The following is a 57178-nucleotide window of genomic DNA, read 5'->3' as shown; positions in this document are numbered from 1 at the left end:
GGGGCAAAGCGCCTCATGCGTTTTTGGCTAACACAATCAAAAGAAGACCTTCAAAAGGTATTCGGATAATAAAAAGACCTCAGCCACTATGGCTGAGGTTTTATAGTTTTGGTGGAATCCGATGTTTGGTTTCTTGTTCGTATGCATATGCCAATTTTATCAGTGTTGCTTCCGAAAAGGCAGTTCCTGTGAAGGTGATTCCAACTGGTTCTCCTTCGGGTGTATATCCCGCAGGTACTGTTATTGATGGATAACCAGCTTTAGCAGGTATACTTGCTCCAATATTATTAGGGAATACAATTGCATCTAATTGATGCTCATTTAAAACAAAATCAATTCCATTTTCCGTTGAATGATAATGATCATTTTCAAGTGCATCAAGGTATTCTTTTTCTGTTAACGTGCCACTCGTTTTTTCTGCCTCTTCCAAAATAATCTGACCGTACTTTAACATTTTATCTTCATTATCCTTGTTGAATGCAATCAAGTCAGATAAATTTCGAACTTTTACGGAAGGCTCTAAGTTTCGTAAATAAGCATTTAGGTCAACCTTAAATTCATAGGTTAATACATCATAGCTCCACTTGTTTTTGGAAGAAGGAATTTTTACATCTTCAATAACAGTTGCCCCAAGTTCCTCGAGTACCTTTACGGCATTATCCAATACTGCTCGTTTTTCCACGCTAAGGTAGTCAAAATAAACCTCCCTAGCAATTCCAATTCGTGCACCTTTTAGCCCATCCACATCTAAAAATTGGGTAAAATCGGTAGAGGTTAATGTTTTGCCTGTGTAAGTGATTGGGTCACGCTCATCTACTCCTACCATTGCGGTTAATAGGTAAGCAGCATCCTTTACTGTACGTGCCATTGGTCCTGCAGTATCTTGTGTATGAGCAATTGGAATAATTCCAGCGCGGCTTATTAATCCTAAGGTTGGCTTTATGCCGACAAGTGAGTTTTGACTTGAAGGACTTAAAATGGAGCCTGATGTTTCAGTACCAACTGCAACAACTGCAAAATTTGCGGCAATGGCTGAGCCAGAACCAGCGCTTGAGCCTCCAACATCAAATTTACCAGGTCCATATGGATTTAATGTTTGCCCACCTCGGGAGCTATATCCACTAGGCATCCCTTCTGTCATGAAATTCGCCCATTCAGTCATATTAGTTTTGCCTAAAATAATGGCGCCGGCTTCTCTTAAGAGATACGCAACATATGAATCTTCTGAGGCACATGAGTCAGCTAAAGCGAGTGAGCCAGCAGATGTGTGCATCTTATCGTTCGTATCTAGATTATCTTTTAGTAATACTGGTATTCCGTGAAGCGATCCGCGTGGTCCAATTTCTTTACGCTCCGTATCCAGAGCCATTGCGATTTGCATAGCATCTGGATTTAATTCTATGATGGAACGCAGTGATGAGTCATAGTTTGCAATTCTATGTAAATACATAAGTACCAATTGTTTGGCTGTTAATTCTTCTTTTTCAAACTTTTCTTGGATAGAATCAATTGTTGCCTCAATTAACCAATTATTTGAAAGTTCTTGAAGAAGCTTATTTTCCATCAGAATTCTCCTTATTTTCAGGTTGGTTTAAATATGGATTATCCTCTAAATCATCTACTGTATGTTTGTACTTATATGCTTTGGATGTCGTACTAACTGCTAAAAACAAGACAACAAAAACAATAATGATTGAAATAATTAATACTGTAAACATAGCAACCTCCTCTTATTCTCCTTTATTTTAACACGAAAAATGATAGAAGATATTGATATTCCAATTAAATTGAAAAAGTATGAAATTTGTCAAGAAACAAAACCAAAATTTATGTTTCACAGTGTTATAAAGGGGGTATGTTAACAATAAGGAGGAGATATAAATGTCAACACAATTAGTGGAAATGGTAAATAAGCAAGTTGCAAACTGGAGTGTGCTTTACATTAAGCTACATAATTATCATTGGTATGTGAAAGGTTCTAATTTCTTCACCCTTCATGAAAAATTTGAGGAATTGTACAATGAGTCCGCAGTTCATATTGATGAGTTAGCTGAGAGATTATTGGCAATTGGTGGACAACCTGTTGCTACAATGAAAGAGATTCTAGAATTGTCTTCCATTCAGGAAGCAAATGGTAATGAAAATGCCGATGAAATGGTTTCTACTATCTCAAATGATTTTTCTATATTAACGGGAGAATTAAAGGAAGGTATGAAAGTAGCTGGTGATGTGGATGATGAAACTACAGGGGATATGCTCCTTGCAATTCACCAATCACTTGAAAAGCATATTTGGATGCTACAATCCTTTTTAGGAAAATAAAAAATAGTTTGCCCTTCTTTCTTGTAGAAAGAAGGGTTTTGTTATACTTTTTTAGTAGGGGAGGAGAGAAATATGATCGATTTACGAAGTGATACAGTCACAAAGCCAACAGCCGAAATGAGAAAAGCAACTTATGAAGCTGAGGTTGGAGATGATGTCTATCAAGAAGATCCAACAGTAAGAGAGTTAGAACAAACAGCAGCTGATATGCTTGGGAAGGAAGCGGCATTATTTGTGACGAGTGGAACTCAAGGCAATCAAATTGCTGTGCTAACTCATACACGAAAAGGGAATGAAATCATCGTTGAACAAGATTCTCATATTTTTAATTACGAAGGTGCTGCGATATCTGCGTTTGCTGGAGTACAGCCCCGCACAATTAAAGGGGATAGAGGCGCAATGGACCCTAGAGAAGTAGAGTCTGCTATTCAAGAGGATGATGTCCATAACCCTGAAACCGGCTTGATTTGTATTGAAAATACACATAATCGAGCGGGTGGTGCAGTCATCCCACTTGATAATATGGCAGCGATTCATCATGTTGCATCTGCAAATCATATACCTGTTCATTTGGATGGTGCCCGTCTATTCAATGCAGCGGTAGCATTGGGACGACCTGTAAAGGACATTGCGCAATATACGGATACTGTTCAATTTTGTTTATCAAAAGGATTAGGTGCTCCGGTAGGTTCTATCATCGCTGGAAGCGAGGAGTTTATTAAGCAAGCAAGGAAGTGGAGAAAGCGTCTTGGTGGAGGTTTAAGACAGGTTGGGATTATTGCGGCCCCAGGACTTGTTGCACTACGTACGATGGTTGACCGTCTTGCAATCGATCATGAACATGCAAAATTTCTTGCAGAAGGACTAGGGAATACAAAGGGGATCGAAGTCGTAAATCAGATTGACACCAATATCATTTTAGTGGATGTGAGTGAAAGAGGCTTAACCTCTAGTCAATTTGTCGCTTTATTAAAAGAACATGGTGTATTGGTTTCAACATTTGGACCTAAACTTGTCCGATTCGTCACTCATTATGATGTTAATAAAGAGTCTATCGGGGACGCATTAAGGATCGTAAGTAAATTATAATACTGATTTAGGAAGGATTGTCAGAGCGACAATCCTTTTAATGTATATCTCTCAACTCATTAACCGTCATCATTTTTGATTGACCAATTCCATCACGTGCCATTTTTGCTTTAAGGTTTTCTATCATGTAGAAACCAACTAAGTTTCGCAATTCTTGATCAGTTAAATCTCTTAAAAGATCTATCAGATCTTCACGTTCAAATTGTTCAAGCACGGAAAAAGCAATGATGTCCGCATCTTCTTCATCACCTGTTAATTTATCTCTATATAGTTCATAAATTTCGTCAATTATTTTCATAAGTGTTTTCCCCTTTGCATGCTTATTTCACATGTTTTCTTGGAAATTAGTATATGGGGGAATGTCTTAAAAGATACTAATTTTAATGAAATTTAGGCAAAGGCCATAATGAATGTTGAATATTTTTTACACGAGAGGAAAAAGCTAAAATAACGTAAATCACTGTTAGGAGTGACCATAGTGGAACAACAGTCAAAGAAAACCTATTATATTGCTGTAGGGAGTGGGGAAATATCTCAAGTAAAGTCTGGGTCTTCTTGGGAGTATAAAATTGAAGCAACGGACGAGGAAATTCATCAACTGCGAAAGCTTTTTGATTCGAATTATGCAAACGAAGTAGAAGGATTTTTACGTGCACATGTTCCTTTTGTGGAATATCATAATGATTCATCGAATGATAAGTACGACTCAAATATGCTTCAGGTTTTTCAGATGATTTATCGACTTGGAGACCAGGAAGCAAAAGATTTCATACAATCACAAGGCATACTTGATGTTTTAGGTAATATTGATTAAGCCACTTCTACATGAAGCGGCTTGTTTTTATGTTATCATAATAATAAAAACAACGATATTGGAGAATAAAAAAATGATTGTTTTTCAAGACATGTATCATAATGAAGTGAATTTATCGTTTACACCGGATCCTTTTTCAGACCAACCGAAGCATGTGTGGGTTATCTGTCGATATCAGAATCAATGGCTTTTAACAAACCATTCTGAACGAGGACTCGAATTTCCAGGGGGAAAGGTTGAGGAGGGAGAGAATCCTGAAGCTGCAGCGATTCGTGAGGTAATGGAAGAAACGGGTGCTGAGGTTAAGGAAATCGAATATATTGGTCAATATAAGGTCATAGGAAAAGGGAAAACGATTATTAAAAATATATATTTTGCTGAGATAGATCGCCTTCTTGAGAAAAAGACTTATTTTGAAACAAAAGGGCCTGTCTTGCTGAAAGAAATTCCACTAGGAAATGTAAAAACAGACCGAAGATTTAGCTTCATCATGAAGGATGATGTCTTAACCCATAGCATTGACTATGTAGAAAAATACTTAAAAATGAAGAAAGCTCACTAGTTGATACTAGATGAGCATTTTATTTAGAATCCTTTATTAGTTTTCTCTCTAGGAGTTCAACTCCTTGGTACATGAGTGTTGCACAAATGGCAATCAATAATAAGCTTAGGAAAATGAGTGTGAAATTAAATACCTGGAATCCATAAATGATAAGGTAGCCTAAGCCTTGCTTTGAAACCAGGAATTCTCCGACAATGACTCCGACCCAAGACAATCCAACGTTAACCTTTAATGTGGAGATAATAGCTGGAAAAGATGAGGGGAGAATGACATCGCGGAAGATTTGTTTCCGATTTGCTCCAAAAGTCTGAAGTACTTTGATGTAGTTATAATCGACTTCCTTAAACGAAGTGTAGATGACAATGGTCGTGATAATAACTGAAATTATTGCGCCCATTGCAATAATTGACACATAACCGGTACCTAAGGCAACGATTAAGATTGGTCCTAATGCTACTTTTGGCATCGCATTTAAAATGACTAAATACGGATCAAGAATGTTTGAAAGACGTTCTGACCACCACAATAGCGCGGCAATTATAACCCCTAAGGCCGTTCCAATAATAAATCCTAACACTGTTTCAAACAATGTTACAGCGAGATTGTTAAACAAACTTCCATCATTTATTTTATCTAAGAATAGATTCCAAACTTTTGAAGGAGCGCTGAAGATTAAAGGATCTATCCAATGGCTTCGACTCGCAATTTCCCAGAACCCGAAAAAGACAATAAAAATTAGGATTTGATAAAATCGGACTAGTCTTTTCTCTTTTTTTATTGATTGGAGATAAAGATGGTGTAGGTTATTAATGTTCAGGTTTTGTTTCAAGTTTATCTAACTCCTCCCATATTTGCTGAAAAATATTCGAATACTCTGGGTGTTGTCTTGCATCAAATGGAGTCTCATTGCGTAAGTTCTCTGGGATATCAAATACTTTTGCAATTTTACCCGGTCTTTTTGAAAGCAGGAAAATCCGGTCGCTCATGGCAATGGCTTCACCAATATCATGTGTCACAAGAATGGCTGTTTTTTGGTATTCCTTTAAGGTCTCCGATACAAGGTCCTCCAATTTCAGCTTCGTTTGAAAGTCTAGTGCAGAGAATGGTTCGTCAAGTAGAAGAATTTTTGGGTTTGTTGCGAGCGTGCGAACCAATGCGGCTCTTTGTCTCATCCCTCCTGAGAGCTGTTTCGGATAAGCTTTTTCGACCCCTTTCAAGCCAATTTCTTCAAGTAGATCTAAGGTTTTTTTTCTTGTTTGCTCTGTTTCTTGGTTCATGATTTGCAAGCCAACAAGGATATTCTCTTCAATTGTCTTCCATGGAAATAAGTAGTCCTGCTGCAGCATATAGCCGATATCTGATTTCGCTTTTTCAATCTTTTTACCTTCGATCAAAACCTCTCCGTATGTCGGTTTTAATAATCCAGCAATAATAGAGAGTAATGTGGTCTTACCACACCCACTAGGGCCGAGAAGAGAGATAAATTCTCCCTCCTCGATTGTGAGTGAAATATCCTCGAGTGCGGTCGTTGTAGAATCCTTTGTAAAATAAACATGGTATATATCTTTTATTGACAAAAAACTCATAGTAACACTCCTATTAACATGTGTTCAAAAAGGAGGATGAAAAGGACCGCGCCGGTCTCATATCCTATCCTGCTGGCACTTGCACATCCTGTGCGTCGAAAGTTCAAGGCAGCGCGAGCTCCCGAGTACCGGAGCGACGCAACTGTTTGAGTTAATTCCACAGCAGCCTTTCGCTGAGGAATTGACCTCGTGGAACGAGTGGACGCAAGCAGCGCATTACCTAGTTATTCATCGTGTTCTCTGAGCAATGTACGAAGAAATTCGATGTGTCATTTTCACCGGACTTTTTGAACATCTTTATTTAGAAATTACTTTTTCAGCAATACTTGTATTCACAAGTGTGTTGTAGTCAATTCTCTTTGGTAATTCTCCTGCTTCGTCCATAATATCTTGGAGGTTATTCCAAGCTTCCTCTGATAAAACAGGGTTAGTTGCGTAAGAACCTTGATTTTTGTAACGTTCAATAGAAGAAGTGATTAGATCAATTGGAGTATCTGGGAAGAACTCTTGAACCGAATTTGCGATTTCCTCTGGGCTATGGGAATCGACCCATTGTTGTGCTTTATAAATAGCTCTTGTGAATTTTTCAACAGCTTCCCCATTTTCATCAATAAAGCTTTGTTTTGTCATAAAAGAAGTATAGGGGACCTTTCCGGATTCTTCACCGAATGATGCAACAATATAGCCACGGCCTTCTTTTTCAAAAAGGCTAGCAGTTGGTTCAAATAACTGGACGAACTCTCCTGTGCCAGAGGCATAAGCACTAGAAATATTCGCAAAGTCGATATTCTGTATAAGATTCAAATCACCATGTGGGTCAATTCCATGCTTTTTTAATACAAACTCCCCAACCATTTGTGGCATACCGCCTTTACGTTGGCCAAGGAATGTACTATCTTTGAGTTGCTCCCAGCTAAAGTTTTCGATGTTTTCTCTTGCGACTAAGAATGTACCATCGGTTTGTGTAAGAGCTGCAAAATTAATAACAGGGTCGGTTGAGCCTTGTGCCTCAACATATATGGATGTTTCAGAACCTACTAAGGCTACCTCAGCACCACCAGAAATTAACGCAGTCATGGTCTTATCTCCACCTGGTACTGTTGTTAATTCAATTTCTAAGCCTTCTTCTTCAAAAAATCCTTCGGTAATCGCTACATACTGCGGTGCATAAAACACTGAACGAGTAACCTCTGCTATACGGATTTTTTGAACCTGGTCATTATTACAAGCGGCTAACGGAATAATAAGCAGTAAAGCAAAAAGGCTTGCAAGAATACGACGCATGTATTCATTCCTCCTTGACAGTTCATCTGTCGACTATAGTAATTTCTTAAGATAGAATATGAAACGTGACAAAAATGTGTGAATGCCTATTTTTGCGTTTTTTTAGAACATTTAAAGTAAAGGTTGTACAATCATGTTGTAGAGAGGATGGATAATATGGTGGAAGGCACTATTATTGAAAAACAGAGATACCCGTCTCCCAATCCGGCAATCAATCTTTATTTAATTACATATTGGAGTAAAGGACTAAAAGTGAAAGGTTATCTGGCTGAACCAAAGGAAGAAGGTGTATATGACGGTTTTTTATATCTACGTGGTGGAATAAAAAATGTAGGGATGGTCAGAATCGGTCGCATCATCCAATTTGCTTCAGAAGGTTTTGTAGTGATGGCACCTTTTTATCGTGGAAATCAGGGTGGTGATGGTAATGAAGATTTCGCCGGTCATGATAGATATGATGCATTTTCTGCTTTTAAAGTGCTTGAGGAACATGAAAAAGTGAACCCGACCCGGATTCATGTCTTTGGATTTTCACGCGGAGGAGTAATGGCCCTTCTTACGGCCATTCAGCATCCCGGGATCTGTTCACTCGTTACATGGGGTGGTGTGAGTGATTTAAGTCTAACGTATGTGGAACGAAACGATTTACGGCGAATGCTAAAGCGGGTAATTGGAGGAACACCTACAAAATATCCAGAGCGTTATAAATGGAGAACACCATTATACGAACTTGAAATGCTGGAGGCTCCAGTTCTTATTATTCATGGTGAAAAAGATAAAAATGTTTCTATTAACCATGCATATCGACTAGAAAAAAGAATAAAGGAACTCGGAAAAGAGGTAGAAAGTTGGTATTTTCCACTATACACTCATTATTTTCCGCCACATGTAAATCGAGAAACAGTAAGACGATTGACGGAGTGGATGAAAACGAGGGAGCCCCATACAAAAAAGCTCGAGGACTAATTTCCTCGAGCTTCCTTTATTTCCAGCTCCAACGCTATTACGTTCGAGGTCACAAGCCAATCCGTCAAAAGGGTAAGGAAGCACCTTCTAGCAAGATCGTCTTTTACTTGAAAGGGCTGATCAAGACGATAACGTATTTGATATTAAATGCGTGGTCCGCCCAATAATTCGATTTCTTTAGCAACATTAGAGAACTTCTTGAAGTTTTCTTTGAATTTCACAGCTAATTCTTTTGCTTTTACATAGTATTGACTTTGGTCCGCCCATGTTTTTGATGGTTGAAGTACATCATCAGGAACCCCAGGAATATGAATTGGAATTTCCAGACCAAAAATATCATTCTTCACAGTTTCAGCATTATTTAATTCGCCTTCTAAAGCAGCTTGAACCATTGCGCGAGTATATGATAGTTTCATTCTGCTTCCAACGCCATATTCTCCTCCAGTCCAACCTGTATTCACTAGGAATACTTGAACATTGTGTTCATCGATCTTTCTACCTAACATTTCTGCATATTCTGTTGCAGGAAGTGGTAGGAATGGTGATCCAAAGCAAGTTGAGAATGTTGCTTGTGGAGCAGTAACACCACGTTCTGTTCCTGCTAGTTTACTTGTATATCCACTTAAGAAATGGTACATGGCTTGTTCCTTAGTTAGTTTACTGATAGGAGGTAAAACACCAAAAGCATCCGCAGTTAAAAATACGATTGTATTCGGATGACCTGCAATACTAGGAACAATAATATTATCTATATTATCGATTTGGTATGCAGCTCTTGTATTTTCAGTTAATGAATTATCATCATAATCAGCTATTCTGGATTCTTCATTTACAACCACATTTTCTAACACAGAGCCAAAGCGAATCGCATCGAAAATTTGTGGTTCCTTCTCGCGAGAAAGGTTGATGCATTTAGCATAGCAACCGCCTTCAATATTAAACACGCCAGAGCTAGACCAACCGTGTTCATCATCGCCAATAAGACGACGTTTTGGATCTGCTGAAAGAGTAGTTTTTCCTGTTCCAGATAGACCAAAGAATAGTGCAACGTCACCTTCAGGGCCTACGTTTGAAGAACAATGCATGGAAAGAATATTTTTTTCAGGCAATACATAGTTCATCACAGAGAAGATTGATTTTTTAATTTCTCCAGCATATTCAGTTCCTCCGATTAACACTGTTCGTTTTTCAAAGGAAATAATAATGAATGTTTCAGAGCGAGTACCATCTACCTCAGGATCAGCTTTAAAATTTGGTGCACAAATAACTGTGAATTCAGGTTGATGTGTATTTAGATCCTCTTCTGTTGGTCGAACAAACATTTGTTGAGAGAAAAGGTTATGCCAAGCATATTCATTGATTACTTGGATTGGCATGCGTACTTTTTTGTCTGCACCTGCATATCCATTGAATACGAAAATCTCATCTTTTTCTGTTAAGTATGAAAGTACTTTTGTATAAAGTTTTTCATATACTTCTTCAGAAATTGGTTTGTTTACCTTACCCCAATCAATTCTATCTTTAGTAGATGCTTCTTCTACGATGTATTTGTCTTCAGGTGATCTTCCGGTGTACTTCCCAGTTGTCGCACGTATAGCCCCAGTCGAAGTAAGGATTCCCTCTTGTCTAGATAGTACTTTTTCAACTAAAATAGGAACAGATAGGTTATGAAGTGCGTTTTTTCCATTCACTAATTCTAATAGCTGCTCATTTGTAACTTCAACTGAATTCATGTTAAACCATCCTTTATTAATTTTTAAATTTCCATAAATTATCTCAAATTTACAATTAGTATAACACATTAATAAAAATAGTCTATACTATTTAACGTATTTTACGTAACATATCATTAAAAAGTGCGCGCAGATTCTAAAATAGTCCTTTATAATCGATAATTCTTTTATAGTTTGTCAATATTGAGGAAATAGTGTGACACACTTCGACTTTGTTTTTTTTCGGAATTCTGTTGACACCTTAAGGACTACTGCGATATCATATGTCATTGAACGGATACTCTCTTATCCCGAGCTGGCGGAGGGACAGGCCCAATGAAACCCGGCAACCATCACTTTTCTTACATATCAAATGGTTTTTAGTGAAACCTATTAGTAGGTCTCCACATTCGAAAAAGTGATAAGGTGCTAACCTGAGCAAGGTATGTCCTTGATCGATAAGAGTGAAAGGCTGGATAAACGATAAACCTTTCCTCGAAATAGTAGGAAAGGTTTTTTATTCTTTATTGGTTTTATTGATGTTACTTAACGCGTGATATGTGTTTAAATTATTCTCGGAGTTCGATTCCAACAGAATAATGTTAAAGCCTCCGGCGGATGCCTCGATTTTTTAGCGGAAATTTTTCGCTTCCTGTGGCAACCGTCTTTATGACCCACATCGTGTCGGCCTAAAGATCGGGCGCAAAAACGCCAAGGCACATTTGATCGTAGATAACTGTTCATTTAATATAGGATAGAAAATCGTGAAGGTAACAATACTAAGGGAATGAGTACCGTATCAATGAATGTCAGAACTCGAACTATTCGATTCTGAATCCGAAAAGGAGGAAGCGTTTGTGACAAATAGACGCCGTTTATTTACTTCAGAATCTGTTACAGAAGGACATCCAGATAAAATCTGTGACCAGATTTCAGATTCTATTTTAGATGCGATTTTAGCAAGTGATGCAAATGCACGCGTAGCGTGTGAAACTTCTGTCACAACAGGTCTTGTACTTGTTGCGGGAGAAATTACAACTTCTACATATGTAGATATCCCAAAGATTGTCCGTGAAACGATTAAAGAGATTGGCTATACACGAGCAAAATACGGATTTGACTATGAAACTTGTGCAGTTTTAACATCCATTGATGAGCAATCTCCAGATATTGCAATGGGGGTTGACCAAGCGTTAGAAGCACGTGAAGGTCAAATGACTGATGAGCAAATTGAAGCAATTGGTGCTGGAGACCAAGGATTAATGTTTGGTTATGCTTGTAACGAAACAAAAGAATTAATGCCTCTACCAATTTCATTAGCTCACAAGTTATCACGCAGACTAACAAAGGTACGTAAAGATGAGATTCTTCCATATTTACGTCCAGATGGAAAAACTCAGGTTACTGTTGAATACGATGAGAACAACAATCCAGTTCGTATCGATACGATTGTTATTTCAACCCAGCACCATCCTGAAATTTCATTAGAGCAAATTCAACGTAATTTAAAAGAACATGTAATTAACCCTGTCGTTCCTAGTGAACTAATTGATGAGAATACTAAATATTTCATTAATCCTACTGGCCGTTTTGTAATTGGTGGTCCTCAAGGGGATGCTGGGTTAACTGGCCGTAAAATTATTGTTGATACGTACGGTGGTTATGCACGCCATGGCGGTGGCGCTTTCTCGGGTAAGGATCCAACTAAGGTTGACCGTTCAGCTGCATATGCTGCTCGTTATGTTGCGAAAAACATCGTAGCAGCTGGTTTAGCGGATAAATGTGAAGTTCAGCTTGCGTATGCAATCGGTGTTGCACAACCAGTTTCTATCTCTGTAGACACATTTGGAACCGGAACTGTGTCAGAGGATGTACTTGTAGAATTGGTTCGTGATAATTTTGATTTACGTCCTGCTGGAATTATCAAGATGCTTGATCTACGTCGTCCAATTTATAAGCAAACCGCTGCATATGGTCACTTTGGTAGAAATGATCTTGATTTACCATGGGAGCGTACTGACAAAGCAGAAGCGCTTAAAACACAAGCTGCAAAATAAGAAAGAAAAAAGCTCGCCTTAATGGTGAGCTTTTAACTTTATTCATCTGAAATGCTATGAGTGGTTGGATGAAAGCAAATAGATTATCCAATTTAGTATCAAACTTGACTGAATAAAGTTAAAGCCTCCGGCGGATGCCATAGATTTTCAAGGGTAATTTTTTGAGCAAGCTCAAAAAAATCTGGGCGTAAATACGCCAAGGCGTATTTGATTAACCGCGTTTTTCTTTTTGTAATTCCTTATAATGCTGCCCTTTTTCCACATATTCACGGCGAATTCTGGCCATATCTTTTTTATCTTCATCATTTAATTCACGAATAACTTTAGCTGGTCTTCCGAATGCAAGAGTGTTTGGTGGAATCTTTTTGCCTTGTGGAACTAGGCTTCCGGCACCTATAAAAGCCCCTTCACCAACCTCTGCCCCATCAAGAATAATGGACCCCATTCCGATTAGCGCATTTTTACGGATAATAGAGCTATGTAGGATCACCTGATGACCAATTGTGACATCATCTTCAATAATTAAAGGATTATTTGGGCTTTGATGCAAGGTTGAGTTATCCTGAATGCTCACTCTTTTTCCGATAATGGTCGGTGCCACATCCCCCCGTATGACAGTATTAAACCAAATGTTTGTTTCCTCACCAATTTTTACGTCACCAGTAACTGTCGCATATTCCGCAATATATACAGAGTCGGCAATTTCAGGATATTTCCCTTTGTATGGATAAATCATAATAGTTACATCCTTTCGTTTGATATTCGATAAATAATCATTTATGGTAAGTGTATCAACTTTTACAATTATCGTAAATCTTACATATATTCAATGTTCCTAAATATTGAGGTGATATCGATGGTACCAACAAAACCGATTAGTTTAATGAAGAAAGTGTATCGTGAGGTATTTCCGATTGTACATCGTGAATTATCAATTTGGAAAAAGAAAGCGGAGGCTATTCCAAATGAGGAACTTCGGAGACAGGCATTAGCGAGTATTCAAACTAAAACGTTTCACTGTGAAGGTGGAGCAATTCTCGCCTTATTATCAGAAGGACAAATGGAGGAATGCATTCGATTTATCGTTGCGTATCAAACGATTAGTGACTATCTAGATAATCTTTGTGATCGAAGCACCTCGCTTGATCCGTTAGATTTTAGCTCGTTACATGATTCTATGCCAGATGCCTTACGACCAGGATGTCCAACAAAAAACTATTATCAATTTCGAGAAGAACAGGATGATGGGGGTTACTTGGAGAGCCTAGTAACAACCTGTCAGGATGTTCTTCACAACCTTCATCATTATGATAAGATTGCTGATTATTTACAGGAGTTGGCAAGTTATTATTGTGCTTTACAAGTTCATAAACATGTAAAGGTAGAAGAGCGAGTTCCAAGACTTGAGAATTGGTTTAAAGATCACCAAAAGGATTTGCCAAACATGGAATGGTATGAATTCTCAGCCTGTTCAGGGTCTACACTAGGGATTTTTTGTTTAGTTGCTTACGCTTTTCATGAAGAATTCAACGAGGAGATGGCCAACAAAGTTCGGAATGGGTATTTTCCATATATCCAAGGCTTGCACATCCTTCTTGATTATTTCATTGATCAAGAAGAGGACCGTAAAGGTGGAGACTTAAATTTCTGTTTTTATTATCCACATGAAAATGAATTGGTAGATCGCCTTAAGCACTTTATCACCGAAGCAGATAAACATACAGCCGGGTTACCAAACGAAAAATTTCACCGAATGATTAATAGGGGTTTATTAGGTCTATATCTATCAGATGAAAAGGTAAGGGCACAACGAAGTGTATTAAAAATTGCGAAGAAAATTATTAGACTCGGTGGGAAGACTTCTTTTTTCTTTTATGTAAATGGACGAGCCTACCGTAGATTTCAACATGTGTTTGAATAAGAAAAAGATAGAGCGACGGGGCTCTATCTTTTTTCATAAGTGAAGTTATGGATGAATTCTTCCAAGACTGTCTTGAAAACGCTTGTCAGACAAGGCGCTCCGCTGAGCGAAGACGCGAATAGAAGTAGCCCTCATGAGCGGACGAGGGAGGCAAGCAACGAAGTATGCGAGCGTTTTTCAACAGTCTGGGCTCTATCTTTTTTCAATTGCGATAATAAAAGGTGGATTGTTCATTTGATTCATAAATCGGTACATTAATACATGAGCGCTGGTTTGGTCCAGCGTTGAACAATATTCTAACAGCTGATCTCGTTCGACTGCACCCTCTTCATGACCATGGTACACAACAAGTACTATAATACCTTCAGGTTTCATGACAGTAAGTAATTGCTCAATTGCCTCAATTGTAGAATCAGCCTTTGTAACAATTTCCTTATTTCCTCCAGGCAAATATCCCAAATTAAAGACTGCCCCTGCGATTTTGCCGCGGGCTTCAGTGGGAATCATCGCTAAAAGTTGACTATGGCTCTCGTGAAACAAACGAACGCGATCAAACAGGTCTTGCTCTTTTAAACGAGTGGTTGTGTTTTCAATAGCTTCTTTTTGAATGTCAAAGCCAAAAACTTGTCCATTTTCACCAACCAAAGAAGCAAGCATTGCTGTGTCGTGACCATTTCCGATTGTAGCGTCAACTGCATAATCTCCTTCTCTAACTGCAAGTTTAAGTAATTTACGGGCAAATGGAAGTATACGATCTAATTTCATACGTTTTCTGCTACCTTCTTATATAATTTTCCTTGATAGCTGTCACGACGTTTCAATTCGGCATCTATTGTATTTAATACCTCCCATTTATTCACACTCCACATTGGCCCGACCATTAAATCAATGGGACCATCCCCGGTAATACGATGAACAATCATTTCTGGTGGTAAAACTTCGAGTTGGTCACAAACTAATTGTACATAATCATCAAAAGAGAGAAATTCCAATAGTCCTTTTTCATATTGCTTCACCATAGGTGTTCCTTTTAACAAATGTAGCAAATGAATTTTGATACCTTGTACATCAAGTTTCGCTACTTCTTGAGCTGTATCCATCATCATTTCTGGTGTTTCCTGTGGGAGGCCATTTATAATATGGGAGCAAATCCGAATATTATGTTTACGAAGCTTATTTACTCCTTCAACATAACACTGAAAATCATGTGCTCGGTTAATAAGGTGCGCTGTTTTTTCATGTACAGTTTGTAAACCAAGCTCAACCCAGAGGTAGGTTCTTTCATTTAGTTCTGCTAAATATTCGACAACATCATCAGGAAGACAATCAGGCCTTGTAGCAATAGAGATTCCGACTACTCCTTCTTGACTTAAAACGGGTTCAAACCTTTCACGCAATACTTCAACAGGTGCGTGGGTGTTTGTGAACGCTTGGAAGTATGCCATGTACTTACCATCTTTCCATTTTTCGTGCATTTTATCTTTAATTGTATGGAATTGTGTAAGTATATCGTCTGCACGGTTTCCAGCAAAGTCACCTGACCCTGAGACACTACAAAAAGTACATCCACCATGTGCGACTGTTCCGTCACGGTTTGGGCAGTCAAACCCTCCATCAAGGGCTACTTTAAATACTTTATGTCCAAATGTACGACGGAGGTGGTAATTCCATGTATGGTAACGTTTATTATCTGTTGAATATGAAAATGGATTTCCTTGAGGCATAAAATCGCCCCTCCTAACTAAGATAAGAATTTGCTATGTAAATTTTAGCACGGGGGCTTTTAAGAACTCAAATGGAAATTCGAAGATCAAAAACTAAGAACACACTTTATGTGGCAAGCATCTTTTTTGACCCATCTCGTGTGCGTGGGGGCTTTATAAATTGGAAATAACTTTATGAGAGAAGAAATGAAGGATGAACAAACTATAGTAGAGAAGGCTTTTGCTTCTCATTTGGAATGTAGGAGGGGGAAGAATGGCTACTCGACAATCAGTAGATGCCTTTTTACAGCGCTGTGAGGATTCAATCCGAAATGCTCAGGAACAAATTACGACTGCTAGAAGACAGGAGCATTATAATACAACGGAATATACAGATGCTCAAATGCAATTGGAAGAAGCCACTAATGAATTAGCAAAGTTAGCTCAAAGTTGTAATGATCAGCAACGAGAGCAATTGCACCGAATGAGGTTGCAATTACAGCAACTTCAAAATGATATGACCTTGGATGTAAACGTGATTCAACAGTATAAGATGTAGGGGATGAATTCATGAAAAAGCGTTCGAAACAAAATAATCCAGAGCAAAAAACAAAAAACGGTGTAAACAGCAATGATTTGGAGTTCGGGCAGGACTTTGATCCTGTGAAAAAATCAAAGCAAAATTATCTAAAAAAGGGACAACCAATCAAATCAAAACAACGTCCCGAATAAAAAACAAACCGACAAGCGAAATTCGCTTGTCGATTTGTTTTTTGTGTCCATTAATATTAGCGCGGCTTTAAAATGTTTTTGCAGTTTAGGCTCATGGCGAAATTGCCGGAGCATGTACTGTGACACCGCCCTTGCGGTACAGGCTCACGCCGAAATTGCTCGAGCATGTACTGTGACACCGCCCTTGAGGTACAGGCACGCGTTAAATTTGCCTAAGCATGTACCGTGACACCGCTCTTGCGGTACATGCTCGCGCGCGAAATTGCCCGAGCATGTGACGTGACACCGCCCTTTCGGTACAGGCACGCGCTGAATTTTCCTAAACATGTACCATTACTAGTTCTTGTGCTACACGTTCTCCCGAGGGTATCCCGTTTTTGTGTCCATTTATCCGAATACTTTTTTAAATTGAATTAACAAGAGGAAAGGAATAAAATATTTTTTGGTATGGATAAATACGTGAATTTAAAGGAGGTGCCCGTATGCCGAGAGCGCTTTGGATGATTATTATTGGAATGATCATTAATGTCACAGGTTCATCTTTTTTATGGCCGTTAAACGCGATTTACATTCATGGTCATCTTGGTAAATCTTTATCTGTTGCAGGTCTTGTATTAATGATTAATGCGGGTGCAACCGTTATTGGAAATTTAGTAGGTGGCGTGTTATTTGATAAAATTGGTGGCTATAAATCAATCCTGACAGGAATCTTGATTTCATTAGTGGCTCTAATTGGACTGACCTTTTATCATGGATGGCCACATTATGTAATTTTCCTAACAATCATTGGACTTGGTACAGGTATGGTATTCCCAGCCATGTTTGCCATGGCAGGAGCTGTTTGGCCAGAAGGTGGGAGAAAGTCATTTAATGCCGTTTATATCGCGCAAAACCTAGGAGTTGCGATTGGATCAGGGCTTGGTGGCTTTGTGGCATCTTATTCATTTGATTATATTTTTATGGCAAATACATTTATGTATATTCTATTTTTCTTAGTGGCTTTGTTTGGTTACCGTGGAATTCATGCGGAAAAGGCTACTCAATCAAACCTACTAGAACAATCAAAAATGGTTAAAAATCGCTCAAAATTAACAGCGTTATTAGTTCTTTGTATTGGTTATGTCTTATGTTGGGTGGCCTATGTGCAATGGCAAGCCACTATTTCAAGCTATACACAGGACATCGGGATTACATTAAAGCAATATAGCTTATTATGGACAGTAAATGGAGGCTTAATTGTTCTCGGGCAGCCATTACTGAATGTGGCGATAAAATCATTTGCAAAATCCTTGAAAAAACAAATTATTATCGGAATTCTTATTTTTATTTGTTCTTTTCTTATTGTTTCAACGGCAAGCTCATTTAGTGGATTTCTAGTTGCGATGATTATATTAACAGTTGGGGAAATGTTTGTATGGCCAGCTGTACCGACCATTGCAAACGATCTTGCACCAAAGGGGCGCGAAGGATTTTACCAAGGAATTGTAAATAGTATGGCCACTGGCGGGCGTATGATTGGACCAGTACTCGGTGGAATGCTTGTTGACTTATGGGGGATGAGCATGTTATTTACGGTATTAGCGGTATTATTGTTCGTATCCATCTTCACCACCATGATTTATGATAAAAAATTAAAAGAAAAAACAAGTGTTGTAATTAGTGCATAATGAAAAAGGCTTGATACAAAAAATTGTATCAGGTCTTTTTTATCCTCTTTAATGAATACCTATTCAGATGATATGATGAACATATAAAGGGTGAATAAAGAGGGTGTTGGGAATATATGTTTAATCACAATGATTTTGAGTTCAAAAACAAAATTCTTGAAACGATTATTGACACTGCTTATGAATGGATTGTTGTAGTAGATCATCAAGGGAAAATTATGTACATGAATAAAAATTATTGTGATTTCCTTGAAGTTAACCGGGAAGAGGTAATTGGTACACATGTAACAAAGGTAATCGAAAACACAAGAATGCATATTGTTGTTCAAACCGGAGAAGAGGAAATTGGCAGTCCGCATTATATAAAAGGGAATTATATGATTGCAAATCGGATTCCGATATACTCTGATCAGACAATAGTTGGGGCAGTAGGAGCAGTTATTTTTAAAGATACTAAGGCATTAAATAAGATGAATAGTCATATTAAAAGCTTAATGTCACAGCTTCAAACCTATATTGAAGATTGGCAGGAAAACAATGGGGCTAAATATACGTTAACTGATATTAAATCGGTTTCAAAGCAAGTGATTGAATTGAAGGAAAAGGTTAAAAATATCGCATCAGGTGATATTTCTGTTTTAATTCGAGGTGAAAGTGGAACTGGAAAAGAATTGTTCGCACACAGTATTCATCAACTGAGTGAAAGAAGTCAAAATCCTTTTATTAAAATTAATTGTGGAGCAATCCCTGAGCATTTATTAGAATCAGAGTTATTTGGTTATGAAGAAGGAGCATTCACTGGAGCAAAAAAGGGTGGGAAAAAAGGCAAGTTTGTTCTTGCACATGGTGGAACCATTTTTTTAGATGAGGTGGGTGACATGCCACTAAATATGCAGATAAAGCTATTACGCGTTCTCCAGGAAAAAGAAGTCGAACCAGTGGGAGCAGTAAAGCCTATCCCAGTTGACGTTCGTGTGATTGCAGCGACGAATCGACCTTTGGAGCAGATGATTGAAGAAAATCGATTTCGTGAGGATTTATTTTACCGAATCAATGTAATCCCGTTCAGAATTCCGCCCCTACGTGAAAGGCCAGAAGATATTGGTCCATTAACCCAATTTTTTATTGAAAAAGTTTCAAAGCGTTCGGGAAAAAGAATTACTGCAATTGACGATGAGGTAATGAATATTTTTAACCAACATCAGTGGCCGGGAAATCTTCGTGAGCTTGAAAATGTAGTAGAAGCAGCTATCCATTTAACAAGTGGGGAAAAAATAGAGATCAGTTCGTTACCGGAATATTTAGTTGACGATCCCAAATTATTAATCGGCCAAAAAACTTTAAAGGAAATTCTTGAGGATACTGAAAAAAGGGTGCTCGAGAAAACATTACAAAAGTATAGTGACGATAAACAATTGGCCGCCAAAGCACTTGGGATAAGTAAATCTAGTATGTATGAAAAACTTAAAAAGCTAAAGATAGAATTGTGAATTCCAGAAATCCGGAACGTTATTCCAGATTTCTGGAATTCTTTTTTGCCCATGTAAACTCAATTTCTAAAAAACTAGGAAACTACCATTCCAGAATTCTGGAATGATAGGATGCACAATAAATTAAAATATGGCGATTTAGTGACCTTTTTGATGTTGGCATGCTACTTGCAACTTTAAAAACTGAAATGATCAAAAGGAGGTCAAATATAGCGAATCAAAAAAGAGGTCAAAAGGAAAATGAAAGCGGTTACTGAATTAAATAGGATTGGAGACAGAATTGTTGTATTTAATTGACATTGTTTCAAAAAAATTTGAGTAAGGGGGATATAAAATGCTCAGTATGATTGGTTTAGTTGGCGGTTTGGCGCTTCTCATTTATTTAACAATGAGAGGCATGAACTTACTACTTGCAGGGCCATTATGTGCTCTAGTTGTAGCAGTTTTAAGTGGCCTACCACTGTTTCCGCAGTTAGCCGGTGAGGGAGAAGCAAACTTTGTTGGCAATTATATGAGTGGTTTTTCAAGTTTCGTTACGTCTTGGTATCTGATGTTCCTATTAGGAGCCATCTTTGGAAAAGTGATGGAGGATAGTGGTGCGGCTGATAGTGTGTCAAAATGGATTGTTGATAAATTAGGAATGAAATTTGCCATTTTTGCAATCGTCTTAGCATGTGCAGTTCTCACCTATGGCGGTGTAAGCTTATTTGTTGTTGCTTTCTCTGTTTATCCAATGGCCATCAGTCTATTTAAAGAAGCCAATTTACCGAGAAGATTTATCCCTGCAACATTAGCTTTCGGTTCTGTTACATTTACAATGACATCCGCAGGTTCTCCTGAAATTCAAAACTGGATCCCAATTGAATATTTAGGTACATCTCCACTAGCGGGCTGGGAAGTAAGTGTTATTGTCGCCATATTTATGATGATTTTTGGCGGTTGGTGGTTAAAACGTATGATTAATAAGGCAGTTGCAAATGGAGAAACCTTCGTTTCAAGAGAAAATGACCCAATTGTTGAAAATAAAGAACTGCCACACCCGATTACAGGACTTATTCCGTTAGCTGTGGTTCTTCTTATTTCGTTTTTCTTTCATGACAAACTTGCTCAATCCGCACTTATTATTGCGTTATTAGGTGGCGTTATTTCAACGTATTTATTGAATCGAAAGTATTTCACATCGGTTAATAAAGCACTTTCAGAGGGGACAATGGGTGCATTAATTGCGATTGGCAACACTGCCGCTGTTGTTGGATTTGGAGGAGTTGCAAAAGCGGTTCCTGCTTTTGAGGTTGCTGTTGATGCGATGACTAGTATCCCAGGTAGTCCCTTAATTGGAGGAGCAATTGCAGTTAGTGTCATTGCCGGAATGACTGGTTCAGCTTCTGGAGGTCAGGCGATCGCACTTCCATTACTAGCACCACATTATGTTGATGCAGGAGTTAATACAGAGGCACTTCATAGGGTAGTGGCTATTTCATCAGGTGCATTGGATTCACTCCCACATAATGGCTATGTTGTAACAACGGTTCGTTCGATATGTGGAGAATCACATAAGGATGCATATGGGGCGGTTGGTGCATTAACAGTAATTGTTCCATTAATCGGGCTAGCCATTGCCATTATTTTATTTTCTTTAGGTTTAGGGATTTAGGAGGACGGACGTCATGTTTACAAATCAGGTTATCTTAATTACCGGTGCAGCACGAGGGATTGGATTTGAAATGGGGAAAACCTTTGCTATGAATGGCGCACGTGTTGTGTTAACGGATGTAGATGAGTCGGCAGTAAAAAAATCCGCATCAGTGCTTCAGGAGGCAGGATATGAAGCGATTGGTTTAAAATGTAACGTCACAAATGAACTAGAAATTATTGAGATGATTAAAAATACTGTTGCGGAATACGGAAGAATTGATTGTCTAATCAACAATGCAGGGTTGCAGCATGTGTCTCCAATTGAAGAATTTCCAAAAGAAAAATTTGAACTATTATTATCCGTTATGCTTACTGCCCCATTTGTGGCAATGAAGCATGTTTTTCCAATTATGAAACAACAGAAGTTTGGGCGGATTATTAATATGGCTTCCATAAATGGTTTAATCGGTTTTGCTGGTAAAGCTGCCTACAATAGTGCAAAGCATGGGGTAATAGGATTAACAAAGGTTGCTGCATTAGAAGGCGCTGAGCATGGAATTACAGTAAATGCATTATGTCCTGGGTATGTCGATACACCACTTGTAAGGAATCAACTTGCAGATTTAGCCAAGACGCGAAAAGTGGATTTGGAAAAGGTTTTGGAGGAGGTTATTTATCCCCTTGTCCCACAGAAGCGCCTTTTAGAGGTTGAGGAAATTGCAAATTACGCTATGTTTTTAGCAAGTGAACATGGAAGAGGAATAACTGGTCAGGCATGTGTAATTGATGGGGGCTATACAGCACAATAAAAGTGAAAAAGAATCTCATATTCTGAGATTCTTTTTCTGCTATTTTTCTATTTTTATGGTAAACTTTATTTAGCGAATTTTTGTTGACCTTATAAAAGGGTGCCATTAGTGTACTTTTTTATAGGGTCTTTTTTTAATGTCCAACAGTTTCACTACCATCATCTGTACCATCTGCTGTAACTTTTAATAATGCAACTGCCCCTTTTTGTGCATGGTTAAATTGGTGAGTTACGATTGAGTAAGTTCCTTCTTTAGTAACCGTAAATTCAACAACTGCTCCACCACTGGCTGGAAGCATAACAGTTTGAAGGCCTTGCATATGGTTGTATGGGTTACCATCGATATATACATCATCAAATATTGTACCAACTACGTGGAAGGAGCTCACTTCATTTGGACCAACATTATTAACATAAAGTCTTACACGGTCACCTACTTTAGCAAGGAGTGGTGTTTCTTTTAATGAAAATGTATCGCCGTTAGTGTTTAAATCTCCTTCTTTAAGGGCTTTAGTAGAAAATACGACTTGGCTTGGTACACCATTAGTAAAGTCATTTAAATCGTTGTATTTGTACCATTCATTTTGAATGATAAGGTATTCTCTATCAATCTCTTTATCTGTTGGATAACCATCTTTAGGCTTTACAATGATTGTTCCGTGCATACCGTTTGCGATGTGTGACAGAACTGGTTTTGTACCGCAATGGTACATAAATACTCCAGGCTTATTTGCTGGGTAAGAGAATGTTCCAGATTCATCAGGCATTACATCAATGAAATCTTTTGAAGGTGATGCATGTACTGCGTGGAAGTCCATGCTGTGTGGAATAGCCGGATCCATATTTTTTAGTGTAAAGTTAATTGTATCACCTTCGTTTACAACTACAACAGGTCCCGGTGCTTCACCGTTAAAGGTCCACGCTTTGTAGAGATACCCTTTGTCAATTTCAATGTCTGTTATTTGAGCAGTCATTTCAACATTCACTTCATTGTCTGATACCCTTTCTACTTTTAAAGGTACGGGTCCTTGGTTAAGATCATTGTGAGGAGCAATTACTTCTCCTTGGCCCGACTCAGAACCAGCTGTTTGTGCTTCTACTTTCTCCTCCTTCATCGCCTCCTGATTACTACCACATCCAGATAAAATGATTGAAGTTCCAACTATCGATGCAACCAACAATTTAATTTTGTTGCCCATGAATAATACCCCCTTGGATATTTGGTATTTGCTTCTACACCTTTATCATATTCGGAGAGCATTCCTAAAAACGTGATTTTAATCACGCATTTTGACCTAATCTGTGGACAGTTTGTGGAATAGTGAGCATATAAACATTGTTCCAATAGTGATAAGGGTTTAAACGCTTTCAAAATGGCGTTTTTAGTCACATATTTGTCTTTTTTTCTCATGTAGTAATTGTCCCAATGACATGTTTTTTTGTTAAAAGGAGCTATGATTCATAAACCAAATTTGGAACCCATACGTTTAAGGAAAAGTATATGTGGGTAAAATGGTGGTGGAAAAGCCCAATTTTACCTATTTCACTTGCAGTTCTTATATAAATTCTATACAATACTGAATATAATCAAAAATTAATGAAGCGTTGAAAAGGAGTAGTAATGTTCTACACACGTGTTAGAGAGTTGACGGGTGGTGCAAGTCAATCGTTGATGAACATGAACTCGCCTTTGAGCAATAAGCATGAACTGCAAATGTGCAAATTAGTGCTTGTCGTATGATCCGCGTTAAGGATGAATGAAGTGAGTGCACAATTTGTCACTAATGTGGGTGGTACCGCGGGAAGAATACATATCCTCTCGTCCCTTTTGGGATTAGGGGTTTTTTGTTTTTTTATTAGTCTTTTTAGCATTTGTAACTGATTAAGGAGGAAGTCTTATGAGTTTTAATCACCAAAAGATCGAGAAAAAATGGCAGCAGTACTGGGAACAGAACAAAACATTTAAGACAACTGAAGAACAAGGAAAACGTAAATTCTATGCGTTAGACATGTTCCCATATCCTTCAGGAGCGGGACTTCACGTTGGTCACCCTGAAGGATATACGGCTACTGATATTTTAGCAAGAATGAAGCGTATGCAAGGATACAATGTTCTTCATCCAATGGGGTGGGATGCATTCGGTTTGCCGGCTGAGCAATATGCTTTAGATACTGGAAACGATCCTGCTGAGTTCACGGAAAAAAATATCAATACCTTCCGCCGTCAAATTAAAGAACTTGGATTTTCATATGATTGGGATCGTGAAATTAACACAACAGATCCTAATTACTATAAATGGACACAATGGATTTTCACAAAGTTGTTTGAAAAAGGTTTAGCATATGTAGATGAAATTCCTGTAAACTGGTGCCCTGCGTTAGGAACTGTACTTGCAAACGAAGAAGTAATCGATGGGAAAAGTGAACGTGGTGGCCATCCTGTTGAAAGACGCCCAATGAGACAATGGGTATTAAAAATTACTGCATATGCAGAACGTTTATTACAGGATTTGGATGAGCTTGATTGGCCAGAAAGTTTAAAAGAAATGCAGCGTAACTGGATTGGACGTTCAGAGGGAGCGCATGTAACCTTTAAAATTGATGGACATGAAGAAACATTTACCGTGTTCACAACACGTCCAGACACTTTATTTGGTGCTACTTATGCAGTACTTGCGCCAGAGCATCCATTTGTTGATAAAATCACGACTACTGAACAAAAAGGAGCAGTCAGTGATTACCTAGATAAAATCAAAAGTAAGAGTGATTTAGAGCGTACAGATCTAGCAAAAGATAAAACAGGTGTATTCACTGGTGCATATGCCGTTAACCCTGTTAACCAAGAAAAAATGCCAATCTGGATTGCCGATTATGTCCTAATGAGTTATGGAACAGGAGCTATAATGGCAGTTCCAGCTCATGATGAGCGTGACTATGAATTTGCACAAAAATTTGAATTGCCGATTAAGGAAGTCGTAGCTGGCGGTGATGTTTCCAAAGAAGCATATACTGGTGACGGTGAGCATGTTAATTCAGATTTCCTAAATGGATTAAATAAAGAAGAGGCCATTTCAAAAATGATTGCATGGCTAGAAGAAAATAAGTTAGGTAAAAAAGAAATTACCTACAAATTACGTGATTGGTTATTTAGCCGCCAGCGCTATTGGGGTGAACCAATTCCAGTGATTCAATGGGAAGATGGAACAATGACTACTGTTCCTGAGGAAGAACTTCCACTTGTGCTTCCAAAAACGAAAGAAATCAAACCTTCCGGAACTGGTGAATCACCGCTTGCAAATATCTCAGAATGGGTAAATGTAGTTGATAAAAAGACTGGCAAAAAAGGCCGTCGTGAAACTAACACAATGCCACAATGGGCAGGCAGCTGTTGGTATTATTTACGCTACATTGATCCACATAATGATCAAGCCATCGCAGATCCGGAAAAATTAAAAGAATGGTTGCCAGTTGATATTTATATTGGTGGAGCAGAGCATGCAGTACTTCACTTACTTTATGCTAGATTCTGGCATAAAGTTTTATATGATATCGGTGTCGTTACAACGAAAGAACCATTCCAAAAGTTGTTCAACCAAGGTATGATTCTTGGAGAAGGTAACGAAAAAATGAGTAAGTCAAAAGGAAATGTAGTAAACCCTGATGACATCATTGAATCTCATGGCGCAGACACTCTTCGTTTATACGAAATGTTCATGGGACCATTAGATGCTTCCATTGCTTGGTCAACAAACGGCCTAGATGGTTCTCGTCGTTTCTTAGATCGAATCTGGCGCTTACTTGTCGATGACAATGGTAGCTTAACATCCAAAGTTAAAGCTGATTCAAACGATACTACACTTGAACGTGTGTATCACCAAACAGTGAAAAAGGTAACAGAAGACTATGAAGCATTACATTTTAATACGGCAATTTCACAATTGATGGTATTCATCAATGATGCATACAAAGCAATTGAATTGCCTAAGTCGTTTATTGAAGGCTTTGTAAAACTTCTTTCTCCAGTTGCTCCTCACTTGGCTGAAGAACTTTGGGAGAAGCTTGGCAATACAGGATCTATTGCATATGAGTCATGGCCAGCATTTGATGAAGCAAAATTAGTTGAAGCTGAGATCGAGATTGTTATCCAAGTGAATGGAAAAGTAAAAGCAAAGCTTCATGTTCCGGCAGATGCTTCAAAAGAAGTACTTGAGCAAATCGCGATGGGTGCTGATCCTGTAAAAGAACAAATCGAAGGAAAAACAGTCCGCAAAGTTATAGCAGTACCAGGTAAGCTTGTAAATATTGTAGCCAATTAATAGTAAAAAGCCCTCCGTTTTGGAGGGCTTTTAACATTCTAAAGGAGCCACAATGGCATCCGTACCATTTACTCCACCATTCCAGATTGTAGATAATGATAGAGTAGCTTTGTAGTGTTTTCAATTGAATCTTTATGTGTTCGCTCAAATGCGTGGGAAGAGTCGATTCCAGGTCCGATTAATCCATGGATAATATCATGCCCAGAACGAATAGCTGCAGATGCGTCAGATCCATAATATGGATAAATATCTAACTTATACCCGATTTCATGTTTTTCCGCAAGTTGGACAAGTTTTTTGCGGAACGCATAATGATAAGGTCCACTAGCATCCTTCACACAAATGGAAACTGTATATTCATCGGTTGATTGACCGTCCCCCATTGCCCCCATATCTACTGCTAAATACTCTACTGTTTCGGGTGTGATATTGGAGTTACCGCCATAGCCAATTTCTTCATTATTAGAAATAAGAAAATGAGTTGTATATGGAAGCTCAATATTCTCTGCCTTGATTTGCTTAATCAATTGAAGCAGAATACCAACGCTTGCTTTGTCATCCAGATGACGAGATTTGATAAAGCCATTAGCTGTTACTTCTACACGTGGGTCAAATGAAACAAAGTCACCAACTTCTATACCAAGAGCTCTAACTTCATCCGAGTTTTTTACTTTTTCGTCAATCCGGACTTCCATATTATCTTGGTTGCGTTCAGCTTTACCTGCATCCTTGTATACGTGAACAGATTGCTGATGCATTAATATTGTCCCAGTAAAAAATTTGCCAGTTGAAGTTTCAATTCGGCAGTATTCTCCTTCAATGGAGTTGTATTTAAATCCACCAATTAGATCAAGTTTTAATCGACCACTTGGTTTAATTTCTTTTACAATAGCACCTAATGTGTCCACATGGGCTGTGAGCATCCGGTGTTTTTGTGTGTCTTTACCAGGAATAGTAGCAATTAGTCCGCCTTTTCGGTTTCGGTATGTATCTACATTTGCCTCTTTTAAAAGATTTTCAACGAAACTAATCACTTCGTTAGTGTTTCCAGATGGACTTGGAATTGAAACTAGTTCTTTGATAAGTTGAATGGTTTCGTCTGTATTTGGATAAGTCAACTTCTTTTCCCCCTTGTTTTCAGCTAGTTATAGCATACTCTTTTTTAAAAAGAAATTCTAGCTTTCAAGAATATGGAAAACTTGAGTTTTGAAAAATTGTAATCCACAATTTCGGTTTGCTATAATGGTCGAGATAGAAAGTGAAAGGATGGGACCTAATGATTGAAGAAATAACAACTGAAGAACTGAAACAAAAGCTCGAGGCAGGCGATAAGTTAGAGCTTGTTGATGTTCGTGAAGATGAAGAAGTAGCAGAGGGAATGATCCCTGGAGCAAAGCATATTAAAATGGGAGAAATTCCAGCAAATCTCGATTATTTTGATAAAGACCAGGAATACATCATAATTTGCCGCTCTGGTGGTAGAAGCTTCAATGTCTGTGCATATCTAGATGACCAAGGCTATAAAGTCCGAAACATGGTTGGTGGAATGATGAATTGGACAGGAGAAACGAAGTAATATTTGGCAAGGCTTCCTCCAATAATTCCTGATAAGAGATATAAAAATTAAATATTAATAAGTAATTAAACGTGAATTTATAAAGGATTCACGTTTTTATTTTTTAAAAACAATAATAAAATAGTAAATAACGGTAATATTTTATTGAAAAACAATAAAATATTGGTTAGGATGATAATATATAACATTTGGAGGGAAAGAAATGACACTTACTTTATTGCTCGGTATTTTATTAGTGATTATTTTAGGAATTTATAAAAACAAACTTGTGAATTACATAGGTACCAATAATCGCATAGTAAATAAACTATCAAGCTATAATTGGTTCCAAAATCCATGGCTCAGTGGTTTATTTCTTTTTGTTTTGAATGCCATTTTATTTGGCTCTACTTTATTAATACTCTATGGACTTAGTTTCTTAATGATCCCTTACATCCATTTATTCATTATGGTGGGAGCTGTTCTAGTAAGTCTGATTGCATGGATTATCCTTTTGAATGCCTGGAAAGGTGATAAAAAGGGGCGTTTACTAAGAGGGTTTCTAGGCAGTAGCTTTTATTTAATCCTTACACTTGTTTTCGCTTATATGATTGTCACTCTTGAACCACAATTTCCAGGGGACGATACCTTTATGGCATTCATCGGACTCGTCATGGCCATCACCGTAACCCTAGTCGCTTTCATCACCTGCTTTTTATTTACAGGTCTTTTTGCAAGAAAGGAAATGAACTAATTCTTTCATATGGGGAAGTATAAGGGCGCACTATTGAAAAACATATGATGCGGATAAGAAGTGACCTCTGGGAAAAAAGAGGAAAAAGTCATGGCATAAGTATCGGATAAGGAGTGACTTCTGGATAAAAGAGGAAAAAGTCATGGCATAAGTATCGGATAAGAAGTGACTTCTGGATAAAAGAGGAAAAGGTCATGGCATAAGTATTGGATAAGGAGCGACTTCTGGAAAAAGAGGGAAGGGCCATGGCAAAAGTATAGGATTAAGAAGTGACTTCTGGGAAAAAAAGAGGAAAAGGCCATGGCAAAAGCAGCGGATAAGAGGTAACTATTGGATAAAAAAGGAACATGGTATAAGTATCGGATAAGAAGTGACTTTCGGATAATAGTGGAAAAAGGTATTACATATGGATAAAGCAGAAAAAAACATAGAAAAACCCAGATCCATTCCGGTTTATTAGTCATTTATATTGTGAAAATAAATCTAGAAGCTTTTTTTGCAACCCTTACGTTCCTTTTTTCGACTATACCTTAAAGGGGGTATACGAAATGAAATATATAAAAGAGATACTTGTTTTAGTGTTACTTTTCTTGATTTTTATTGGTTTGTTCCCACGTCAGGCAACTGCATGTTCATGTGCCTATCCTGAATCTGTAAAGGATGAGTTAAATAGAAAAACGGCCGTATTTTCTGGTAGAGTCATTAAAATGGAAGATGAAAATAAACTTTCCTACATTAAATCAAGTGCCGATCCGATTAAAGTGTTATTTGAAGTCACTGATAGTTGGAAAGGTGTTGATAGTTCTCAAGTTATTGTAAGCGCTGCAAGATCTAGTGCAAGCTGCGGGTATGAATTTGAATTAGATAAGGAATATATTGTCTATGCCTATGGGGAAATTAATAATTTAGAAACAGGGTTGTGCGAGAGGACGGCATTATTATCTGCAGCAGGGGACGATTTAGCGATGCTTGGCCAGGGGAAATCCCCCACCAAACAAGTAGATTTGCAAAATGAATTAGGAAACTCAAATGTGTTTTTGTATCTTGCCATCAGTGTCATTATCCTAGTTATAGGACTGTTCTTCCGTAAAAAAATGAAAAAATCTTAATTTGTAAGCTTATAAGTCTAAAACTCTGTCAATACTAGTATTGGAGGTGGAGTTTGTGGCTTTGAAGGTAAGGATTTTTGATGAAGAACATGAAAAGGACCTCGAACATAAGATGAACCGCTTTTTAGAACAGATTGGAGAAGGAGATATTATTGATATCAAATTCCAGGTCGGCGTATCTTGCGATCAAGAGGATGACCAAATTTTTTGTTTTTCTGCAATGGTTATATATAGAGCCTAACCCACAATAAATACAGTGTGTTAGGCTCTACTTTATTTTCGTATGGCTGATGCTTGTTTACCTGCGTTTTCGCCTGCTAATCTCCCCGTCACAAGGGCTGATGTTATATTGTAGCCCCCCGTATATCCGTGTATATCAAGAATTTCTCCGCAGAAAAAGAGTCCCTTCATGAGTTTTGATTCCATTTCCTTTGGATGAATTTCTTTGATTGAAACACCACCACCAGTTACAAATGCTTTCTCAATTGGCAAAGTGCCATTTACTGTGAATTGGAATTGTTTACAATCCTTAGCAAATGCACGAATGCGATCATGAGACAAGTTTGCAAATGTAACCTGTGGGTCAATCTCATTTCTTTCTAATAAAAATAGTAAATATCTTTCTGGTAAAAATCCTTTTAAGATATTTTTTAAAGCCTTTTTAGGCTCTTCTTTCACTAATTTCAATATCTGTTGAAAAATTTGCTCTTCGTTCATCGCAGGAAGCGCATCAATACTAATGACTACATGATCTACTTTAAACTTTTTCATCGTCTTTACAACAAACTGGCTGCAGCGTAAAATGGCAGGTCCCGAAATTCCGAAATGAGTAAACAACATGTCCATTTGATGGGTAATTACCGTCTTACCTTTAGGATTCAGAACACTAACAGCAACATCTCGTAATGCCAGTCCTTGTAAGGCTTTATTTTTAATAAAATCTTCGTTTGATGTTACCGGAACCTCCGTAGGGAAGAGGTCTGTGATTGTATGACCGGCAGCCTTTGCCCATGCATATCCGTCACCAGTTGAACCTGTTTGTGGTACAGATTTACCGCCGACAGCGACAACGATACAGTTTGCTTCTAGGTATTCACCGTTTTTTAAGTGCACAGCTGCGACCCTGCCATCTTTATAGTCGATCTTTGCAACGGGTGTATCCGTTTTGATATGAACTTGTAAAGACTCAAGTTTATTTAATAGGGCATCCACAACAGACTGGGCTTTATTTGTCGTCGGAAACATCCTGCCATGGTCTTCTTCTTTAAGTTGAATCCCTAACTTTTCAAAGAATGCGATAATATCTTCGTTATTAAAAACAGAGAATGCACTATACAAAAATCTGCCGTTACCTGGGATATGCTTGATGATTTCTTCTATTGGGAGTCGGTTTGTGACATTACAACGCCCTCCACCTGAAATTGCAAGCTTTCTCCCAAGCTTGTTCCCTTTATCTAAAAGAAGAACTTTCGCTCCTTGCTCTCCAGCTGCAATCGCAGCCATTAAGCCAGAAGGTCCCCCTCCAATTACAATTACATCATACTGCAAATAGAACACTCCTTATAATCAAATTCAGCTTGGAGTCTGCCAAGTTGAATAAAGTTAATCTAAAAATCGTTGGCGGTCCTTAGGAGAAGGAATTGTGCAGCTTTCCTGTTTTCCAAACCATTTATAACGATTATTGGCAATTACATGATAAAATATATCCCTGATAGGTGCTGGCACAATTCTAAAAATCGAAAGGAAACGATATGGTCCTTTGAGATTTCGACAGACCCTAAGTGCAGCATTTGATTTTGTATAAAAATAGTCCCCTTCAATTAATACGAAACTATTTATGTTTTCGGAAATACCATGTTTTCTCAACAGGTCTTTTCCCACTTCACTTTGAAGGGATGCAAAAAGATAACGTTGTTTCCAATCTCTTTTAAGGATAAATTGGACACTGCTGTTGCAAAACGTACAAACGCCATCAAACAAAATAATATCTTTCATGGCTTTTCACACTCCCATGTTTTCCTTATTACATCATATCATGGGATTGATTAATAGTTGAAACATAGAATACGTTGAAATTAAAAACTAACAAGTCTAAACTATACATTACAATGCTAAAGAAGCCAAATAGTCAAGAAACCGACAAATAATTATAGGTTAATAATTTTTATAAGTATGATAAAATTGATAAGTTAGTCTAACTATATTCAGATGTAGCATATATTTTTATACTGTTTTAAAATGGCTTAATGTTATAAAAGAACCGTGGTTCCCCTTGGCTGAATAAATTTAACCTCCTGCGGATGTCACAGATTCTTAGCAAAACTTTTCGACCGTGCTCGAAAAAAATCTAAATGCAATACGCCAAGGCGTAGTTGATTAGAAGTAAAGATTGGGGATTTTATATGTCAGATTCGAAACTATTGCGTGGGACGTTTGTTTTAACCCTTGCTACATATATTTCTCGAGTACTTGGAATGATCTATGTGTTTCCCTTCGTGTATTTAGTCGGAAGCCTTGGATCTGCCCTTTATTCTTATGGATATGCACAATATACAATTTTTTTATTTATATCAACAGCGGGAATTCCAGCTGCTGTTTCTAAATTTGTTTCAAAATATAATTCTTTAGGTGATTATCATACCGGAATGAGGATGTATAAATCTGGGCTAGTCGTAATGGGGCTTACAGGTTTAGTCGGTTTTACAATCCTTAACTTAATTGCACCGCTTCTTGCGCCAATTGTTCTTGGAGGGGGAGATGCAGGAAATACGGTTGAAGATGTTACGTTCGTGATCCGAATGGTAAGTTTTGCACTACTGGTTGTTCCGATTATGAGTATTCAACGAGGCTTCTTCCAAGGTCACCAATCAATGGGACCAACTGCTGTTTCTCAGGTTGTGGAACAGATTGTACGTATTTCCTTTGTTCTGGCAGCAACCTTTATTGTGATGAAGATAATCGATGGAGAGAGAGTATTTGCTGTTGGATTGGCTACATTTGGTGCCTTTATTGGGGCGCTTGGTGGTTTGGCAGTCCTCCTATGGTATTGGTTCAAGCGAAAACCATACTTAGATGAAATGCTCGCGAAAAGTAAACCTCAAACAGATATGACAACAAAAGAGATGTTTAGGGAGCTGTTTTCTTATGCAGGACCTTTTGTCATTGTCGGACTTGCGATTCCGCTTTATCAATATGTTGACCAACTTACATTTAACAAAACAATGATGGGCAACGGCGTTGATAAAGATATATCTGAAGGATTATTTTCATATGTCACCTTCATGGTTCCTAAATTGGTTATGATTCCTGTTTCTTTAGCTACGGCATTTAGTCTAACGCTTGTACCAACGATTACAAAGTCGTTTACATCTGGGGACTTTAGTTTACTTAGAAGTCAAATTGATAAAACCTTTCAAATTTGTGTGCTGTTAGTATTACCAGCCGTGGTTGGTTTATCAGTATTAGCTTATCCAGCCTTTAATGCATTTTTTGAAATGAGTGAAGCTGGTGGTCGGATTTTAAGATGGTATGCACCTGTCGCGATACTATTTTCTTTCTATTCGATTTCAGCTGCTATTCTTCAAGGAATTAACAAGCAAAAGTTTGCAGTGGTAAGTTTGTTTATGGGGCTAATTCTCAAAATTAGTTTTAATAGTCCGTTTATCTCCTGGTTTGGTGAAATTGGTTCAATACTAGCTACAGCCTTAGGATACACGGTGGCCATTTTATATTGTTTCTGGATGATTGCAAGACATACAGGATATAAATACTCAATGTTTGCAAGAAGGTCGTTATTAATGGCTATTTTCGCAACCGCTATGGCATCGGCTATAATTTTAATCGGATGGCTTTTATCTTTTGTTGTTGGATTTGAAAATGGTAGGGTGCAGTCAGTTTTCGTGCTCTTAGTTGGGGTAGTAATTGGGGCTGCTGTTTACCTGCTTTTAGCCTATCGTTCGCGACTATTGGAGGTCCTCCTCGGCAATCGATTTAGATTTTTATCAAGAGATAGAAAAAAGGCTGTACAGTAAGTGTCAGCCTTTTTTTCGAATATATTTATTCATTTGTGTGAGAGGAACAATCTTTCTTCCGGGTTAGAAGGTCATACAAGTAAGTTAGCCTTGGAAGGTTCCAAGGCCAAGACGACGCTCAATGCGGTCTACGCGGCGGTCTAAACGATCAATCTGGTTTTCTAGTCTTTGGATTTGGCGCTCAAGACGTTCGAGACGACGGTCTACGTTTCCGCCTCCACCTGGAAATCCAGGAAAGAAGCCCTGAGGTTGTTGACGATAATCATAATAATACATATTGGTATCGCTCCTTTTTCTTTATAAAAATACAATAACAGTGTATGTATGAAGGGCGTTTGTGCAATGAATAAAACGCCTATTCTAATTAAGAATGGGTATTCGCGGAGTAAAAAAGGAGGTATATGCATTGCGAATTGATAAATTACTTGCCAATCGAGGATTTGGAAGTAGGAAAGAAGTTAAAAGCCTATTAAAATCGGGAGCTGTTCAAATAAATGGAGTAGCTACCAAAGATTCTAGTAAGCATGTAAATGTAGAATTAGATTCAGTCACCGTTCATGGTGAAATAATCGAATACAAGGAATTCATTTATCTAATGTTAAATAAACCTCAGGGTTTCATATCTGCAACTGAGGATCATCTTCATGACACTGTTATTGATTTATTGGAGATGGAAGATACGATTTACAAACCTTTTCCAGTCGGACGTTTGGATAAGGATACAGAAGGTTTATTGTTGTTAACAAATGACGGTCAGCTTGCACATCAATTGCTTTCCCCAAAAAAACATGTGCCCAAAACCTATGTAGCTATTATTGAAGGTGAAGTAACTCAAGAGGATGTAGAGGCATTTCGAAACGGGGTTACTCTTGATGATGGATATGAAACTATGCCAGCGGAACTAAGAATCATTAGCAGTGGTTTACGTTCTGAAATCGAAGTAATCATTGAAGAAGGAAAGTTCCATCAAGTAAAACGAATGTTTGAATCGGTAGGGAAGCGAGTCATTTATTTGAAAAGGATTAAAATGGGGCCGTTACCACTAGATGAATCTCTAGAGTTAGGGGAATATCGTGAGTTAACGGATAATGAGGTCTTGCAATTAAAGAACTATACGAAAAATTAACTAGGGCTGTCATTAAGACAGCCCTTTATTTCTTGCAAATATAGTTTCTATATATGTATCTGTATGAATAGGCTTTCTATTGTGAAGTTATTTGCTACCTTCTTCTTGCGCCCCTTACAATTGGTTGCTAAGATATTTTGACTTTCTTTTTTGTGATTGTCCATTTTCCTCGGCTAGGGCTGCGAACCAAATCATTATATGCTAACACATTCAAATCGCGCTGAATGGTTCTTGATGTTATACCAAATTCATCAACAAGCTCCTGTGTAGTTACAGTCCCTTTTTCGTTAATAAACATGTAGACTGATTTGATACGAGTTAACATACGGTTTGTTGAAGGCTTCAAAAAACCACTCCTTATCATTTTTGTACATGCTGACATGCCTCAGTCTTCCTATTAATCAAATCGCTTTTTAAAAATAACAATTGGTATGACGTATTCTTATTTTAAACAAACAATCTTATATATATGACCTTTTATCACCTCTTCTCTTTACAGGTGCGTTTGCTATATATATATAGTTGTAACTGAATAGTATGACTATTTCCACAATTTTTTTCAAGAATTTACAATTTACCTCTATTATTATCATAAATTATTTCTACTATTCTGTTTTTTACATTTTAATTACAGTTTGGTAAAGGTCGTCCAAAATAAGGAAACCTTTTTTCATGATTTTCGTATGTAATGGTGGAGGGGTTGTGAATGGAACAGACATTATTGGAAGTCTCAATACAGGATTCAGGCTATGAGCAAAATAATAAGATTATAGAAGATCTTTCTTTTTCAATTAGCCGAGGTGAAATCGTTGGGCTTATAGGACCGAATGGTGCAGGTAAAAGTACAACGATAAAAACAATTCTTGGATTATTGGAAAACACAAATAGCAAGATTGATTTTATCAATAACCATACATATGCTTATATTCCGGAACGCCCGGTTTTTTATGATGAATTGACATTATGGGAACATCTAGACCTTGCGGCGGGTGTAATGGGGATTGAAGATTCGCAGTTTAATGAAAGGGCAATGAAACTAGTTAACCTTTTCCATATGGAAAAGGCGATACATAAGCTTCCAAGTACTTTCTCAAAAGGGATGCAGCAAAAGGTTATGCTCATAACTGCCTTTCTAATAAAACCGGATATTTATATAATCGATGAACCATTTGTCGGTTTAGATCCAATGGCGATGCAGGACTTTTTAACACTAATCGATAATGAGAAAGAACGAGGGGCAGGAATTCTGATGTGTACACATGTATTAGATACTGCGGAAAAGGTATGTGATCGTTTCCTATTGGTTGCGAGTGGAAGGCTCAAGGCTGAGGGTAACCTTGATTATATTCGAGCAGAAGCAAAACTTCCTGAGGCTGCACTTTTACAGTGTTTCAACCAAATCGTACAAGGTGAATCGTCGAATGAATAACAGTCTTTTTAAAACTCGATTTCGTAAGGAGATTGGGTATCAATGGGGTGTATTTAAGAGTGTAGTAGATTGGACCATATTCCTCTATTTATTTATTCCTGCCCTTGCGATAGGAGGCTACCATTATTATATATGGTGGTCTGAAATTCCAAGCTGGGTTAATGGTTTCCCACTTACCTTTCTATTTATTTTGCTCTATTTTTTTTGCTGGGAAGGTCGGATTCGGACATTTTTGGAGGAAGCAGACCAATTATTTTTACTTCAAAAACGCTACCTTGTTGTGGCTTTGAAAAAATCGACTCGTAATCTATATGTTCTTGGCTATAGTGTGGGAGTACTTATTCTTGTCGGGATATTAGCGCCATTCTTATTCAATTATTACAATTTATCTTGGTTAGAAATTCTTATGGTTACCTTTTATTTTATCAGTCTAAAAGCACTTATTCTCGGATGGAAGCAATACCTGGATGATATCGTTTCGGCATGGAAAAAAGGTTTTTTTACAGTTTTATTATTCGTTGCATTAGGTGCTTTCACATTTTCATTTGTAACTTGGGCACTTGAACAGTTTACCTTTCTATTACTAATGATTGGCCTTATTCAATGGTACTTATTCTGGGTGAAATCTTCTAAAAGGATATATAAGTTAACAACCTTTTCTAAGGATGTTGAGGTAGAGAACATGCTGAAGCTGAAGTATGTTAGGAATATCTTTGTTTTTTCCGAATATGTTGAAAAAACACCAAATCAAAAGAAGCGAAGCTCATTATTTTATCGGAACTCAAAACGAATTTATAATAAACGTAATCGCCAGAAAAGTTTACAGGAATTATTTATTAAAGTCCTTTTCAGGAACAAAATGTATTTGTTTCAATGTTTACAAATCTCAAGCATCACGACGGCAGCCTTGATTGTCATCCCCCCAATTTGGATTAAATGTATGATCTTTTTTGGCTATATTATCATACTAAGAATGTGGATAAAGATTGTATATAAGCGGACCATGTCCAATCACTTTATCGTTAATGTTAGAAAAGATGATATTATTCGTATACAGGCGGAACACTATATTGTGAATTTAATATCGCTTCCTGTAATATCTATCGTAGGATTAATACTAATTTTAATCATAGTGTAAGGAGAATTAAAATGGAGCAGATTAACTGGCTTGAAGAAGTAACAAAACGTAAAGATCAAATGATTAAAGATACTCAAGATTTTTTGAGAATAAAAAGTGTCCTTGATGAAGAACATGGAACTCCAAATGCACCGTTTGGGGAGGGAATTGATGAGGCATTACACTATCTATTAGACAAAGGCAGTGCAGAAGGCTTTAGCGCTAAAAACCTTGATGGATATGCAGGCCATCTTGAAATGGGTTCTGGAAATGATTTGATTGGAATTTTATGCCATATTGATGTTGTACCAGAAGGGGATGGCTGGTCTAGTGATCCATTTGGGGCAGAAATTCATGACGGAAAAATAATTGCAAGAGGCTCACTCGATGATAAAGGTCCAACGATGGCTGCATATTACGCAATGAAAATAGTGAAAGAACTAAATTTGCCACTTTCTAAGCGTGTTAGAATGATCATTGGAACGGATGAAGAAAGTGATTGGCGCTGTGTGGACCATTATTTTAAGCACGAAGAAATGCCGACAATGGGCTTCGCACCAGATGCGGATTTCCCAATTATTTATGCTGAAAAAGGAATCGCTGATTTTGATATGGTTCAAAAATCGGATCAAGTTTCTGATGGTGATCTTCTGTTAGAATCGTTCAGTTCTGGGAGACGCTACAACATGGTTCCTGATTTTGCAGAAGCCAAGCTTGAAGGGAAAGCAAATCTTCAAGAAATGGTGAATGATTTCCAAGGATTTTTACATAAAAATACATTAGAAGGTCGTGGCATATGTGATGAAGATACCGTCATTTTTCAGCTTGAAGGTGTGTCTGCTCATGGGATGGAGCCAGACCATGGAAAAAATGCGGGCTTATATTTGGCAACCTTTTTACAAGGATTTTCATTAGATGAACAAGCAAGGCAATATATAAACTTCATTCATGAATATTTCGTTGGTGATTCAAGAGGAAGAAGTCTTGGTGTCGCTTATCGTGATGACATTACGGGTGATCTAACCATAAATGTTGGAAAGCTTTCCTATTCATCAATGAATGGTGGAAGATTAGGATTAAATTTACGTTATCCAGTAACAAATGATATGGAAGGAACGAAGAAGAAACTTGAGGAAATATGTGAGAAGTTCGGATTCGAGCTTACGAATTACAGTAATTCTTCACCACACCATGTTGACAAGAATCATCCACTAATTCAAACACTTCAAAAAGTCTATGAACAGCAAACTGGTGAAGAGGCTACTTTGGTTTCAATTGGTGGAGGAACATATGCAAGGTCATTAAAAGCAGGTGTGGCATTTGGACCATTGTTTCCAGGTCGTCCGGATGTTGCCCACCAAAAAGATGAATTTATTTTAGTAGATGATTTAGTTGCGGCAACAGCAATCTATGCTCAAGCAATTTATGAATTAGCGAAATAAGATGCTGGAGCCCGCCCTGATGGCGGGCTTTTAAATTAGGATATAGAAGTAAGTGCTAACTCCGAGAGAATCCCCCTAGTTTCCCTTTATCCGTAAGTTTGCTAAAATGGGTAAATAAATTATGTCAAAAAAGGAGCTTAAAAAATGGAGCATCAAACTCACTACTTTCTTGCACTTGCACTTCCTCCAGAGACAAAAGAGCTCTTGTTTAAATGGCGGAAAATGCTGGACCCACGCCTACCGTTTAAGTCATGGGTTCATCCTGAGGATTTACACATTACGCTTGCTTTTTTAGGGGGGCAGGCATCGTTTAAACAGTTGACTTCCATCAAAAAAGAAATGCCGGAAATCGCTAAGGAGCATCAACACTTTACTCTTCAACTCAATGGGCTAGGAACGTTTGGTAAATCAGATTCTCCTCGTATCTTATGGGCTGGAGTAGAAGAAAGCGAACCATTAATAGCTCTTCAAAAAGATATTTATCAAGCGTGCACGGACTTGGGTTTTTCACTTGATAAACGAAAGTTTACTCCACATATAACTATGGCAAGAAAATGGAAATCTGAAACCCCTTTTTCTACAAATGATTTAAATGAAATCGTACAACCTAAGGAAGATCAGTCACTATTTAAAGCAGAACATTTTGTGTTATATCAAACTCACTTGAATCGAACGCCAAAGTATCAGCCGTTATCGATTTTTTCATTGAGCTAAAAAGGCGATGTTCAAAAAAATTCCAAATGATAAACTTCAGATATCTGCTTCACTCGGCCTCTCTGGTCCTCGAGACTGCCGTTTCTTTATCTACTGGCTACTGATTTGTCTAATTTTTGAACACGTATTAAAAGGGGAAGTTTTACGATGAGATTTGTTAAGATTTGTTTTCAAATTGCCATTTTATATATGATTTATTGGGTCGGAACGTTGATACAAGGGCTTTTACACACATCTATTCCAGGTAGTATTATTGGGATGATTTTGTTATTTATCTTGTTACAAACCAACATCATTAAAGAAAAGTGGCTTGGAGAAGGGGCTCAATTTTTACTTGCGTATTTGGCACTGCTCTTTGTGCCAGCAACTGTCGGGATCATGGATTATCTCCCCTTTTTCAAAGGGAAGGGTTTTATTACGGTTGCCATTGTGTTGTTAAGTACAATTCTAGTTATGCTTACATCAGGTATAGTTGGTGATAAATTAGCAGCTAGAAAGCAACAAAAACAAAGCACGAATATTGAGGAGGGCTTTGGAGCATGAATACTCTATATGCGATCAGCTCAATCGTTTGTACAATCACTATTTTTCTGTTGATGACGCGTCTGTATAAACGATATTCTCACCCGTTACTAGTACCAATTGCAACAACTACCCTTGTGGTTCTTATTATTTTGTTATTTTTCTCAATCCCTTATAAAACTTATATGTTGGGTGGAAAATGGATAGATGAGCTACTCGGACCTGCAGTTGTGGCATTGGCCTATCCTTTGTATCAAAATCGCAAATCGTTAAAGGAATTTTTCATTCCGATTATCATTGGCGTCTTTGTAGGTTCTACGACAGGAATTATTACAGGAATATATTTTTCAAAAGTTTTAGGCATCGATTCAGATATCATCCTTTCTATTGCTCCAAAATCAGTTACATCTCCGGTTGCTATGGATATTGCAAGCATGACGGGTGGAATTCCCGCATTGGCTGCCGTATATGTAATGTTTGCGGGAATTTCGGGTGCGATGTTTGGTCCACTTCTTTTAAAAATGGTAAAGGTCAATCACTTTGTCGGTGTTGGTTTAGGATTTGGGACCGCATCACATGGTATTGGCACAGCTAGGGCATTGGAAATAGGAACAAATCAAGGGGCAATAAGCTCGATTGCGATGATTTTAAGTGCGGTCTACACATCAATCATATTGCCAGTTTTGTTTTCTTTTTTTCTATAATGAGGTGAAAAGAAGTTGGGACAACTAATAAAATTGCAGGATTATATATCTAGGTATGAAATTGATATGTTTCGGTATCCAGGCCAGTTTATCCGTCAAAAAAGAAAACAATGGGAACAGACAACGGTAGAGAAACAACATTTTCTTGATCATATCTTTGATTTTCAAATGAAATGGGCAAGCTCTACGATTCGGGAAAAATCATATATAGATAAGGAATTTTACAAGGATCATAATTTAAAATACTTTCTTCAGCGATTTCCAGATACGTATCTTGTGTTATATAGACCCATATTCAAGTTGAAAAATGCGCCGGTTGAAGTGGAAATTATCATGATTAGTCCGACGACAACTTGGTTAATTACCATTCTTGAAGGGGTAGAAAATAGTGTATTTATCGGTTCAAATGATAGGTTTTGGATTGAACGAAAAGGAAAGCATGATAAAAAAGTGTTATCACCGATGATTGAGCTTGATCGAATGGATGGTATCGTTCGTACGATTTATTCTTTATATGATATCGTGCTACCAATTCGGAAAGTGATATTGAATCGTACAGGCTATATTGATTTTCCGCTTGCACCATTTGATGTGGATTTAGTGGAAAAAAGAAAATATGAAGAGTGGTTTACTGGTTTGCGAAATACAAGTTCTCCATTAAAACATATGCAATTAAAAGCATGCAATGCGTTACTACAATACTGTCATACAGTTTGTGTGCGTAGGATGGAATAGGGGTGTAAATGAATGCACACTTTTTCTATTGTCATCTCTAAGAATATAAAATACTATTAAGTCATGAATGTCATATTCTTTTGAGGATAAACTATGAAACTATTGATTTTTATTGTAAATAAACAGGCTGGTAATGGAAAGGGACTAAAAGTCTGGAACCAGCTTAAACATGAATTAGAACAGAAAAAGATCCACTATCGTTCTTTCTTCACAAAATACCCAAATCATGCAGGTGAATTGGCGCGACAAATCGGTTCAATGTTCGATGTTAAGGTGGAGGCTGTCGTCGCTGTTGGGGGTGATGGAACCATTAATGAAGTCGTGAATGGAATGGTGTATTATCCTGAGATTAAGGTGGGATATATCCCAGCTGGCTCTGGTAATGATTTTTCAAGAGGTTTTAATGTGCCAAGTTCTCCATTAGATGCACTCTCCTTTATTATTCGCAATAAATCAGGTAAGGGAAAATTGTTTGATATCGGAAAATGCAAGATTCAAGGGAAAACAAAGAGCTCCTATTTTGTGAGTAGCTTAGGAACAGGTTTTGACGCTGCAGTTGCGAAGCAAACAAATGAATCGCAAATAAAAAAATACTTAAATAAGGTGCATCTCGGCTCATTAGCATATGTCTTTGCACTGATTCGCCTCCTTTTTACTTATCGCCTTACGAACGTTGCAGTAAGCATTGACGGAAAAGAATTCCATTATGAAGATGTTTGGTTTGTGACCGTTTCAAATCAACCTTTTTATGGCGGAGGTATGAAAATAGCGCCACAGGCAAAGACAACAGATGGTTTATTTGATGTTACAATCGTTCATCATCTTTCAAGAATCAAACTTTTATTTGTATTTGTGACCGTTTTCTTCGGAACTCATACTAAGTTTAAGGAAATTGCGCAGCATAAAGGTGTAACTATCCGTATTGAATCAGATGAGAATATGTTCGTTCATACGGATGGCGAATTCATTGGCCAAACTCCAGTTAAGGTTGATGTTCAGCATCGACAAATACCTTTTTTGGTCGAATAATCCTATTTGGTACTATTTGCCTGTGTTATTTTTGCTATTTTTTATAGCGAAAAAGTTTCTTTATCTTGACTTTAATTGTAAATGAACGCTAAAATTTAGTAAGATAGCTATTGTAATATGGTATGTTCAATAGCTGTCTTTTTTATTTTATATTTATTAGGAAATGTTGTGTTGAAATTGGAGATAAACTGGCTTACATACGTATTAGGCAACGAGTGGGAATACTCCCCAGCGGGTGGTGCAACGGGAGACGCGTATTTTGCCCAATTAAATGATAAAAAAATATTTCTTAAACGAAATTCATCCCCGTTTCTTGCGGTTCTTTCTGCAGAAGGGATTGTTCCAAAGTTAATTTGGACTAAGCGTCTCGAAAATGGCGATGTTGTCACAGCACAGCAATGGCTCAGTGGCAGAGAATTAAAACCTGCTGAGATGAACGGTGAAAATGTGGCTGGATTACTTAAAAAAATTCATCAGTCCAATGAGCTATTAGAAATGCTTAGACGTATAGGTAAAAAGCCTATAGAAGCCAAAGATGTTTTGGACGATGTATTACGAAAATTGCATCCAGATTTATTAAAGTTTGAAATTGTGAACAAGGCCATTACTTTTTTAGAGCAAGAACTTGAAAATATGAAACATGACCATAGTGTCGTATGTCATTCAGATGTTAATCATAACAATTGGTTATTATCAGATAGCAATGAGCTCTACTTAATTGACTGGGATGGAGCAATGATTGCAGATCCTGCAGTTGATATTGGAATGCTTTTACATTGGTATATAAAAAAAGAAGACTGGCCAAAATGGATCAGTCTCTACGGAATGGAATTGACAGATAATTTGCTTCTGCGTATGAAATGGTATGTGGTTGCACAATCTTTGCATCTTCTGGGTTGGTATCAAGTAAAAAAGAAGGAGAAGGAAATCCTTCATTGGCTTCAATATTTGGAGCACCTTTTATGAGTATTGGTCAATATCTGAAATCCACTGATTAATTTGATTTTGATGAGATTCAATATGGTTATCCAGATGCTGGGTATATTGACCTTGTTGACTATAGGAATAGACGTCAGTTAGAACCTGTTTCACACTCTGGTCAATATTTGGGTTTGCCAGAAGGGATTGAATCAGTCTACCTAATTGTTCACATTCAGATACTGTACCACAGCAATCCATTTGGTGATTTGATAATATATCCTTTAAAATATCCATTTGATGTGTATAATCTAGAGGCATTTTAAGAACACTTCCTTTTTGATGTTGTCTCTATACTACATTTCCATGAAATGACCATTTTTATACGATATAAACACGAAACTCACCAATCGGTGGGTTTACGTTTTTTATTGGCATTAACACATCCAACAAAGCCTTGCACGAAATTGTTGGACATGTTATTCTTTTGTGCGATACAACTTTAATAGGATGGTCAAAAAGTCTGGTGAAAATGACAATTTAATCTGAACACGTATTTAAATGAGGTGGCAATCATGCGTTTGCGCAATAAACCGTGGGCGAAGGAAAAATTAGCGTCATACCCACAGTATGTAATTGAGAATCCAGTTGAACATAAAGGGAAATGGAATCAAGTATTTGGAAATGATAATCCAATTCATATAGAAGTAGGTACAGGTAAAGGTAGATTCGTAACAGAGATGGCAAAAGCTCATCCTCATAACAACTATATTGGGATTGAATTATATGAAAGTGTAATAGTCTCAGCACTAGATCATGTTATTGAGGCAGAGATTCCAAATCTTAAATTATTAAATCAAAATGCTGTTAAGCTTAGGGACTTTTTTGAAAAAGGAGAAATTGACCGCGTTTATCTCAATTTTAGTGATCCCTGGCCAAAGACACGTCATGAAAAACGTCGTTTAACCTACAAAACGTTTTTACAAATGTATGAGGATATCCTTGGTGACGAAGGTGAAATTCATTTTAAAACGGATAATCGTGGATTATTCGAATATTCGTTAAGAAGTTTTTCTGAATACGGTCTTCTTTTAACATTTGTTAGTCTTGACCTGCATAAATCAGATTTTGAAGGTAATATCATGACTGAATATGAAGAAAAATTTTCAGAAATGGGACATCCGATTTATCGATCAGAGGTCCGCTACCAACATAAATAATCCTAACATCCCCCATAAACTGTGGTTTATGGGTTTTTTTTGTTGGTGGGATAACTCTACGGAAAGATGATTTATAAATTTTCATAATAATGGTAAAATGGGGATAACCGTTTGTGAAGGGTGGGGAAAGAATGGAACAGCTTGTAATTGGTGATATTACACTTACTTGGTTAAATGGCGGTGTTACACATTTAGATGGTGGCGCAATGTTTGGTGTTGTACCTAAACCGTTATGGTCAAAAAGATATCCACATAATGAAAAAAATCAAATTGAACTGCGAACAGATCCAATCCTTGTTAAGGCAGGTTCAAAAAATATTTTAATTGAATCAGGAATTGGTAATGGGAAACTGACTGATAAGCTCAAACGAAATTTTGGGGTCATGGAGGAATCTTCTATTGATAAGTCTTTAGCAGAGCTTGGACTTACTACGAGCGATATTGATATCATCCTTATGACTCACCTTCATTTTGACCATGCATGTGGGCTTACGAAGTGGGAAAATGATAAATTGGTTCCTACCTTTGAGAACGCTGTCATTTATGCAACAGATGTGGAATGGCAAGAAATGAGAAATCCGAATATCCGCTCAAAAGCAACATACTGGAAAGATAATTGGGAAGCAATCGAACATCAAGTAAATACGTTTACTGACAAGCTTGAGATAGTCCCTGGAATTACCATGATACATACAGGTGGACATAGTGATGGACATTCTATTATTTTTATAGAAAGCCAGGATGAACAGGCAATACATATGGCGGATATCATGCCGACACATGCCCATCAAAATGTTTTGTGGGTATTGGCCTATGATGATTACCCAATGAAATCGATTGAGCAAAAACAAAAATGGATGGGTGAAGGACTTGCAAACGAAGCATGGTATATTTTTTATCATGATGCTTTATATCGAGCAATTAAATGGAATCAAAGTGGAGAAATAATTGATTCATTGAAAAAGAATTCGTGAATAAAAAATTAGCTTATAAGTAGTAAAATCTTATAAGCTAATATGCCTTACAATGGGTTAACTTCTAATATGGAACCTGTTTTTGCATCCATTACGAATTCGTATTGGTGGCTTCCTTGATTTAATTTGCGAGAAATGCCACCTTTGTATACTTGATAGTGTATGCCTGATTTTGTGTAGTCTTCTGGATTCATTTGAATCCAAGAACCATCAATTGGTCCATTCTTTTTGAAAGCTTCTTTGGCTAGTTTTAATGCTTTGTCACCGGGAATCGTTGAATCACTTAATGCTTCTTTAATAAGAAGTGCACTTGCAAATCCAACACCAAAACCAAGAAAAAACTTATTCCAGCTCATTAAATCCCTCCTAAACGAACTTAATCCTTGTGATAAGTATAACTTCTTTTTATGAAAATCTCCATGTTCGCTATGGTAACGAAAAAACAATTTCGATATACTAAATAATGTACATAATAGAATCAAATTTTTGCAAATTGTTACAACTCTTATATACCGAAAGGAGAATGACATTGAAACAGGATACACTTGAGCTTTTTAAAACGTTAACAGAGCTCCCTGGGGCTTCAGGGAATGAACACCAGGTAAGAAAGTTTATGCGTTCACAGCTTGAAAAATACTCAGATGAGGTTGTACAAGATGGATTAGGTAGTATTTTTGGAGTACGCCGTGGTGATGCTAATGGGCCAACTGTCATGGTTGCAGGCCATATGGACGAAGTTGGATTTATGATTACATCAATCACTGATAATGGGATGCTACGTTTCCAGACTTTAGGTGGCTGGTGGAGCCAAGTTCTTCTAGCGCAACGTGTGCAAGTAATTACTGACAATGGTCCTGTAATCGGGGTTATTGGTTCAATCCCTCCACATTTACTGGAAGAGAGCCAACGAAAAAAACCAATGGATATTAAAAATATGTTAATCGATATTGGTGCTGATGATCGTGAAGATGCAATCCGCTTGGGAATAAAGCCTGGTCAGCAGGTAGTTCCAATTTGTCCATTTACACCAATGGCTAACGAAAAGAAAATTTTAGCCAAAGCATGGGATAATCGCTATGGCTGTGGGCTTTCTATTGAGCTATTAAAAGAATTGCAGGGAATTGACTTACCGAATACACTTTATTCTGGAGCAACTGTACAAGAAGAAGTAGGTTTAAGAGGAGCAAGAACCTCGGCAACAATGATTAAACCTGATATTTTCTATGCCCTAGATGCAAGTCCAGCAAATGATATGTCTGGAGATAAGAGTGCATTTGGTAAACTTGGACATGGAGCTTTACTTCGAATATTTGACCGTACGATGATTACACATCGTGGTATGCGTGAGTTTATTTTAGACACTGCAGAATCAAATAATATTAAATACCAATATTTTGTTTCTCAAGGTGGAACAGATGCTGGTCAAGTTCATCTTTCAAATGAAGGTGTGCCATCAGCTGTAATCGGGATTTGCTCTCGTTATATACATACACATGCATCAATTATTCATGTGGATGACTATGCTGCTGCAAAAGAATTACTTGTTACCCTTGTAAAGAATTCTGATCGCACCACAGTGGATACTATTCGTCAAAATGGGTAAACAATAAGTTTAAAATTAATGTGCTCGGCTCTTGCCGAGCATTCGTTTTGGTAAAAAGGTGGGAATGAAATGATACGAATTGCAATTGGTACGGAAAATCCTGCAAAAGTAGATGCAATTATAAAAGGATTTCAGGGCATTGAGGCAAATTTTCATCCAACATCTGTTTCTTCGGATGTGTCAGCCCAACCATTTTCAGATAAGGAGACCATTCAAGGTGCAATTAATCGCGCAAAGTCTTCTCTTGAAAAGGAAGGCGCAGACCTAGGAATTGGCTTAGAGGGTGGGGTCGTTGAAACCGAGTTCGGGATGTTTTTATGTAATTGGGGCGCAATTGTTGATAAAGACAATGACCCGATAATTGCAGGTGGAGCAAGAATTCTCCTACCGTATGAAATAGCTAGAGAGTTAAAAAAGGGAATCGAACTTGGTGATGTGATGGAGGATTTCACAAAACAAAAGGATATTCGCAAGGCTGAGGGGGCAATCGGTATTTTCACGGACCAGTATGTGAATCGAAAAGATATGTTCACGCATGTCGTTAGGCTTCTAGTTGGCCAGTTTTCATATAGAAAAAAATTCAAGTCATAATTGTTACAATAAAATGGTACTTATTTCTTATTGATTAAAATATCTAGATTACCCTTGCAACTAATAAATTAATAGGTTTATTATAGAAAAAAGAATAGCTACCTTTTTAAGGGGTGAGAGAATATGAAACTAGGAAAAGTCTTTGTTTTCATTTTTCTATTGTTTGTAGGACTTTTGGCAGGTTGTGCATCGATTGAAGATGAATCTAAGGAAACGGTTGCAGCGGTCGAAGATATATTTAAAGCTCAACCCGAAAAGACAAATAGCGAAAACGGCGATGTATCCTTTTATCTGCCATCTACTATGGAGATAGAAGAGAAGGATGAAAATAACATAATCCTTCAAAACGGAAACCAAACATTTATTTTATTTGTTAATCCAAATGAAGAACGTACAAGTGATGTATTATATAATTCAGTCGATGCGAAGGAATTTGCAATTGACAAAACCTATACAGATAAAGAGCGATTTGGCTATGTAAAAGCTTTTGAGATTGAGGACAAGCTTTACCTTGTGACTGTGGGAATTGGCGGAATAAAAATGACGACTGAAACGAAGGTAAGCGACATTTCTGAAAGTGCAACTGAGATGATGCAAATCGTATCTTCCGTGAAATATTGATATTAAGCCCCTACACTGTTAGGGGCTTTTATTTGTTTTTAGATAAAGAATATATGATAATTAGTTCATACGGAAATTGGAGGTAAAGCCCATGAAAAAACTTGAAACGATAGACCAATATCAAGAATTAATCAAAAACGGAAAGAACATTTTTATGTTTTCAGCAGATTGGTGTCCAGACTGCCGTTTTATCGATCCATTTTTGCCTGAAATAGAGAGTTCTTATCCTGACTATACATTTTACTATGTAGACCGTGACGAATTTATTGATTTATGTGTAACTCTGAACGTTTTTGGTATACCAAGCTTTGTAGCTTACGAAGACGGAAAGGAAACAGGCCGTTTTGTAAGTAAGGACCGTAAAACAAAAGAAGAAATTCAACAATTCATTAATGGTCTCTCTTAAGATCACGCAGAGAGAGGAGATTGATTTTTATGGACTCAAAAAATAATAGAAAAATGGATTCAAAAAAAGTAAAGAATTTAATCCAAGAAAAGCTATCCCATCATAATTGGCAATTTTCTTTTGACCGTGAGAAAGATACTTTACGTATTGAGGATAAGGAAACGAAGAAAGGAACGACTGTCACACTTCCGGGAATAGTCGCCAAATACCAAGAAGAAGGTCCTGGAAGTCTTGATGAAGTCATTTATTATATTGAAGAATCTTTGACTTTTATGAATAGTGAATTGGAACTTGAGGGTAAAGAAAAAAACATTTTTCCTGTTATTCGTTCAACCTCCTTCCCGACAGAATCGAATGAGGGAGAAGAACTTATTTACGATGACCATACTGCAGAAACAAGAATCTATTATGCTCTAGATTTAGGAACAACGTACCGCTTGGTCGATAAAAAACTTTTACAAAAAGAAAATTGGAAGTTTGAACGGATCCGTGAAATAGCGAGATTTAATTTACGTTCCCTAGATGTTTCATACAAAACTGACGAAGTTGCAGGCAATACCTTCTATTTTATTAATAAAAACGATGGGTATGATGCAAGTCGTATCCTGAATGATGCTTTTTTACAAAAAATGAGCCAACAAATTAGAGGAACAATGGCTATCGCTGTCCCACATCAGGATGTACTGATTATAGTTGATGTTCAAAATGATACGGGATATGATATCCTGGCTCAAATGACTATGAGCTTTTTTGCAAGTGGACGTGTTCCCATTACGGCACTCTCATTTCTTTATGAAGATGGTAAACTTGAGCCCATCTTTATCCTTGGGAAAAATCGCCCAAGGAAATAAACAATACTCTACCAAAAGTCGCTAGGAAAACTAGCGGCTTTTTTGTTACAATAAGGAATAGAATTGAAATGGAAGAGTGATAGTTGTGAATTGGATAAAAAGATTACTACATTTTTTACAGACGGACGATGATGATCCAATTGAAATAAAAACGACTCAAATCAGACAAAACAAACCTGTTGAGGCAAGAGTGACATATGAATACCCAAAGGGGAAATTTCGATTTCCAGTCATACCAGATCTTGAAAAAACAAGAATAAAAAAGGAAAAGGTACAAACAAGACAAACTCAGCGAACACAGCAAAGTCAGCGAACAAAGCAAGTACAAAAAACAAAGCAAACAGAAAAAGCTCAGCAAACTCAACAAACAAGAACTTCACAACCAAATAGGAATTCAACACCTAAAACCGTTGTAAATTTACAGGAGAAACAACCCTTTCAACCATCCGAGACACCATCCCCGGTATTCGGTCTAGGTAAACCAAAGCCTCAGGAAATAGCTCAGGAAACAGCTCAAGAAATAGTTGAGTATGAACTTCCTTCAAACCCTATCGCAGATACAGAATCGATTGCTAGGGCCTGGAAAGAAGCACAAGAAGAGGTTGCTTCAACAATCATACTAACGGAGCAAGTTGAACCAAAACAGTATACAAGTTCAACTACATTAGAAGATACCGAGCAAAAGGTGGCAAGCTTTGCGGATCAATTAATAAGAGAAGAAGAGGTAACTGAGGGAGTACCGGCTGCTATTGAGCCACAAAGTGAAAAGTCTATTAATGAGGAAACTCCAATACAAGTAGCTGTGGAGGAGGAGTTGAATGCATCTGAGGAAACAAATCTAGTTGAACAAGAAATGATACATCCTGAAGAAATTGTGACAGAAGAACTAGTTGATCAGATTGAAAATATAGAAATGCAAGAAGATCTTAAAGTGGAGGAAACTGAAACTTCTACAGAGAATACTGAAACACAGGTTGAACAGATAAAGAAAAGTGAACAGACCAGAACAGAGCCGAGACGATCCAATATACCGTTTAATGTATTAATGTTTAAAAAGGACAAACAGAAATTGTCACAGCGGCAACCAGAAAAAGTAACACAAGTAACTTCTGTCGAAACAAGGCAAAATGAACAACTGGTTGAGCAAGAAACACCAAGGCAAAATGAACATCCGGTTGAGCAAGAAGCACCAATGCAAAATGAACAACTGGTTGAGCAAGAAGCACCAAGACAAAATCAACAATTAGTTGAGCAGGAACAACCAATGAATCAAGAATTACAAACACATCGGGAAGACGAAATTCAACAACCTGGCTATACTTTCCCAGGTCTATCTTTCTTAAATGCGCCTCCTGCCGAACAAGCTGATGACAGTCAATGGTTACTTGACCAGCAAAATATTTTAGACCAGACTCTAAGAAACTTTAAAGTGCGTGCAAAAGTGGTGAATGTAACACAGGGACCTGCTGTTACTAGATTTGAGGTACACCCAGAGCCTGGAGTGAAGGTAAATAAAATTACAAATCTATCAGATGATATTAAATTAAGTTTGGCTGCCAAGGATATTCGGATTGAAGCACCGATTCCTGGGAAAAATACAATTGGTATTGAAGTACCAAATAGAAAAAGCAAGCCAGTACTATTAAAGGAAATAATAGAAAGCCCTGAATTCAAAACAAATCAATCACCATTAGCAGTCGCAATGGGTCTTGATATCTCTGGAAAGCCAATTGTAACGGATTTACAAAAGATGCCGCATGGACTTATCGCGGGTGCGACTGGTTCGGGTAAAAGTGTATGTATTAACGCAATGCTTGTCAGTTTGCTTTATAAGGCATCACCGGATGAAGTGAAGCTACTACTTATCGATCCCAAAATGGTAGAATTGGCACCTTATAACCATATTCCACATCTTGTAAGCCCGGTTATTACGGATGTAAAGGCCGCAACAGCTGCTCTAAAATGGGCAGTTGAAGAAATGGAAAGAAGATATGAACTATTTGCCCATACCGGTGTTCGTGATATTGGTAGATATAATGAAATGGTGAAAAAACATGATGAGAAAAGTGGAAAATTACCTTATCTCGTGATTATCATTGATGAGCTTGCTGATTTAATGATGGTGGCGCCAGGGGATGTGGAGGATTCAATCTGCCGAATTGCCCAAAAAGCAAGGGCCTGTGGAATCCATTTAATTCTTGCAACACAACGCCCATCGGTTGATGTTATCACAGGACTTATCAAAGCAAATATTCCGACTCGTATCGCGTTTTCTGTCTCCTCACAAGTTGACTCAAGAACGATTATTGACTCAAGTGGGGCAGAGAAACTGCTTGGAAGAGGAGATATGCTTTTCCTAGAGAATGGTTCTTCAAAACCATTTCGTGTTCAAGGCAATTTTGTTACAGACGATGAAATCGAGGAAGTTGTTAACTTTGTAAAATCAGAGATGAAGCCAAGCTATATGTTTGAACAGGACGAGCTCCTAAAGAAAGCTTCAATTACAAATGAAGAGGATGAGCTCTTCTTTGAGGCATGTGAGTTCGTTCTTGAACATGGGGGTGCATCTACCTCTAGTGTCCAAAGACGTTTTAGAATCGGGTATAATCGTGCAGCGCGTCTAATAGATATGATGGAAGAACAAGGAATTATCTCTGAATCACGTGGTAGTAAGCCACGTGAAGTTTTGATAACCGAAGAGGATTTAGCTGATATTTATGAGGGCTGATAACAAATGTTATCGCCCTTTTTTCTTTATAGGTATAAAGAATGAAATGAATTATTCAATATCGGAGAAAAATCAGTGCTACATCAGGTTAATTCTAATGTCCTACGTTCATAATAAAGATAACTCATCCCAATTTTGTTGTGGTTTCGTAGGACATAACTCATACTTCTTGTATACTTCTAGTAATTTTTTCGTAATGGTCTTCACCAATGATTAGTGCTATAATGAAAAAATGTGAGATGATTGTATATACATAAAATTCGATTTTACTTAATAGCACCTATCTCAAAATCATGGGTACAATTATCAAAATTAGATGAATTTCATATACTGTCTTACAGATAGACATTGTTGGAGGTTCTTTATATGACAGTTTACCACTTCGTTGGAATCAAAGGTACTGGCATGAGTTCATTGGCACAGATACTTCATGACATGAATTATGAAGTTCAAGGGTCTGACCATGAAAAATTTTATTTCACACAAAAGCCTTTAGAGCAAAGAGGAATAAAGATTTTACCTTTTGACAAGGAAAATATTCATGAAGGTCTGACGGTTATTGCCGGGAATGCCTTCCCTGATACTCATGAAGAAATAGTAAAAGCGGTCGAAATGGGGTTACCTGTTATTCGCTATCACCGTTTCTTAGGTGAATTTATGAAAAAATATACGAGCGTTGCCGTAACAGGCTCCCATGGAAAAACATCTACAACAGGCTTACTTGCACATGTTATGCAAGGAGCAGAGCCTACTTCCTATCTGATTGGAGATGGAAGTGGCAAGGGATCTGAGAATAATAAGTATTTTGTTTTTGAAGCATGTGAATACAGACGTCATTTCTTAAGCTATCACCCTGATTATGCGATAATGACGAACATTGATTTTGACCATCCTGATTATTTTGCAAATATTGAAGATGTATTCAATGCCTTCCAAGAAATGGCCTTGCAAGTTAAGAAGGGAATTATTGCTTGTGGAGATGATGAATACCTCCAAAGCATCCATGCGAAGGTACCTGTTGTGTTTTATGGAATTGGGGAAGAAAATGATTTTCAAGCTCGAAATATCAAGAAAACCACAGAAGGTTCTACCTTTGATGTTTTCGTAAGAAATACTTTTTTTGCAAGCTTTTCCATCAACGGGTACGGAAATCATAATGTGTTAAATGCTTTAGGAGTAATTGCATTATGTCATTATGAAAATATTGATGTGTCCATTATTCAAGAGCGTTTGTTGAGCTTCGGTGGTGTGAAGCGTAGATTCTCTGAGAAACGAGTCGGAACTCAAATATTAATTGATGATTATGCACATCATCCAACAGAGATCAATGCAACAATTGAAGCTGCAAGACAAAAATATCCTGATCGTGAAATTGTAGCGATTTTCCAACCACATACATTTACAAGAACACAGACATTTTTGGATGACTTTGCTGCAAGCTTAGTAAAAGCCGATCAAGTTTATCTATGTGATATTTTTGGTTCAGCCCGTGAAAATAAAGGTGAGCTTTCTATTGGGGATTTACAAGGGAAAATCCCAGGTTCTGAGTTAATTCAAGAAGAAAATACTTCTATCCTTAAAAAACATGAGAATAGTGTATTAATTTTTATGGGAGCCGGCGACATTCAAAAGTTTCAGGATGCCTACGAAAAGGCAGTCGTATAAAGAAAGACCTTTGCGAAACATATCGCAAAGGTCTTTTTTTTCTATGTCCAGCTCGGGCGCTTAGCCCCTATCTGGTCTAGCCAATCATTCAAGAAGGATACAAGATATCCTTCATGACGGCTTTTCTTATGCTTGTTGGAATTTACTTTAGATTTTCTGGGTTTAATGGTTCAAGCTCAGGGATAACGAAGCGGCCGTCTTTACGAATAAGTACATCATCAAAATAGATCTCTCCACCGCCATATTCAGGACGTTGAATATTTACCATATCCCAATGGATATTTGAGTTGTTTCCGTTGTATGCATCATCATATGCTTGTCCAGGTGTGAAATGGAAGCTGCCATCAATTTTTTCATCAAATAGAATGTCTTGCATTGGATGTTGGATGTATGGATTTACTCCAATTGCAAATTCACCGATAAAACGTGCACCTTCATCTGTATCAAGAATTTTATTAATACGCTCAGTATCGTTCGATGTAGCTTCTACAATTTTTCCATCTTTAAAAGTTAGTGAAACATTTTCAAATGTGAAGCCTTGATATGGAGATGGCGTATTATATGTTAAAGTACCGTTTACAGAATCACGAACAGGTGCTGTATATACCTCACCATCTGGGATATTCATTTCACCTGCACATTTAATTGCTTTAATGCCCTTGATGGAGAATGTTAGGTCGGTGCCAGGCCCCGTAATGCGTATCTTGTCGGTATTATCCATTAGTTCAACAAGAGCATCCATCGCATTGCTCATTTTACCGTAATCAAGATTACATACATTAAAATAAAAATCTTCAAAAGCTTCTGTACTCATCTTCGCTAGTTGGGCCATCGAAGAATTTGGATAACGCAGAACTACCCATTTTGTCTTTGGTACACGTATTTCACGATGTACTTTTTTACCGACTGTATTTCCTTCAATTTTCATTTTGTCATCCGGTACATCTGCAAACTCATTAATATTATCACCAGAACGTAAGCCTATATAGGCATCCATTTTGCTCATAACGTTAGCCTCAAAGTCCGCTTTCATCTCAAACTGCTTTTCCTGAGCACCTAGTAAAAGAGCACGATCTACTTGGTGATCTTTTAATGATACAAATGGATATCCACCAGCTTTATAAGCTTCATTAATAAGCGCAACCACGAGCTCACGCTGCAAGCCGAAGTTCTCAATGAGTACTTTTTCACCTTCTCCGAGGCGTACAGAATAATTAATTAAATTTCGAGCGAGTGTTTCAATACGAGGATCTTTCATATTAATTGCCTCCAAATTCAAATTTGCTTATGTACATTCCTATTGTAACCGAAAAAAAGGAAATTGTTTATTAAAATAAAATGCTTAGAAATTCCTTGGAGGACTTCAATGATTTTTGTCGAAAGTTTAACAATGGGGATAGTATGTTTGATATAGGTAAAATCGGGTAACAAAGATAGAAGGAGGTGCATCACGAATGATTCTTATCGTATACATAAGTGTTGCAGTAATTGCTGTAGCTTTTTTAATTTTGGTTTTTTATCTCTCAAGGACTCTACGTTCCCTTCAAGTAACATTGGATAATGTAGCAAGTACTTTATCTGGATTAGAGAAACAAATGGAGGGTGTAACAAGTGAAACAACAGAACTCTTGCATAAAACAAATAAGCTTGCAGAAGATATTCAGCAGAAGTCTGAGAGTTTGAATACAGTTGTTGATGCTGTTAAAGACGTTGGAACTTCTTTACAACGCTTCAATAAATCAGTTGGAAATGTGACAGAAGAAGTGGCAGTACAGCTAGAGAAAAATAAAACCAAAATCTCACAGGTTGTTCAAGTGGGGAATGCTGTAATAGAGATTTGGGATAAATGGAAAGATAAGAAACAAAAGCATGACAAACCAATTCCGAATGAAGAAAGGGGATTATAATGGGAAAAAATAGTGGTTCAAATTTTATCTTAGGTACAATTGTAGGTGCAGCGGTGGGCGCTGCAACAGCATTATTTCTAGCGCCAAAAACAGGACAAGAATTCCGTAGGCAGATAAACGATCAAGCTTCTGTTGTAAAAGAAAAAACAAATTCACTTTCTAAAACAATTTCTGAGCAGTCCAATCAAATTTTAACAAAAGTAAAAGATATTAAATCTCCTGCTGGGCATAGTGAGCCTGAAGTTGGGCTTGAGAATAATGAATCAAAACCAGATGCTGCGACAGAAGAAACAAATCAGGATTCAGCTGGAAGTGAACAGATATTCCAGGAAAAACTTGCTGAAGCGAGGCAAGCCTTAGAAGACGCAGAAAATAATACACAAACTACTAACAACTAATATATAGGGAGATGTAAAAATGGGGAAGGAAAAAATTGAAACAATTGAAGAATTTAACCAAGTCTTAGCAAAAGAAAATAAATTTATTTTTATCAAGCACAGTCTTACTTGTCCAATTAGTAAAGCAGCTTTTGATGAGTACGAACAATTTGTGTCAGACCATGAAAATGTACCAAGCTACTATCTATATGTTCAAGAAGCAAAAGAACTCTCAAACTATATTGCAGAGACCTTTGAAATTAAACATGAATCACCACAGGCTCTTCTTTTTGAAGATGGCAAGGTAAAATGGAATGCCTCTCATAGAAGCATAACGAAAGAAGCATTAGTGACTGCTGGTAAATAAAGAAAAGTCCATGGCTCAA

The 57178-nt window shown here is 37.5% G+C and carries 61 protein-coding genes, 1 riboswitch and 1 other annotated feature (1 of these 63 cut by a window edge); of the genes, 42 read left to right on the top strand and 19 right to left on the bottom strand.

Annotated features, from left to right (window positions below; genetic code table 11):
- A protein-coding gene (locus tag AC6CHV_RS22960; protein ID WP_121447336.1) for an S-ribosylhomocysteine lyase crosses the window boundary here: on the top strand, positions 1 to 69 show its 3' portion. 405 nt of this gene lie to the left of the window's left edge; the window shows 69 of its 474 coding nt (coding positions 406-474); the start codon falls outside the window, past its left edge; its stop codon occupies positions 67 to 69.
- Positions 70 to 100: 31 nt separating this feature from the next.
- On the opposite strand, the gene AC6CHV_RS22955 is transcribed toward AC6CHV_RS22960, so the two are convergent.
- Both AC6CHV_RS22955 and ytzI read right to left on the bottom strand, forming a co-directional pair.
- Positions 101 to 1564 carry an amidase family protein gene (locus AC6CHV_RS22955; protein WP_440274884.1) on the bottom strand — a complete coding sequence of 488 codons (1464 nt, stop codon included), beginning with the start codon at positions 1562 to 1564 and terminating at the stop codon, positions 101 to 103.
- Positions 1554 to 1718, bottom strand: coding sequence for a YtzI protein (gene ytzI, locus AC6CHV_RS22950; RefSeq protein WP_121447338.1), 165 nt, complete (start codon positions 1716 to 1718; stop codon positions 1554 to 1556). Before ytzI ends, AC6CHV_RS22955 begins: the two co-directional genes overlap by 11 nt.
- 163 nt (positions 1719 to 1881) lie before the next feature.
- Between ytzI and AC6CHV_RS22945 the strand changes: the two genes are divergently transcribed.
- A complete protein-coding gene (locus AC6CHV_RS22945) occupies positions 1882 to 2322 on the top strand; it encodes a Dps family protein (protein WP_341330573.1) in 441 nt (146 codons plus the stop codon).
- A 72-nt stretch (positions 2323 to 2394) separates the two neighbouring features.
- Positions 2395 to 3411: a low-specificity L-threonine aldolase gene (gene ltaE, locus AC6CHV_RS22940; RefSeq protein WP_498079747.1), complete on the top strand. Its 1017-nt coding sequence runs from the start codon at positions 2395 to 2397 to the stop codon at positions 3409 to 3411.
- Positions 3412 to 3448: 37 nt separating this feature from the next.
- Here the strand turns inward: ltaE and AC6CHV_RS22935 are convergent, their stop codons facing one another.
- Positions 3449 to 3709: a DUF6154 family protein gene (locus AC6CHV_RS22935; RefSeq protein ID WP_498079746.1), complete on the bottom strand. Its 261-nt coding sequence runs from the start codon at positions 3707 to 3709 to the stop codon at positions 3449 to 3451.
- 177 nt (positions 3710 to 3886) lie between these two features.
- Here AC6CHV_RS22935 and AC6CHV_RS22930 point away from each other — a divergent pair, with 177 nt between their 5' ends.
- Together AC6CHV_RS22930 and ytkD are read left to right on the top strand one after the other, a co-directional pair.
- Positions 3887 to 4225: a hydrolase gene (locus AC6CHV_RS22930; protein WP_207899910.1), complete on the top strand. Its 339-nt coding sequence runs from the start codon at positions 3887 to 3889 to the stop codon at positions 4223 to 4225.
- 73 nt (positions 4226 to 4298) lie between these two features.
- Positions 4299 to 4787 (top strand): RNA deprotection pyrophosphohydrolase, encoded by a 489-nt coding sequence (gene ytkD / locus AC6CHV_RS22925; RefSeq protein WP_440274320.1) that lies wholly within the window; start codon positions 4299 to 4301, stop codon positions 4785 to 4787.
- 19 nt (positions 4788 to 4806) lie between these two features.
- On the opposite strand, the gene AC6CHV_RS22920 is transcribed toward ytkD, so the two are convergent.
- The 3 genes from AC6CHV_RS22920 to AC6CHV_RS22910 all read right to left on the bottom strand — a co-directional run bounded on the left by AC6CHV_RS22920 (position 4807) and on the right by AC6CHV_RS22910 (position 7657).
- Positions 4807 to 5616 (bottom strand): ABC transporter permease, encoded by an 810-nt coding sequence (locus tag AC6CHV_RS22920; RefSeq protein WP_341330576.1) that lies wholly within the window; start codon positions 5614 to 5616, stop codon positions 4807 to 4809.
- Positions 5594 to 6373, bottom strand: a complete 780-nt coding sequence (locus AC6CHV_RS22915) for an ABC transporter ATP-binding protein (RefSeq protein ID WP_341330577.1) — start codon at positions 6371 to 6373, stop codon at positions 5594 to 5596. The genes AC6CHV_RS22920 and AC6CHV_RS22915 overlap by 23 nt, the downstream gene beginning before the upstream one ends.
- Positions 6374 to 6670: 297 nt before the next feature.
- Positions 6671 to 7657, bottom strand: a complete 987-nt coding sequence (locus AC6CHV_RS22910) for an ABC transporter substrate-binding protein (protein WP_121447345.1) — start codon at positions 7655 to 7657, stop codon at positions 6671 to 6673.
- Between the two features lie 156 nt (positions 7658 to 7813).
- On the opposite strand from AC6CHV_RS22910, the gene AC6CHV_RS22905 reads away from it, so the two are divergent.
- Positions 7814 to 8623, top strand: coding sequence for an alpha/beta hydrolase family protein (locus AC6CHV_RS22905; RefSeq protein ID WP_440274321.1), 810 nt, complete (start codon positions 7814 to 7816; stop codon positions 8621 to 8623).
- A gap of 143 nt (positions 8624 to 8766) precedes the next feature.
- On the opposite strand, the gene pckA is transcribed toward AC6CHV_RS22905, so the two are convergent.
- Positions 8767 to 10356 carry a phosphoenolpyruvate carboxykinase (ATP) gene (gene pckA, locus AC6CHV_RS22900; RefSeq protein ID WP_341330579.1) on the bottom strand — a complete coding sequence of 530 codons (1590 nt, stop codon included), beginning with the start codon at positions 10354 to 10356 and terminating at the stop codon, positions 8767 to 8769.
- A gap of 282 nt (positions 10357 to 10638) precedes the next feature.
- Positions 10639 to 10800, top strand: a riboswitch (SAM riboswitch).
- 392 nt (positions 10801 to 11192) lie between these two features.
- Between pckA and metK the strand changes: the two genes are divergently transcribed.
- On the top strand, positions 11193 to 12392 hold the full coding sequence (gene metK, locus AC6CHV_RS22895; RefSeq protein WP_121447348.1) for a methionine adenosyltransferase: 1200 nt from the start codon (positions 11193 to 11195) through the stop codon (positions 12390 to 12392).
- Between the two features lie 211 nt (positions 12393 to 12603).
- Here metK and AC6CHV_RS22890 read toward each other — a convergent pair whose 3' ends face one another.
- Positions 12604 to 13128, bottom strand: coding sequence for a gamma carbonic anhydrase (locus AC6CHV_RS22890; protein ID WP_440274319.1), 525 nt, complete (start codon positions 13126 to 13128; stop codon positions 12604 to 12606).
- 120 nt (positions 13129 to 13248) lie between these two features.
- On the opposite strand from AC6CHV_RS22890, the gene tbcS reads away from it, so the two are divergent.
- Positions 13249 to 14313, top strand: coding sequence for a tetraprenyl-beta-curcumene synthase (gene tbcS / locus AC6CHV_RS22885; RefSeq protein ID WP_440274318.1), 1065 nt, complete (start codon positions 13249 to 13251; stop codon positions 14311 to 14313).
- A 192-nt stretch (positions 14314 to 14505) separates the two neighbouring features.
- On the opposite strand, the gene mnmM is transcribed toward tbcS, so the two are convergent.
- Positions 14506 to 15078, bottom strand: coding sequence for a tRNA 5-(aminomethyl)-2-thiouridylate-methyltransferase MnmM (gene mnmM / locus AC6CHV_RS22880; protein WP_440274317.1), 573 nt, complete (start codon positions 15076 to 15078; stop codon positions 14506 to 14508).
- Positions 15075 to 16037, bottom strand: coding sequence for a tRNA modification radical SAM protein MnmL/YtqA (gene mnmL / locus AC6CHV_RS22875; RefSeq protein WP_440274316.1), 963 nt, complete (start codon positions 16035 to 16037; stop codon positions 15075 to 15077). Before mnmL ends, mnmM begins: the two co-directional genes overlap by 4 nt.
- Positions 16038 to 16290: 253 nt before the next feature.
- Here mnmL and AC6CHV_RS22870 point away from each other — a divergent pair, with 253 nt between their 5' ends.
- The 6 genes from AC6CHV_RS22870 (at position 16291) to AC6CHV_RS22845 (ending at position 22349) form a co-directional block, all read left to right on the top strand.
- On the top strand, positions 16291 to 16575 hold the full coding sequence (locus AC6CHV_RS22870) for a YtzC family protein (protein WP_341330584.1): 285 nt from the start codon (positions 16291 to 16293) through the stop codon (positions 16573 to 16575).
- Between the two features lie 11 nt (positions 16576 to 16586).
- Positions 16587 to 16748: a glycogen biosynthesis protein GlgD gene (locus tag AC6CHV_RS22865; RefSeq protein WP_121447353.1), complete on the top strand. Its 162-nt coding sequence runs from the start codon at positions 16587 to 16589 to the stop codon at positions 16746 to 16748.
- Positions 16749 to 17230: 482 nt separating this feature from the next.
- Positions 17231 to 18415 carry an MDR family MFS transporter gene (locus tag AC6CHV_RS22860; RefSeq protein ID WP_440274315.1) on the top strand — a complete coding sequence of 395 codons (1185 nt, stop codon included), beginning with the start codon at positions 17231 to 17233 and terminating at the stop codon, positions 18413 to 18415.
- A gap of 116 nt (positions 18416 to 18531) precedes the next feature.
- Positions 18532 to 19905 (top strand): sigma-54 interaction domain-containing protein, encoded by a 1374-nt coding sequence (locus tag AC6CHV_RS22855; protein ID WP_341330586.1) that lies wholly within the window; start codon positions 18532 to 18534, stop codon positions 19903 to 19905.
- Between the two features lie 334 nt (positions 19906 to 20239).
- On the top strand, positions 20240 to 21559 hold the full coding sequence (locus tag AC6CHV_RS22850; protein ID WP_341330587.1) for a GntP family permease: 1320 nt from the start codon (positions 20240 to 20242) through the stop codon (positions 21557 to 21559).
- Between the two features lie 13 nt (positions 21560 to 21572).
- Positions 21573 to 22349, top strand: coding sequence for a 3-hydroxybutyrate dehydrogenase (locus AC6CHV_RS22845; RefSeq protein WP_498079745.1), 777 nt, complete (start codon positions 21573 to 21575; stop codon positions 22347 to 22349).
- A 133-nt stretch (positions 22350 to 22482) separates the two neighbouring features.
- Here AC6CHV_RS22845 and AC6CHV_RS22840 read toward each other — a convergent pair whose 3' ends face one another.
- Complete coding sequence (locus AC6CHV_RS22840) at positions 22483 to 23547, bottom strand: multicopper oxidase domain-containing protein (RefSeq protein WP_440274313.1); 1065 nt, start codon at positions 23545 to 23547, stop codon at positions 22483 to 22485.
- A gap of 397 nt (positions 23548 to 23944) precedes the next feature.
- Positions 23945 to 24178: a binding site (T-box leader), on the top strand.
- Between the two features lie 68 nt (positions 24179 to 24246).
- Here AC6CHV_RS22840 and leuS point away from each other — a divergent pair.
- The gene (gene leuS, locus AC6CHV_RS22835) at positions 24247 to 26664 is read left to right on the top strand and encodes a leucine--tRNA ligase (RefSeq protein ID WP_440274312.1); all 2418 of its coding nucleotides are present in this window, start codon (positions 24247 to 24249) and stop codon (positions 26662 to 26664) included.
- Between the two features lie 68 nt (positions 26665 to 26732).
- Here the strand turns inward: leuS and AC6CHV_RS22830 are convergent, their stop codons facing one another.
- Positions 26733 to 27782, bottom strand: a complete 1050-nt coding sequence (locus tag AC6CHV_RS22830; RefSeq protein ID WP_440274311.1) for a M42 family metallopeptidase — start codon at positions 27780 to 27782, stop codon at positions 26733 to 26735.
- A gap of 158 nt (positions 27783 to 27940) precedes the next feature.
- Here AC6CHV_RS22830 and AC6CHV_RS22825 point away from each other — a divergent pair, with 158 nt between their 5' ends.
- From AC6CHV_RS22825 to AC6CHV_RS22810, 4 genes are all read left to right on the top strand, one after another.
- Positions 27941 to 28240 (top strand): rhodanese-like domain-containing protein, encoded by a 300-nt coding sequence (locus AC6CHV_RS22825; protein ID WP_440274310.1) that lies wholly within the window; start codon positions 27941 to 27943, stop codon positions 28238 to 28240.
- A 202-nt stretch (positions 28241 to 28442) separates the two neighbouring features.
- A complete protein-coding gene (locus AC6CHV_RS22820) occupies positions 28443 to 28973 on the top strand; it encodes a hypothetical protein (protein ID WP_498079744.1) in 531 nt (176 codons plus the stop codon).
- A 548-nt stretch (positions 28974 to 29521) separates the two neighbouring features.
- On the top strand, positions 29522 to 30082 hold the full coding sequence (locus AC6CHV_RS22815) for a hypothetical protein (protein WP_440274126.1): 561 nt from the start codon (positions 29522 to 29524) through the stop codon (positions 30080 to 30082).
- 55 nt (positions 30083 to 30137) lie between these two features.
- Complete coding sequence (locus tag AC6CHV_RS22810) at positions 30138 to 30323, top strand: sporulation protein Cse60 (RefSeq protein WP_440274127.1); 186 nt, start codon at positions 30138 to 30140, stop codon at positions 30321 to 30323.
- A gap of 32 nt (positions 30324 to 30355) precedes the next feature.
- On the opposite strand, the gene AC6CHV_RS22805 is transcribed toward AC6CHV_RS22810, so the two are convergent.
- Both AC6CHV_RS22805 and AC6CHV_RS22800 read right to left on the bottom strand, forming a co-directional pair.
- Complete coding sequence (locus tag AC6CHV_RS22805) at positions 30356 to 31630, bottom strand: aminoacetone oxidase family FAD-binding enzyme (protein ID WP_498079743.1); 1275 nt, start codon at positions 31628 to 31630, stop codon at positions 30356 to 30358.
- Between the two features lie 54 nt (positions 31631 to 31684).
- Entirely contained in the window at positions 31685 to 32077 is a 393-nt protein-coding gene (locus tag AC6CHV_RS22800) for a thiol-disulfide oxidoreductase DCC family protein (protein ID WP_341330596.1), read from the bottom strand.
- Positions 32078 to 32484: 407 nt separating this feature from the next.
- On the opposite strand from AC6CHV_RS22800, the gene AC6CHV_RS22795 reads away from it, so the two are divergent.
- Positions 32485 to 34113 (top strand): putative polysaccharide biosynthesis protein, encoded by a 1629-nt coding sequence (locus AC6CHV_RS22795; protein ID WP_440274129.1) that lies wholly within the window; start codon positions 32485 to 32487, stop codon positions 34111 to 34113.
- A gap of 84 nt (positions 34114 to 34197) precedes the next feature.
- Here AC6CHV_RS22795 and AC6CHV_RS22790 read toward each other — a convergent pair whose 3' ends face one another.
- Entirely contained in the window at positions 34198 to 34389 is a 192-nt protein-coding gene (locus AC6CHV_RS22790; protein WP_121447368.1) for a hypothetical protein, read from the bottom strand.
- Positions 34390 to 34519: 130 nt separating this feature from the next.
- Here AC6CHV_RS22790 and AC6CHV_RS22785 point away from each other — a divergent pair, with 130 nt between their 5' ends.
- Positions 34520 to 35239 (top strand): pseudouridine synthase, encoded by a 720-nt coding sequence (locus AC6CHV_RS22785; RefSeq protein WP_498079742.1) that lies wholly within the window; start codon positions 34520 to 34522, stop codon positions 35237 to 35239.
- Positions 35240 to 35366: 127 nt separating this feature from the next.
- On the opposite strand, the gene AC6CHV_RS22780 is transcribed toward AC6CHV_RS22785, so the two are convergent.
- On the bottom strand, positions 35367 to 35585 hold the full coding sequence (locus tag AC6CHV_RS22780) for a DeoR family transcriptional regulator (RefSeq protein ID WP_010678476.1): 219 nt from the start codon (positions 35583 to 35585) through the stop codon (positions 35367 to 35369).
- A gap of 360 nt (positions 35586 to 35945) precedes the next feature.
- On the opposite strand from AC6CHV_RS22780, the gene AC6CHV_RS22775 reads away from it, so the two are divergent.
- The 9 genes from AC6CHV_RS22775 to AC6CHV_RS22735 all read left to right on the top strand — a co-directional run bounded on the left by AC6CHV_RS22775 (position 35946) and on the right by AC6CHV_RS22735 (position 43897).
- On the top strand, positions 35946 to 36668 hold the full coding sequence (locus tag AC6CHV_RS22775) for an ABC transporter ATP-binding protein (protein WP_440274130.1): 723 nt from the start codon (positions 35946 to 35948) through the stop codon (positions 36666 to 36668).
- On the top strand, positions 36661 to 37806 hold the full coding sequence (locus AC6CHV_RS22770; protein ID WP_498079741.1) for an ABC transporter permease: 1146 nt from the start codon (positions 36661 to 36663) through the stop codon (positions 37804 to 37806). Before AC6CHV_RS22775 ends, AC6CHV_RS22770 begins: the two co-directional genes overlap by 8 nt.
- Positions 37807 to 37817: 11 nt before the next feature.
- Positions 37818 to 39227 carry a dipeptidase PepV gene (gene pepV / locus AC6CHV_RS22765; protein WP_440274132.1) on the top strand — a complete coding sequence of 470 codons (1410 nt, stop codon included), beginning with the start codon at positions 37818 to 37820 and terminating at the stop codon, positions 39225 to 39227.
- 144 nt (positions 39228 to 39371) lie between these two features.
- Positions 39372 to 39941, top strand: coding sequence for an RNA 2',3'-cyclic phosphodiesterase (thpR, locus tag AC6CHV_RS22760; protein WP_440274133.1), 570 nt, complete (start codon positions 39372 to 39374; stop codon positions 39939 to 39941).
- Positions 39942 to 40088: 147 nt separating this feature from the next.
- Positions 40089 to 40484 (top strand): CidA/LrgA family holin-like protein, encoded by a 396-nt coding sequence (locus AC6CHV_RS22755; RefSeq protein ID WP_498079740.1) that lies wholly within the window; start codon positions 40089 to 40091, stop codon positions 40482 to 40484.
- The gene (locus tag AC6CHV_RS22750; RefSeq protein WP_341330605.1) at positions 40481 to 41167 is read left to right on the top strand and encodes an LrgB family protein; all 687 of its coding nucleotides are present in this window, start codon (positions 40481 to 40483) and stop codon (positions 41165 to 41167) included. The genes AC6CHV_RS22755 and AC6CHV_RS22750 overlap by 4 nt, the downstream gene beginning before the upstream one ends.
- 15 nt (positions 41168 to 41182) lie before the next feature.
- Positions 41183 to 41902 carry an NERD domain-containing protein gene (locus AC6CHV_RS22745; protein WP_498079739.1) on the top strand — a complete coding sequence of 240 codons (720 nt, stop codon included), beginning with the start codon at positions 41183 to 41185 and terminating at the stop codon, positions 41900 to 41902.
- A gap of 93 nt (positions 41903 to 41995) precedes the next feature.
- On the top strand, positions 41996 to 42931 hold the full coding sequence (locus tag AC6CHV_RS22740; RefSeq protein WP_498079738.1) for a YegS/Rv2252/BmrU family lipid kinase: 936 nt from the start codon (positions 41996 to 41998) through the stop codon (positions 42929 to 42931).
- Between the two features lie 177 nt (positions 42932 to 43108).
- Positions 43109 to 43897, top strand: coding sequence for a phosphotransferase family protein (locus AC6CHV_RS22735; protein ID WP_440274141.1), 789 nt, complete (start codon positions 43109 to 43111; stop codon positions 43895 to 43897).
- Here the strand turns inward: AC6CHV_RS22735 and AC6CHV_RS22730 are convergent.
- A complete protein-coding gene (locus AC6CHV_RS22730) occupies positions 43892 to 44170 on the bottom strand; it encodes a YtzH-like family protein (protein ID WP_121447378.1) in 279 nt (92 codons plus the stop codon). The two genes, AC6CHV_RS22735 and AC6CHV_RS22730, sit on opposite strands and share 6 nt — an antisense overlap.
- A 254-nt stretch (positions 44171 to 44424) precedes the next feature.
- On the opposite strand from AC6CHV_RS22730, the gene trmB reads away from it, so the two are divergent.
- Together trmB and AC6CHV_RS22720 are read left to right on the top strand one after the other, a co-directional pair.
- On the top strand, positions 44425 to 45069 hold the full coding sequence (trmB, locus tag AC6CHV_RS22725) for a tRNA (guanosine(46)-N7)-methyltransferase TrmB (protein WP_498079737.1): 645 nt from the start codon (positions 44425 to 44427) through the stop codon (positions 45067 to 45069).
- A 131-nt stretch (positions 45070 to 45200) separates the two neighbouring features.
- A complete protein-coding gene (locus AC6CHV_RS22720; RefSeq protein ID WP_498079736.1) occupies positions 45201 to 46043 on the top strand; it encodes a YtnP family quorum-quenching lactonase in 843 nt (280 codons plus the stop codon).
- A gap of 47 nt (positions 46044 to 46090) precedes the next feature.
- Here the strand turns inward: AC6CHV_RS22720 and AC6CHV_RS22715 are convergent, their stop codons facing one another.
- Complete coding sequence (locus AC6CHV_RS22715) at positions 46091 to 46399, bottom strand: PepSY domain-containing protein (RefSeq protein WP_341330610.1); 309 nt, start codon at positions 46397 to 46399, stop codon at positions 46091 to 46093.
- A gap of 173 nt (positions 46400 to 46572) precedes the next feature.
- Between AC6CHV_RS22715 and AC6CHV_RS22710 the strand changes: the two genes are divergently transcribed.
- The 7 genes from AC6CHV_RS22710 to murC all read left to right on the top strand — a co-directional run bounded on the left by AC6CHV_RS22710 (position 46573) and on the right by murC (position 54508).
- Positions 46573 to 47646 (top strand): M42 family metallopeptidase, encoded by a 1074-nt coding sequence (locus tag AC6CHV_RS22710; RefSeq protein WP_341330611.1) that lies wholly within the window; start codon positions 46573 to 46575, stop codon positions 47644 to 47646.
- Between the two features lie 69 nt (positions 47647 to 47715).
- The gene (locus AC6CHV_RS22705) at positions 47716 to 48237 is read left to right on the top strand and encodes a DUF84 family protein (RefSeq protein ID WP_341330612.1); all 522 of its coding nucleotides are present in this window, start codon (positions 47716 to 47718) and stop codon (positions 48235 to 48237) included.
- Between the two features lie 123 nt (positions 48238 to 48360).
- Entirely contained in the window at positions 48361 to 48858 is a 498-nt protein-coding gene (locus tag AC6CHV_RS22700) for a hypothetical protein (protein ID WP_341330613.1), read from the top strand.
- A 91-nt stretch (positions 48859 to 48949) separates the two neighbouring features.
- The gene (locus tag AC6CHV_RS22695) at positions 48950 to 49264 is read left to right on the top strand and encodes a thioredoxin family protein (protein ID WP_341330614.1); all 315 of its coding nucleotides are present in this window, start codon (positions 48950 to 48952) and stop codon (positions 49262 to 49264) included.
- Between the two features lie 53 nt (positions 49265 to 49317).
- Positions 49318 to 50115 carry a DUF1444 domain-containing protein gene (locus tag AC6CHV_RS22690; RefSeq protein WP_341333504.1) on the top strand — a complete coding sequence of 266 codons (798 nt, stop codon included), beginning with the start codon at positions 49318 to 49320 and terminating at the stop codon, positions 50113 to 50115.
- Positions 50116 to 50200: 85 nt separating this feature from the next.
- The gene (locus AC6CHV_RS22685) at positions 50201 to 52843 is read left to right on the top strand and encodes a DNA translocase FtsK (protein ID WP_440274140.1); all 2643 of its coding nucleotides are present in this window, start codon (positions 50201 to 50203) and stop codon (positions 52841 to 52843) included.
- 366 nt (positions 52844 to 53209) lie between these two features.
- Positions 53210 to 54508: a UDP-N-acetylmuramate--L-alanine ligase gene (murC, locus tag AC6CHV_RS22680; protein WP_341330616.1), complete on the top strand. Its 1299-nt coding sequence runs from the start codon at positions 53210 to 53212 to the stop codon at positions 54506 to 54508.
- Between the two features lie 142 nt (positions 54509 to 54650).
- Here murC and AC6CHV_RS22675 read toward each other — a convergent pair whose 3' ends face one another.
- Positions 54651 to 55766 (bottom strand): aminopeptidase, encoded by a 1116-nt coding sequence (locus tag AC6CHV_RS22675; protein WP_341330617.1) that lies wholly within the window; start codon positions 55764 to 55766, stop codon positions 54651 to 54653.
- 196 nt (positions 55767 to 55962) lie between these two features.
- On the opposite strand from AC6CHV_RS22675, the gene AC6CHV_RS22670 reads away from it, so the two are divergent.
- Genes AC6CHV_RS22670 through ytxJ form a run of 3 tightly spaced genes read left to right on the top strand, consistent with a single transcriptional unit; the run spans position 55963 to position 57159 of the window.
- Complete coding sequence (locus AC6CHV_RS22670) at positions 55963 to 56415, top strand: DUF948 domain-containing protein (RefSeq protein WP_341330618.1); 453 nt, start codon at positions 55963 to 55965, stop codon at positions 56413 to 56415.
- The gene (locus AC6CHV_RS22665; RefSeq protein WP_121447388.1) at positions 56415 to 56813 is read left to right on the top strand and encodes a YtxH domain-containing protein; all 399 of its coding nucleotides are present in this window, start codon (positions 56415 to 56417) and stop codon (positions 56811 to 56813) included. The genes AC6CHV_RS22670 and AC6CHV_RS22665 overlap by 1 nt, the downstream gene beginning before the upstream one ends.
- 19 nt (positions 56814 to 56832) lie before the next feature.
- Complete coding sequence (gene ytxJ / locus AC6CHV_RS22660; protein ID WP_121447389.1) at positions 56833 to 57159, top strand: bacillithiol system redox-active protein YtxJ; 327 nt, start codon at positions 56833 to 56835, stop codon at positions 57157 to 57159.
- Positions 57160 to 57178 lie beyond the last annotated feature (19 nt).

The sequence above is a fragment of the Ferdinandcohnia sp. GQ5 genome (genome assembly GCF_059759275.1).
Note: the sequence above shows the minus strand (reverse complement) of the source record. Positions and strands in the feature narration are given on the sequence as shown.

Bases quoted from the DNA above. Each gene is read 5' to 3' on its own strand.
- AC6CHV_RS22670 (WP_341330618.1), top strand. From the start codon at position 55,963: ATGATTCTTATCGTATACATAAGTGTTGCAGTAATTGCTGTAGCTTTT.
- AC6CHV_RS22905 (WP_440274321.1), top strand. From the start codon at position 7,814: ATGGTGGAAGGCACTATTATTGAAAAACAGAGATACCCGTCTCCCAAT.
- AC6CHV_RS22840 (WP_440274313.1), bottom strand. From the start codon at position 23,547: ATGGGCAACAAAATTAAATTGTTGGTTGCATCGATAGTTGGAACTTCA.
- AC6CHV_RS22855 (WP_341330586.1), top strand. From the start codon at position 18,532: ATGTTTAATCACAATGATTTTGAGTTCAAAAACAAAATTCTTGAAACG.
- AC6CHV_RS22860 (WP_440274315.1), top strand. From the start codon at position 17,231: ATGCCGAGAGCGCTTTGGATGATTATTATTGGAATGATCATTAATGTC.
- ytzI (WP_121447338.1), bottom strand. From the start codon at position 1,718: ATGTTTACAGTATTAATTATTTCAATCATTATTGTTTTTGTTGTCTTG.
- AC6CHV_RS22890 (WP_440274319.1), bottom strand. From the start codon at position 13,128: ATGATTTATCCATACAAAGGGAAATATCCTGAAATTGCCGACTCTGTA.
- ytkD (WP_440274320.1), top strand. From the start codon at position 4,299: ATGATTGTTTTTCAAGACATGTATCATAATGAAGTGAATTTATCGTTT.
- AC6CHV_RS22825 (WP_440274310.1), top strand. From the start codon at position 27,941: ATGATTGAAGAAATAACAACTGAAGAACTGAAACAAAAGCTCGAGGCA.
- tbcS (WP_440274318.1), top strand. From the start codon at position 13,249: ATGGTACCAACAAAACCGATTAGTTTAATGAAGAAAGTGTATCGTGAG.
- AC6CHV_RS22820 (WP_498079744.1), top strand. From the start codon at position 28,443: ATGACACTTACTTTATTGCTCGGTATTTTATTAGTGATTATTTTAGGA.
- AC6CHV_RS22815 (WP_440274126.1), top strand. From the start codon at position 29,522: ATGAAATATATAAAAGAGATACTTGTTTTAGTGTTACTTTTCTTGATT.
- mnmM (WP_440274317.1), bottom strand. From the start codon at position 15,078: ATGAAATTAGATCGTATACTTCCATTTGCCCGTAAATTACTTAAACTT.
- pepV (WP_440274132.1), top strand. From the start codon at position 37,818: ATGGAGCAGATTAACTGGCTTGAAGAAGTAACAAAACGTAAAGATCAA.
- AC6CHV_RS22865 (WP_121447353.1), top strand. From the start codon at position 16,587: ATGAAAAAGCGTTCGAAACAAAATAATCCAGAGCAAAAAACAAAAAAC.
- AC6CHV_RS22790 (WP_121447368.1), bottom strand. From the start codon at position 34,389: ATGTATTATTATGATTATCGTCAACAACCTCAGGGCTTCTTTCCTGGA.
- ltaE (WP_498079747.1), top strand. From the start codon at position 2,395: ATGATCGATTTACGAAGTGATACAGTCACAAAGCCAACAGCCGAAATG.
- mnmL (WP_440274316.1), bottom strand. From the start codon at position 16,037: ATGCCTCAAGGAAATCCATTTTCATATTCAACAGATAATAAACGTTAC.
- AC6CHV_RS22690 (WP_341333504.1), top strand. From the start codon at position 49,318: ATGGATTCAAAAAAAGTAAAGAATTTAATCCAAGAAAAGCTATCCCAT.
- AC6CHV_RS22795 (WP_440274129.1), top strand. From the start codon at position 32,485: ATGTCAGATTCGAAACTATTGCGTGGGACGTTTGTTTTAACCCTTGCT.
- pckA (WP_341330579.1), bottom strand. From the start codon at position 10,356: ATGAATTCAGTTGAAGTTACAAATGAGCAGCTATTAGAATTAGTGAAT.
- AC6CHV_RS22695 (WP_341330614.1), top strand. From the start codon at position 48,950: ATGAAAAAACTTGAAACGATAGACCAATATCAAGAATTAATCAAAAAC.
- murC (WP_341330616.1), top strand. From the start codon at position 53,210: ATGACAGTTTACCACTTCGTTGGAATCAAAGGTACTGGCATGAGTTCA.
- AC6CHV_RS22665 (WP_121447388.1), top strand. From the start codon at position 56,415: ATGGGAAAAAATAGTGGTTCAAATTTTATCTTAGGTACAATTGTAGGT.
- thpR (WP_440274133.1), top strand. From the start codon at position 39,372: ATGGAGCATCAAACTCACTACTTTCTTGCACTTGCACTTCCTCCAGAG.
- AC6CHV_RS22675 (WP_341330617.1), bottom strand. From the start codon at position 55,766: ATGAAAGATCCTCGTATTGAAACACTCGCTCGAAATTTAATTAATTAT.
- AC6CHV_RS22730 (WP_121447378.1), bottom strand. From the start codon at position 44,170: ATGCCTCTAGATTATACACATCAAATGGATATTTTAAAGGATATATTA.
- AC6CHV_RS22870 (WP_341330584.1), top strand. From the start codon at position 16,291: ATGGCTACTCGACAATCAGTAGATGCCTTTTTACAGCGCTGTGAGGAT.
- AC6CHV_RS22800 (WP_341330596.1), bottom strand. From the start codon at position 32,077: ATGAAAGATATTATTTTGTTTGATGGCGTTTGTACGTTTTGCAACAGC.
- AC6CHV_RS22910 (WP_121447345.1), bottom strand. From the start codon at position 7,657: ATGCGTCGTATTCTTGCAAGCCTTTTTGCTTTACTGCTTATTATTCCG.
- AC6CHV_RS22770 (WP_498079741.1), top strand. From the start codon at position 36,661: ATGAATAACAGTCTTTTTAAAACTCGATTTCGTAAGGAGATTGGGTAT.
- AC6CHV_RS22750 (WP_341330605.1), top strand. From the start codon at position 40,481: ATGAATACTCTATATGCGATCAGCTCAATCGTTTGTACAATCACTATT.
- AC6CHV_RS22700 (WP_341330613.1), top strand. From the start codon at position 48,361: ATGAAACTAGGAAAAGTCTTTGTTTTCATTTTTCTATTGTTTGTAGGA.
- AC6CHV_RS22845 (WP_498079745.1), top strand. From the start codon at position 21,573: ATGTTTACAAATCAGGTTATCTTAATTACCGGTGCAGCACGAGGGATT.
- AC6CHV_RS22915 (WP_341330577.1), bottom strand. From the start codon at position 6,373: ATGAGTTTTTTGTCAATAAAAGATATATACCATGTTTATTTTACAAAG.
- AC6CHV_RS22945 (WP_341330573.1), top strand. From the start codon at position 1,882: ATGTCAACACAATTAGTGGAAATGGTAAATAAGCAAGTTGCAAACTGG.
- AC6CHV_RS22955 (WP_440274884.1), bottom strand. From the start codon at position 1,564: ATGGAAAATAAGCTTCTTCAAGAACTTTCAAATAATTGGTTAATTGAG.
- ytxJ (WP_121447389.1), top strand. From the start codon at position 56,833: ATGGGGAAGGAAAAAATTGAAACAATTGAAGAATTTAACCAAGTCTTA.
- AC6CHV_RS22705 (WP_341330612.1), top strand. From the start codon at position 47,716: ATGATACGAATTGCAATTGGTACGGAAAATCCTGCAAAAGTAGATGCA.
- leuS (WP_440274312.1), top strand. From the start codon at position 24,247: ATGAGTTTTAATCACCAAAAGATCGAGAAAAAATGGCAGCAGTACTGG.
- trmB (WP_498079737.1), top strand. From the start codon at position 44,425: ATGCGTTTGCGCAATAAACCGTGGGCGAAGGAAAAATTAGCGTCATAC.
- AC6CHV_RS22935 (WP_498079746.1), bottom strand. From the start codon at position 3,709: ATGAAAATAATTGACGAAATTTATGAACTATATAGAGATAAATTAACA.
- AC6CHV_RS22720 (WP_498079736.1), top strand. From the start codon at position 45,201: ATGGAACAGCTTGTAATTGGTGATATTACACTTACTTGGTTAAATGGC.
- AC6CHV_RS22775 (WP_440274130.1), top strand. From the start codon at position 35,946: ATGGAACAGACATTATTGGAAGTCTCAATACAGGATTCAGGCTATGAG.
- AC6CHV_RS22740 (WP_498079738.1), top strand. From the start codon at position 41,996: ATGAAACTATTGATTTTTATTGTAAATAAACAGGCTGGTAATGGAAAG.
- AC6CHV_RS22715 (WP_341330610.1), bottom strand. From the start codon at position 46,399: ATGAGCTGGAATAAGTTTTTTCTTGGTTTTGGTGTTGGATTTGCAAGT.
- AC6CHV_RS22850 (WP_341330587.1), top strand. From the start codon at position 20,240: ATGCTCAGTATGATTGGTTTAGTTGGCGGTTTGGCGCTTCTCATTTAT.
- AC6CHV_RS22755 (WP_498079740.1), top strand. From the start codon at position 40,089: ATGAGATTTGTTAAGATTTGTTTTCAAATTGCCATTTTATATATGATT.